Below are 48,353 nucleotides of genomic sequence, written 5' to 3' on the forward strand. Positions count from 1 at the left end.
TCGAAAAGGCCGCAAGAGACAATGGCATTGAACATAGCGAGCTTGTCTCAAAATGGGCGGCTCTTAGGTACTACACCACGCCTGCAGAAATATGTCCACGATGCATCAGGGATTTCCCATTTTCAGTTTCTAATGAACTGCGCAGTAGCGGTTTATCGGTGCCATTGCTTTCGGAAAATCCTGATCGACTTGGCGGTGTCCCCCAACCGATGGCGCTTTCATATGAGGCGATGGTATCTTTACCTCAAGATATTTCTCTTGATGAACTTGCTTTTCTCAGCGACATCGTTCTAAAAATAAGGAATAAAGTTCCTTGCGGACCTGCAAAATTCGCTTCTATTGCAGAAGACGGATTTAAAGACCAGGTACACGACATCAACCAAATGCTCGCTGAAGCAATCGCCACTGAAAGAAAAATGTCCCATAAACTGCAGCGTTTTTCTCTCGACTGTCTTAGAGGCGAAGCCCCCTTCTTGATTCTTTCTTGGGCATTCGGAGTATCTCTTGGCGATTCAGAAGGCGCCCTTGCTGGAGTGGCTCTATCCCTACTAAATCGCCACATCGACAGCGCTATTCTAGAAAAACGCGCTCCTTTCCTCGAGACATCTGAGCAGTTTAATCGCGATGTCTATACTTATCAAAAGAGATACTTTTAGCGCTACTATTTTGCTATCTTTGTTCTACCAGGCTAGATAACATGTGATGATTCGAGACCGCAAGGCATCCGAATCATCACATGTTATCTAGCCTGGTAGAAATTTATTGCTGCATAGCTCTTCTGTCCAAATTCAAAACATGGGCGCTGTATTTCCGTGTGAATTAATCATATGATAGCGTTATTAGTCCTTGTCTGCATTAAAGGAGGCATATTTTGAGCGGCAACTTTGATAGTCAGATGGAGCTCGTGAGGTCCCTTGCAAACGATTTTCGTAAGGCTATTGACCGCGCTCTAGAGGCCGACAAGCTTCATAGCACTGTAATTGCATCCTTTCCAAGCGGCTGTTGCGGATACACAAGTGACCTGCTGCAAAGGTATCTATCCGATAAGGGCATAGCAACGCGGTATGTGTCGGGAACATATCGCGATTTCTCAACAAATGATTCGCAGTCACATGCATGGCTTGAACTTACTGATGGCACCATAGTTGATATTACAGAAGACCAGTTTTGCAATAAGCCGCATCCCTTACAGAATGACTCTCCAGTTTACTGTGGCAAGCCGAATGATTTTTACAATCTATTTGAACTTGACCCGCCTTGTGAATGCGATGAAACAAATTCTACGGATATCGGCCGCAAGGAGAAGGAAGCGTACGATATCATCTGCAAGTTTCTTTAGGTCCGCGTGTCCGTATCTTCATAGGTGCGTGATTTGCATTGAGCAATTTTCGCCGAGCGTAAATTAACTACGACTTTAATCCTGAGGCGTTATTTATGCCTGTTACTTCTCGAAGGTCGCTTGTTGCCTACAAATTGACTTGTCATGAAGCCCGTAAACCCGACAGGCTGTTTGAACTCGATTCATTCTATAAAGGTGGATTCACTCGATTTTGGGGGCGGAAGGAGTAAGGGGCATCTAGCCGGCTTTGACTACGGCGGCTACTGCCTGCCCAAGGAAACCAAGCAGCTGCTGGCCAACTACAGGGACGTGCCGCAGAACCTGATCGAGGCCATCGTGGAGGCCAACCGCACCCGCAAGGACTTCGTGGCCGACGAGGTGCTGCAGATGGTGTGGGACCGCGTCTACGAGGGCAAGCCGAAGCCGGTCGTGGGCGTCTACCGCCTGACGATGAAGTCCAACTCCGACAACTTCCGCGCGAGCTCCATCCAGGGCGTCATGAAGCGCGTGAAGGCCAAGGGCGTGCCCGTGGTGGTCTACGAGCCCACGTTGGACGCGCCGGAGTTCTTCGGCTCCGAGGTCACCCACGACCTGGAGGCCTTCAAGGCCGGCTGCGACGTGATCGTCGCCAACCGCTGGAGCGACGACCTCGCGGACGTGGCGGATAAGGTCTACACGAGGGATCTGTTTAAGAGGGACTAGGGGAGAGGGGACTTTCCCAAGTTGGGCTGCTTTAGTCATTCGCTAGGTTAACTGCATCGAGAGCGGGCGAGTATCGGCTAACGCCGATACTCGCCCGCTTTTTACTTTCGGCTTCAATTTTTAAAACGATCGATATTAATCTATTCGAAGCGCGTGCTCTGATGGGTTTGAACTGACAAATTTCAACGCGTAATTGCGTGCCATCGAAGAGACGAGGGTATAAGTCCAACGATATGAATAATCCCTACTCTTCTGAGATTGCATTGCAATGTAATCTTTAAACCTCTGATGTCGCTATTTGCGTTCAATGGGGGTATGCATGAAAGGATGAGAATTGTCGTCGGAATACTGCCAGCCTGGCGCAGGCGACCCATATTGGTTCGAATGGTATGTCGGACTCGACTACGTGATCTCCATGCTCGCAGGATTAGATCAAATTGAGTCCGTGACTTTTCAAGAAGTCGGCCTTGAGGGGGTTGATGACGTCGTTGTCCGACGTTCGCACGGGCTTCCCATGGTGTGTGTCCAAGTGAAGCATAAAAAAGCTTCGACAGCGACCGCAAACAACCTGACGTTCGGATCGTTGGTGGCGGAGGGTGAATCGGGTGAAAAACAGAGTCCCAATAAATCTCTGCTTGCCTCTCTCGCGGCAGGATGGAAGCAAGTTTCGCGTAAAGAAGAGGCAATTCCTGAAATTATTTTGTACACGAATCGTGCGCTGGGCAAAAATAAGACAGGTGCGGAGTATATGGGAAAGCCCTACAAGAGGCTTCCCCTTGGTGAGTTCTGGGACAAACTGTCCGTAGAGCTCGGGTCTGTTGCTTCGTCTTCCGATATCACTTTCGACGACCCCGACCTCGATATGCAGTGGCACGAATTCGCCGACTCAACAAAGCTTGAGGAACCTGATATCGTGCCTTTCCTGAGAAATCTAACGATCAGGGCAGGCGCTCCGTCGCTTCACGACGAAGAGATCAAGCTAATGGGTAGATTAAGGGATGAGGTATGCGGAGGGTCAGAAGAACTGGCTTCCAGAGTATTCGACCTGCTTGCCGCCGAGCTCCGGAGATGGACCACTGCGGCGGGCGACAATATGGTTAGTGCGGAGATCGCCCGGAAATGCGTCTGCAAGCTTAACCGAAATCCAATGGATATACCAATCGAGGTCCCCATCCCTATACCAGTTTTCCCGAGTAGGGAGCGACTGTGCTTACTTTTGCGTGACAGATTGGAATCGTCCAATAGCAGGGTCATATTTCTCCAGGGAGGTCCTGGCTCTGGAAAAACGAGACTGGTCAGCTGCCTATGCGAGCGAATGAGCCCACGTCCCTTCAGGTTCTATGCATTCAAGCCCTTGGATGTCGATGACTTTAGCTATTCACCTGATGCCGGCATCGTCTCTCCCAGGGAACTGTGGGGTACCTTGCTGAATCAGCTTCGTGATACACCTGAACTTGCCGGGGAGAAGCCTAAAATACCTATTTTCAATGAACTTTGCGCAGATGACGAGCTTCGGAGTGAGGTCTTAAGGCTTGCCAAATCGCTTTCAACCAAGCGAGGCTGCAAGACGATTCTTGTGATTGACGGCATCGATCATGCCGCACGGGCCAAGGAGAGATTAACTTTTTTGGAGCACCTCCCCTCACCAAAATCGATTCCAGAAGGCGTTCAGATTCTCGTCTCCGGCCAGCCAGCTAATCTATACTCCGCCTACCCACAATGGCTCAAGGGGGAGCACGTCGGTGTCGAGATGGAGCGCCTCCCCAATATCGACGCTGATGACGTTAACGCCCTCTTGTCGGATAGGGCCGACTTTTCAGACCGAGAGACCCTCGTCCTCTCCAATGAGATTATCAATATAACCAATGGGAACACCTTGTCTGTGGTGTATGCGGTTCACGCAATCGCTGGTGAGACGGATTGTGGCTGTGCCATTGAAAAGCTGCGGTCATTGGGCCTTTCGGAAAACGTCGAGGAATACTACGAGTCTATCTGGCAGAAAGCCAATGATAAAATTCAGCAACATCACGGAAGCGGATCGAACGCGCTGGGTCTCATCGCTTCGTCGATGCACCTTCTCGACGGAGCGATCTATCCTAAGCTCCTATGCAATGCGTTTCCCGATTCTTTTTCGGAGGAGTACGTGGTGGCACGCGACATCGCTATTCTCTCTCCTTTGCTGAGAAAGTGCGCCGACGGATCCACTCGCCCCATTCACAACGATTTCAGGCTCTTCGTAAGTTCTAAGGCTTTGGAGCCCGGTATGGAAGGATACCTTCGTTTTGCGTCCGGCAGCCTCGCCGATGCCGCGTTGGGGATGGAGGGTGACGTGGTCCGATCTTGCTATGCCGTTCGTTTGCTTGCCGCCTCTGGTCGAGTTGAGGACTGCATCAGTCTATTTGACACGTCGTACGTCATCGATGCCGTTGCCCATGGCGTTCCTTGGAGTCTTCTCTGCGAGCAGGCGAAGACGGTATATGGAATGGCATGTGAGTCGGGGAAGCTGGAAAACGTGCTTAGGGTCCAACTTGCCCTTTCGACCCTTTCACAGGTAAATGAGCACTTCGAGTATTGGCTCGAGCGCAGGCCCTTTCTTCACCTCGAGGAATTGGTGGGCATGGACTACATGGTGCCGCCCCTCAACAAGGAGACAGCCACCTTGTATGCAACGACGCTCGAAAGATGTCTCTGGTTGCTTAAAGACGCCGGGTGCACGGAGCAGAGCGACGAGCTGTACGGCATCTGGTTCTCTGGCCTTTCTCCTCTAACAGCATTGAATATATTGTCGGATTCCGATGAGGAAGACGGAGTCCTCGAGGAAGACGACAGTGCTTCCATGCTGATGTCCGCATGGGGCGGTCTCGCCGCGACCCGTGGACTCGATTATGACGATTTTCTGTTCGCCCCTGATCTCGGGGGTGATGCGGAAAATCTGCAGTGCCGTTTTCGGGACGCCTTCGTGAGAGGTTTATTAATGCAGTCTTCACTGGAAGACGACGACCTCTCTAAGATCGCCGGGCTTTCGATCACAGTAGATGCAGCTACGAACATGATGCGCGATTTACTGACCGGAGCACTTCCGGCATCGCGCACTGCGCAACGCGCATTCTTCTCAAAGCTTTCGGCTTACTCGTTTAAACTTGAAATCGGTACCATAGCCTACGCCTTGTGCTTGTCAGAGGGGCTGCACGTGTCTAGTGCCGGCAGGTCCGAGCCGTTGCTGTGCCATAGGGAAGGAAATGTCTATAGTGAGGGCTTTACCCTCGGCTTGTTTGCAGAGAGCTTCATTTTCGGTTATGAATCCGACCGCGACGGTTTCGATGCCATGGGACTGGACATGGACGCGACGATCGCATGGATGGATCGCTCCGACAGGGAGTACCTGTCTATCGTCAGAACGTTGCGGGCCTCGGCCTGCCTCGGATATGCTGTGGGACATGGCGCGACCATATTGCCAGGAACCGACGAGGCGCGTGTTTTGGGGGAGTGGGCCCAGGCTCCGCATTGGCCCGGCTTATTGACTATGGAGACATGTGCCGTACCATACATCGCATTCGTCTCCGCGAAAGGCGTGGACCTTTGTGCAAAAGCGTTCGAGGAGGAAGATCTAAAGGGTTTCATTTATTCTAGAAAGCCCCTTTGCGCAAAGCTGAGGATGCTCAAGCATCTCCAGAAGATAGGCAGTGAGATTCCTAGACGCTATCTCTCGAAAGAGTATGGACCGGACGGGTCGATTTTGCTGGCATCCCAGGATGCCTCTGAGATTCACGACATGCTAAGGCCCTTGCTCGCTTCTTATGATCGAGATCTCGCGATGCATTGCGATGAGGCTATCCTCTTTGGGTCGGCTCGGTTCACCGACCACAAGGACTACTCACTGTCCAATCTCGTTGAGAGTTTCGAAATGCTTTCTGAGTTCGGGATGGCAACTGAAACTCACGCTTTTGAATTGCTCGAGCTGGACAATGCGGCATCGCAATCGGGTGACAACAGAATGTCTAGTGTGCTGATGGAGAAGGTGGCGGATTGGGCGGCGAATGAAGGTCCCGCACAATTGTCAAGAATCCGCTCGCTGCAGCCGGAGTATAGGTATGACCATTGCCTTATCGAGCATCAACTCAAGTCTTTGCTGGCGAACGCAGCGTGCTTAGGCGATGTGCTGGCTGTATTTGCTGGCATGCTCGGGAACTCGTCTTGTTGCTCGGCCGAGGACGTAGAGGGGCTCCGTTTCTGCCTTAAAACATGTAGAGATAAAGCGGTTGAACTCGGATGCGAAGATGGTTTCGAGAGTGAGGTTACTGACATAGAGAGCGCCATCAAAGACGCGCCAATAACCGAATCGTTTAAATCTGGGGTTGAGAATTCCATCGCAGATGTCCCTCGAGATCTTAGTGACCTATCGGATGAAGAGGTAAAGGACATCGCGTTTCGCCAAGAGATTGATCGCTGGTATTGGGAGCCCGTTGCCAAGGCTTGCTCGGAGTTGGTCGGTCGAGGGCAAGAAAGAAGTGAGGTCTTTAACAGCCTTGTGGAAGCGCGTGGCACTGCTCTTTGCAAAGAGGGATGGGCTCATTTCTCCACATCTGTAACCGAACTGATTGACGGCATCGCGAGCTACTCCGATGACGAGTTCTTTTTCAAACTGCTCTCGTGGAAGAACCGAGGGTTGGAAAGATACGGCTTTGGAGCCGCCCCAAACGATATCATGCATGCAATTATGGTCAGAGCGAGGGTGAGAAACCCGGCGCTTTTCGAGGTGATATTTGAGCTCGAGTGTGACAGCAAACGAAGGTGGGTCACCTGCAATGGAAAGTGCGATCTGGCTGCTTTGGAAAAGAAATCATCCGGTTTGTCCGAGCCGGAATTGTTGCCCGAGCTTGTGTCGGACATCCTGCTCGATTCGATCCTCCCTGAAGACCCACATAGGACAGAAAACGCAGTGCGGGGAATCGTCTGGGGCGGTTTACGTTTGAAAAGCATGAGAGAGCGCGTGTGCGAAGGGCTGGAGGTTCTTCGACCGTATGAACGTATCTTGCTTGAGAAGGCTCTCGGTCGCTGGTGGTGCGCTTTCCCTGGAGACGATGTGATCTGGGACTGCTTCACCAAGCTTGTCGATAAGGTTAAAAGGGCGGATGAGGTTTACCTTCTCTCAATTTATACCGGAGCACCCGGGATTATTCTCAAGCCAGGGATTGACGACCCACAGTTGACCGAAAACAGCAGCTGCGAGGTTCCATCTAGAATAGAAACCTTCCTATCGGAAGCTTATAGCCTTTGCGGTGACGGCTGCGAGGACGTCAAAGAAGCCCTGGAATTATGTCGCGGAGGGGAAGTCCGACCGTTTGTTAAACGACATATGCAAAATGACGGGGTCGTTTTTCCAGCGTGCGGACAGGAGGATTACGGCCAGGAGCTTCTCTATGCTGGATTGTGCCATGGGCGCTGGCGGGCCATTCCGAGCTGCGTAGCCGCTTCGATCCTTGTGGACCCTGCTGACGTATGGTGCTTCTCGCATTTTCCCTTTTTTAAGGACCCGGTGGCATTCGGGGTGTCAAGGGTTATCGAGTTATTCGAGGCTGGAGCGATTGAAGAAGCGGAACACGTCGCGGCCAAACTGCCCATGATCGATTTGAATGGGGGCGAGGCGTGCCTAGGCTGGAAGCTGTATATCCCATACGGGAGTCAAGCTGAACAATACGAGTATTATGGCTCCGCTCGCATGGCGTCGCTTGATTGCGAAAGCCCAGACGACGTTATTGATAGGGAGTACGGATGCTACGGACTATTGTCGGGAAAAGGAGGAGGAATGGCCTCCTCCTTTTCCCGAAACAGCATATCATTGTGCAATGCGCTGGCCGGTTGCATAACCATGACGTTCTGCGATTGCCAGGTATTCCCTTCCCGTGCTATGAGGATGCTTGGTTTCATTCCGAAAATCGACAATCCTCTAATTTGGGTTGATGCATTAGGAAACCGAGTTACTTGGTTCGAACAATTTTGCTTCCCCGTGGAAAAGGGCTTTCGTCATTCTGTCTACTATCAACAGCCGCGGTTATGGAGGTGGGTCTTTAACAAGGAGCTCGTGGAGAAAGCCGCAAAAGAACATGGATGTCGCATCTATTGGTCCACGAAGTCGAGCAATCATGTTGACCAGATAAAGGATCGATACGACATGTGCGAGGCCATAAAAATGATGTCGCCTTTTGAGAAATGATCGCATGAATCGCGTGAGCTGTGACAACAGGAAGGAGAAGGCGTGCACTTGGCACAGCATCTATATATCCTGCTTCATGTAGAGCGTTGGCCCACCACGTTGCGGGACGCCGTGTGCTGCCGGTAGCGCTTGCAGAACCTGTTGTAGGACATCGACGGGGCGCCGGCCTCCGCGCAATCGCAGGCGTACTCCGCCTGCAGGAGTTTGAGCGTGACGGGGATGGGCGGGAGGACGTTTAATTGCGGTGCCGAACGGCAATATCCGGCCGGGTGGACGGCGGTGCCGATTCGCAATATATGTGGTGTCGAAAGGGCCTTGGAATCATCTAGAAGATGAATCAGAGAATCCAAAATGCAGAGTGATAATCAAGGTATTGCCAATTGATCTTTAATGGCGGAGGAGACAATGGACCTAACGAATCAACCTGAGTACATCTCAGCGATTGTGGCAATCATTGAGTTGTTCATTTCTTGTTACCAAGCTCGTCTCAGTAATAAACAGTCTCTATTTAATCGACGTTTAAATATTTGGATAACCGTCGATAAACTCATGAGCGTTTACGCAAAAAAACGCGAAGAACTTGGAGCATAACGACGAACCGCAACTGGCTATCGACCGGCTATTTGTTTGGCTAACTAACACCACGTACTTGCAATCAATTTCAGCCTCAATAAATCATGTGTTAGATGCCGACTCTCAACTTAAATTGCATTTAAAGCTTGATGAAATGAGAACGCTCGCTATGGAGGCGAAATTTTGCTTCAAAGGAAAGAGTGGAGACGCAATAGCCGAATTCATAGAAGCTTATCAATCCCTTTTGTTTTCAATGTATCAGTATCAAATTCTATTGAATAAGATGTCTCAGAGTGCAAAGGAATATCAATGGACGCTTGAACAGGCCTCTGAAAAGTTACATGAGCCCAAACAACGAAAAGATCTCTTTGAAAAAGAAAACGCTCTTGCAGCTTCATACAAGACTCTATGTCAGCAAAACAAGTGGGGTGCAATTCAGTGGCAAATACAACTAGCAGGTCCTATATGGCGCTGAGAGAATCGATGGATTACGGGATGACTGGTAACAGCACTCAGTTTCTACTGAGATTCTAAACAAGCTATGACCTGATGCAGTTCTAATTCAAGAAGTACTTATTGAAAAGCGCTTAATAGCAATAAGGGAAGGGTATGTGAGCAGGTGCCGATTTGCCCCTTTCAAATAAAACCAATTTGGTACTTATTAAGTCTTATAGGTTGGTCCCGTCCATCTTTACTAGACCACAAGCTGATACCATATTTTTATTCAAGTCGGCAATTAGCGCTCCCGACTTGATTCCATCATCTTAATACCATTGACCCAAATGTATTAAGTAATGCGGCTTTATATCGGAAGGTTGGTTGCGCCTTGAGCATTATTAGCAGATTCCGGCTTGCTTCCAAGGAGGGTATTTGCCAGGAAAATCAACTTAGACCAATGACTCCAAAGTATGATTCTAGTCAACATGGTCGATACGTTGGCCGGCTTAACGATGCTTTATATAAGCAAAATTGCAAAAATGTAGCTCTCTCAGGATCTTACGGAAGTGGCAAGAGCAGCATTTTGGAACAATTTGCCAAAGAAGCGAAGGCGGAAGGTCATTATATTGCAAAAGTTAGTTTGGCAAATTTTTGTACCGGCCCGAGCAGCGATGGGTCAGATTCCAAACCTTCAACAACAGCATTACTTGAACGCGAAATCTTAGGCCAGCTTCTTTATCAAGGAAATCCTTCGAAAGCGAGTAAGTCGTCTTTCAATCAAGTTCATAACATTCCCCTATATCGTCAGATCCCGAAAATCCTATCCCTATCGTTAGTTCTATTTACAGCCATTATCATCGCGATGCTTCTCCCAGGCGCCATAAAGGGAGATGCCGAACGCTGGTTCAATGCTCTAGCAAGCATGAATGATGATTCCCTGCATCATTGTTTATTGATACTCATCGCCATAGCTGCCGTTACGTTTTTCCTGACTACAATTATTTCTGCATGTCTACTTTCGTCTATAAACAGCCTGCATCTAAAATCAATCTCGACATCAGGCTTGAACCTATCGCTCGATAAGGAAGTCGGCGACTCTTCATACTTCAATAAATATAGGGACGAGCTTATTTATCTCTTCGAAATTAATAAGTACGACACCGTAATTTTCGAAGATATTGATCGCTTTGACGATCTGGGCATTTTTGACGAACTGCGGAAACTCAATGACCTTTTAAACTTAGCGCCTGGCATTGTTGGCAAAAATGGCAATAAGGTTGTTAGATTTGTATATGCTATAAAGGACAGCATATTTACCTTTGGTAATGAGTCCAAAGGAGCTTCAAAAGAAGTTCTTGGCTCCGGTCGTGTCAAGTTTTTCGACATGGTCATTTCTGTAGTGCCGTTTATTTCTAAGTTTAATGCCAATGAAATGGCCGCCAAAGTTTTCGTTTCGGAGCTAAAGGATGCCGGTCAGACAGACGAAGGTGCGCGCTATTCTGATTTACTTCTTCTGGCCGCTCCATATATTGCAGACATGCGCTTGATGGTCAGCATCCGTAATGACTATCTGGTCATGACACATGAAATGGGTTCCCCTTCTTTCGGTAGTCCCTCTGCATTGGGGTTGACCTGTACAGGCATTTTGGCAATTGCTATTTATAAAAACCTCTATCCTCTTGAATATGAGGACCTTCGAATCGGCAAGGGCAAGTTAAATGAGCTGTACGACATACATCAAAAGGGGATTAATCGATTGCTTCCGCAGTATTTGGCTGCAACTAAACTCGTCCAACGCTTCAAAGAACACGGTGATCTTGTGGATGAGATTGCCGAAACGCTGGGCAATGAGCTTAAGGAGGCTTTGGATGAACGCGTCTATTCAATAAGCTGTCTATCAATAGGAAATAATTCTTTTGACACGCGAAGCAATTACTCTGACAGCATATTTCGAAAGAGTTTCTGGGTAGAGTTCTTTTCACTTAACCCCGAGGAATTCCTCTATATCGGCCATGGTCCCAATTATGGCAGCGAAGGTGTAAGGCTGACCAAAAGAGAGTTTCTTGACTTAGTTGGTATCGATTTGCCTGATATCGGAATGAAAGTTCTGTTGAACGATGGATTTAGCGACACCTCGTTTGCCAGCTTAGATTCAAAAACCGAACAACTTCGTACTGCTGATTTTTATTCTAAGCAAGATTTGCTTTGTCCAATCAATACCAATGGAGGGGAAGAGCGTCTTGAATCCTTTGCCAAAATTGTTAAACAAATAATAGGCGACGAACTTGTTTGCGAACTTATTAGGAAGGGTTATATAAGAAAAGACTTTGACCTTTACATATCTAAATATCCTACTGATGCAAAGCCGCGCGTTATTAACTTTGTCTATCACTGCTATCAGCGCGGTGTTCAGGACCTCGATTATTTCTTAGATGATGACGATTGCAATGCAGTTTTAAAAATCATTCCGACCGTTCACTTGGATCGTCCTTGTTGTTTCAACCGTTATTTGCTGTCGCATATTCTTGGCGGAGGGAACGCTCCTTCAGCCAATGTTGGTCGTGATGCAGTCATTACAACTGTAAACGGTATCGTCAACAATTACACAAGCTCAGGAAGACAGATAATCGAACGCTTGCTTGAGGAATATCCCAACAATAAGAGTCTTGTGCACAAGTTTATTTCGGCATTGCTTAATCAAACCGAGCGTAGCTTCGATATCCTCATTGAGTCATCAGGGAGCGTTTGCGCGACTCAGTCCCAGCGCGAGCTTGTTTCCTATGCTTTTGCGAACATGAATCTGGATGTTTCTTATACATGCGAGTCGATTTCTTCCTGGCTGTCGAAAAATATTGAGACCATGTCAATCGCTGATGCAGTCTCAAACGAAACTAGGGCTAATGTTATAGCGAATTATCTCAGTAGATGTTCAATTACCATTCACAAGCTAAGCGCTCTTGGAACTGAACTCAGCTCTTCGGTTGCCGAACTTGGAAACTATGACGTCACGCGCGCCAACTTGTTGTCTGCATGCAAAGCATCGGATCTTCCAACGCTAGACACGCTCGAGGAAGCATATCCTTCTGTCTATAGAAGGGTCGTTTCTTCTGAGGATTCGCTTAATTCTTACCTGACGGCTTTATATCCAGCTGAATATTCGATTGCTGGATTCCCGCCCTTTATCTTTACTAGCCTCTGTCGAGCTGCGGAGTCATGGAGCGATTCGGCCAACGTTGACGAACTCGCAAGTTCAATCATTGCCAAAATAAAACTAGACGGTGGCAAAGTTAATCTGAATGAACTCGATCCTAACAATTCAATTGATAATACAGGCGCCATGGGAATCGCGCTGGTTCGAGAGCTCGTTTTCAACCAAAAAGTTGCAGGGACATTAAGCAATGCAAGCCTTATCTTGAAGCTCGAAAATGTCGATGAATTGAGTAGCGAGCTTTGCCTGTTTGATAGATTTATAAAAGAATTTCCGATTATTGAAATGCCTGTCGACCAAACTCTGGATGATTCTGTCGTTCTGGACCTTGCTATTGGATTATTGTACAAGGCACATCCGATATCTACCAATTTGCTCAACGCAATGACCCGGCTAAGGGCGATTAACAGAAGCGTTTTCCCTCTTACGATTAATAAAGAGTCGATTGGTAAAATGCATTGCTATGACCCTGTCCTCGTTGAGCTGACCGAGAGAAACTTTATTGGACCAGCAAAGACTGTTTATGAGTATTTAGACGGACCCAAGTGGAATTCTCGCAGGAAGGTTCTAAAAAAGCTACTGCAAAAATATCCTACGAAAGACCGGTCTATCCTACCTCGACTCTTTTCGTGTGATTTACCACGAATTGTTTCCGCTGCAAAGTCCTGGGGATCGTGGTTGGCTGTGGATATCGCATCTTATCCGCACTATTACATCGATCAGAGCTGCGAGGATGATTCCGAAAAGGCGAAAGTGATCATGAAGATTAAAGAAAAAGCTGAAGAGCACGGCCTACTATAGCTTGCCCTGCCTTTGCTGCGACCAAAAGCGGCATTCGCATACGCAGCATGTATGTGAATGCCGCCCGTAGAGCAAAAGTCTGTGCCACATCATCAAGATCGGCATGTTCGACTCACAAGAGTTCTATTCAATAAGGAACGTAGAAACATACAGCGGAACAAGCATTCTGGCTAAAAGGATCGGTGAACGGGCGATCGCGTTCTACGACAGCCCGTTCACTGACCTCAGCCTCAGGACCCCCCCCTGGCCCTGATCCTTCTCGCCACGTGGAACCTCCTCGTTCTCTGGACTGCATGGCAGCCCGAGCGTAACGGGGATGCGCGGGGAGGCGTTTAATGGCGGTGCCGAACCGCAATATCCGGCCGGGTGGACGACGGTGCCGATTCGCAATATAGGTGATGTCGAAAGGACCTAGGACTCAACTGAGAAGAGCATGGCGTTCGGGGACACCTCCGCTCACCGAATCATCACCTGCTGTCTAAACTGTTAGCTCATCAATCCACCAGCAGGAATACAATTGCATCATCATTAATATGATTGCTAAGGAGATACTTTAATGCCCGGATTGTTCGCGATGCACTCACTTGTTGTCTATAGGCTTTGGGCAAATACCAATAGACACAAAGAGGAAAGACTTGATGTCTCGAATTACGGCAATAAACCTTTACTAGACTACATTTTTAGTTTTGTTAATGACAATAACGCGCCGTTTCAAGTAAATGAAGGTGAACGGTTCATTCAGTTCGATTCTTATAGGCAAATAAATGACAATGTTTTGGTCAATCTAAAATCTGGTCGTGCGGGACTTCGTGTTGATGTCGTTGACACAAGAACAATGGCCGATAGTGGCATTTCCTACACAGAGGAAATGGCCGGAATGGTCCCTTCTAGACTACTCATAAAATGTACTCCCGGATTAGGCTACGCGCTGATTGGGATTGAATCCGTTCCGAATGGCGGAGGCGCCTCAGTGCCCGTCACAGCACTAAAGAATTATATTGCCAGTCATACAACGGGAATATCCTTAAAATCAGAACGAGTGCAAGAAAGATCTGCACTAGACGCATTTACGGGAGTGGAACAATTCGAACTTCGCCGTTATCGCCCCTCCAAAAACATTGAAGACGGTACCGTGGCAAACGTGGGAACTATGTCATTCATTGCAAAACATAAAAGAGGCCTTCGCATCCCTCTAGCGACAATTGATATGATAAAAGACAAGAAAGCGGTTGCGGAGTATTTTGACGTTACGAGCAACTATTCTGGTCGAGAAGAAGTTTTTGCCACGCTAAAGCAACGTGACGGAAAACCTAAGACGTTTATGCTTGATAAGGAATTCGCAGTTCCCATAACTGAAGTATTAAATAAATCAGGACAGCCGCCACTTTCTGATGATCAGTTTATCGCCGTTTGTCTTGATAGTTTCGCCAGAGCAGAGGATGTCTTCAATAGAGATAAATAGTCTATTAGGTTACTCCGGAGGGTCGATAATATGGGCAAAATTGATTTCTGGCAACTTCTAATCAAATATATTGATACACTCCGCAATTATCAAACTAATAAAATATCGCACGGCGATATATTTGTTCAGCTAATTGTTCCTGCTTTGCTGTCGGTGGCTCTGTTTTTTAATTGGCCTGACGGCTGCATTAACCTTGAAGATTTAATATCTAATCTCATTAGCTGCATCTCTATAATTTCTGGCCTTATGTGTGGTGTTGCGGTACTTCTCTTTCAATTGCGCTTGCAAATGAGCTCTCAAAAAGATCCAAAACCACTCGATCGCGAGTTTACAATGGTTGATGAATCTTTTCATATATCTATGTGGACTGTTTTGGATGGGCTCTTCGTTGTTGGCTTGTTATGTATTGCCCCATTGACAAAAAACTTCAATGAGCTATTTTCCAGATTCTTATTCTGTCTCGCGGCCTTCTTTCTTCTTAACTTTCTACTTGTCACACTCATGACTCTAAAACGAATTAGCGCTGCATACACAGCGTTTTCACGCGGCTGGAAAATGTAGTCCCAAGCCCATGAGCTTTTGATAATAGTGCTTCACTGAGCCGCGCATATATAGAATAATCCAAATCAAATCAGAGTTTTGCGGACGCAGTCAACGATCTTGGTTGCATACGCAATGACTTACGAACATCGTTTGACGTGATCCGCTCCTTTCACCGATTGGCAAAACGATTTACACCTAATTATTGGCGCTGCTCAGGGGCATTTTCTTTGTTTGTGCCTTGATCTCGCTAAACTAGTAGCTGCTGCTACCAGGGCATTTTCTGGTGCACATTCTATTGGCTCTGCGAAGATCGGAGCGGGTATGTTTGCTGCCGAGTCCTACACCAGCCGTAACTACATTGCGATTGTTGCCATGGCCTGCCTATGCGTTTTGCTGGGCGGGCCTTCCTATGCCGCGGGCGCGGAGAGCCTCATCATTGCGGGCGCGACGTACTGCGTGCCGGGCGTGTCGGGCCCCGGCTGGGCCTGGACCGATGCCGACCACCTGGAGCTTAACGGCTACGCGGGCGAGGCCATCGGCGCCGACGGCGACCTGGTGCTGACGCTTGCCGGGCAGAACTCCGTGACGGAGTCGCATGCGCCCGATGCGGACATCACGCTGTGCGGCATGGAGGTGTGGGGCAACCTGACGCTTCGCGGCGCCGGGACCCTGACGGCGACGGGCTCGCAGTGCGGGATCCACGTCTCGCAGGCGCTCGTGGTGGACGGATGCACCGTCGATGCCCGGGCAGACGGGGCCGATATCACGGACGAGGCGGTCGCCGGTGTGATCGCCGGCGACATGGCCGTGCGCGGCGGCGGGCGCGTCGTTGCCGCGGGCGCCGGGTACGGAGCGGGCGTGCGCGCCTACGGCGTGTATCTGCAGGACGCGGGCCTTGGCGACGGTGCGGTTGGCTGCCGGCTTTCCGTCGACGCCTCGCGGCTCGATGCGACCGGTGCCGATAGCGGCGTAGCGTGCACGGGCGGGTCGCTTGTGTCCGCACGGTTTGTGACGCCTGCCGACGGGGCCTTTGGTGCTAGCGGCGTGTTGGATGCCTCCGGTGCGATGGCACCGCATGTGGTGGTTGTGCCCGATGTCGCCACGCCTCCGGCGGGGGAGACCGACAGGGGCGAGGTGACTGGCGATAGCGCGGACAAGCCCCCGCCGATGCAAGCCCCGCCGCTGGAGAGCCCACCACAGTGCCCACGGCAAATCCCTCGATGAGACCCGCGGCCACAACAACCAAGACAACAACGACAGTAACCAAGACCACAGTCGTCAAAGTCCTCAAGCCCAAGGCTGCCACTGTGACAACAGCGGCACTCCCCAAGACCGGCGACAACAACTGGGTCGTCGCGTCCGTAGCGCTTTTCCTACTGGGGACAGTGCTCTTGGCCTCCGCATATCGCTGCTGAAATAGCTACCATTTGGAAGAAAGGGACATCCACAAGGTATAGCTATTTGCTTGTTTGTTTATAGGCGCCCAATTATCGAAGGCAGAGGCCATATGGACGCGACCATGGGCTGAATCGTGACATGCGACCCAGATCCACATGAGTGAGACAATCAATCAATATTGTCGCAGATTGGACTGAGGGCAACGAAAGGGCACCGGGATCTATGTCGACCTTGGTGCCCAAGTGAAAGACCAGCAGAGTTGCCTCGCAATATTCGGCGGTGCTAAAGCGGGCAAATATTAAACCGGGCTCATTGGTGGGCTGTGTGAGCTGGCTTCTTAGTGACATCACGGATTGTCTATAAGCAAAAGTCTGGTGTTTCGGAAATGTTATACCGTTCACCAAAACTGTCAATTTCCCTTTTCAACATAGCTGGCTCAATCTCTGCAAGCAGCCGCATAACGTCATAGATTCTTACGATGCCTCGTATCTTCTTACTCCTCATCCGCACGAGTTCGTAAATCAGTTGAACAGAAATAGTTGTTGTATACGTTTCGCCGCTTCTATCAAGATTTAATGCTCTTGCAGCATCATTTATCGCAGTGCAAAATAGGAGCTCAGGGGAAATCCCTTCAGCGGGGTTTTCGATTTTGATATTTACCTTATCTGCGCAAAGCTCAATTTCTGTTTCTCCGACTCTGCTTTGTTTGAGAAAGGGTTCCGTTTTACCTAGACCTAAATATTCCGTTCTTTTAAGACGCTGCCTGCGGCAGCTCTCCTTAAACATATTGTTACGACAATCTATGATGGCGGCATTCGCAATCTGGTCAGTCAGGCATGGGTAAAAACCTATTAGGATCCAATCGACCTCGCAAGATGCCTTGAAAAGGAGATCGTAAATTTCCGCATAAAGTGGGCATTGTCCACTGTCGAGGCGGGCCACTCTTGTTCCATCGTGAATGAATAATCCCTGAAAATCTGAATGAATTTCAATTAAATAGCCCAATTCAATGCGTCCACCATCACCGCTAAGTTCAGTAAGGTGATTGCGGTATTTAGGTAATTTGCGAGCATGACCTGTTTTTCCACCAAACAATCGAGCATCAAGGGAGCGCGTCAAATCATCGCAACATGCACAGCTTTGATGATATTTGGCCACTGAGACATAGTTTGCGACTAAACTCGCCATTTCCTCCGACGATACGTCGTCGGCTTTTAGCCTTGGCACCAGCTTTTCATAGTCAGCTTTCATTACCGATGTGAGCTCAGCAGATTTTGATTGAGCGTTTCGACCATGTTTGATGTTATGGTCGATTCTAAAATGCTCCAAACCAACAATGGATCCATTTTCGCGGGTAATAACAATATCAGGGCACTCGCTGCCTGCGTTAATAGATCCACTCACCTTCAAGGCAGCTTTCTTCTTGTAACCACCCGAGGCCATTGATAGATTAAGAACATCATTGAACACTTGCTCTTCGTGCGCGTTCTGGTCGCTTTTGTTCTTGCTCATGCTGGATCCTCCGCCCTTATAAGTTATACATAATTCAACTCGCGCCTTTTAACGTTGTCGATAGACGCTCACTGAAAGGTAAGCAATTCAGCAATGTCATCAAGGGAGCCAAGTCTCAAACCCTGATAGGGAATGTAACCGTTGAACACGTTGTGCGTTACACCATCCCTGTCCTCCTGTTTAAAGTCGATATCGCAGTCGTGGCCAGTGACGATTCGAAACTCATGTTGATATTCATATGCACGATTCTTGTGGAAAGTAACTTCACTGGCTGCCTGCTTAAAGTTGGATAACGCCACCTTGGGCTCAAATATGTCTCCGTCATAAGAAACCAGTCCAAAATTGATACCTTCAGGTTCCGCTTCCTGAAATCGAAGCAAAAACTCGACAGGATCCTTAATCAAAACTGCAGCGCCTCTATTTGAAAATTCGTCTCTAATGCGCCGCCCATCCTTACTCTGTAGGAAGAATTGATAATTCGAATCTTCAAGTGCCGTCATGCAGTAAATTGCACGACTTGAACCAACAGACATAAAACTTGTAAGGAGACCCTCGTAGGCATCAGACCTTCCATCTCCCGCCTCTTTTGATCTAAATTCATCAATCGCCTGCAGGTAGGGGATTCCCTGGATAAGTTGTTCCGCATAAACTCTCTGCGTCACAAATTTGATTAATGACCCGACACGCCACTGCTCAAGTACGCCGGCAATTTCCGATTTAGAGATTCGCCGAACCATACAATCATCTCCTTGCTGCTATTCTTCGCATCTTATCAAGAACTAATCCAGTGAGCTTAAACGATGGTGTATATGTATCAACGTTCTCCTCTTGCATTGTCAGATGACGCCGATTCGTCGACGAAAGATGGCCTGATCTAACCAGCCTCATAAGCTCACCAATATTCCGTTAGACTCGCACAAGCTCATAATGAAATGGCTCCGATCAAAGCAAACGCCCTATGCGTAAAAATGCTCAATAATTGGATCGCGTGATTACTGGATTTTGTGTAAGAATTCTATTGGAGAGAAGCACGATGCCTGAATTTATATGCTCGGTATCTTCTTTAGCTGCGACAATTGTTATCGCCTTTATACAAATATATCAGAGCAAGCGCATGGAAGTATTCGAACGTCGTCAGGACGAGAGGGATGAGCGTAGGCACGCCGAAGGGAATAAGGCACGAGCGATTGAGTTCATCTCGAAGCATTACGCCGACAGAGGCCTGATTCCGCTTTGCGCCGTTGCCGCCATGCACAATGATCTTTTCCATTATTCACGTAAGATGTATTGGGAATTCTGCTGCCTAGTGCCGGAGGTGCAGAATCTGATTCTTAAATACTGCAGTCTTGACTTGCGGGTCAGGGGAGAGGATGACCTGTTCGTCCGTTGCATCGCCGCAGTCGAAGCCGTCCTCCGTGACCGCTTCCCAAAAGATGAATCTGTTCTTTATGATGATGGGAAATACGTGCTTCACAGCCTCGAAAGGTATGCGGGGGAGAGACTGCCAGAACCTCGGGTTAACCTTCTTCCCGAGTGCCTGGACTCTTCGTTCCTGCCCCCTGATAGCTGTACCCCGGGGTACGATTACCTTATCCGTAAGGTCCTTTCCGAGGCCTTCGAATCGAGGGGCGCTTCCTTCGCCCCCATTTCCTATCTAAAAAATGACTATCAATTCGAATCGAGCCTCGAGATAGAGGCCTGCCGATTCGCGTCGACCGCTGCATTCTACGCGGCAACCTACGGCTCTGGTGACGAGGCCAACAATAGGTACTACGGGTGCCCCGGCGGTTTCGATGGCGAGAGAATCGAGACCATGGAAGACCTATTTCTTCTTACTGTCTTCCAGATATATACCAAGCTTCTGCTTCCGAACAAAGGGTAAGAAATAACACGAGGCATTCGTTATTTGACTCTGCCTAATTCTGCCAAACTCATTTTCGAAATCTCACTCATTTCCTTCATTACCTGAACATACTTAAAATCAGAAATTGGTCGTAGGGCGTGACCAACGGAATCAAAAGAAAGCCCACTGAGAAGATGCCTTCAATCTCTTTGGGTTGGAGGCATTTTCTTTTTCGGAGAGTCTGCATGAATTCTAAAAATGTCTTTTTGACAAACTCCTTCTAAAAAGAACATCCAAACCATCTAGTCTGCTCTTAATACTCGGATATAAACACTAAGGAGGTAGTCATGTTATGGAGCTATGTTCAGCTTAATGACGGCACTCAGTTTGCCTACTCAGAGACAAGAGATGACGGGGCCGTTCGTGTAGCCGTCGAGCGTCCGGTTGATTTTAGCTTTGACCACGTTGAATGCTACTTGCCTACGGTCAAGTGGTTCAACTTCGAGGGATTTACTGCCGACGATCTGGATTTTTTTGACCGAGTTCGTTAGATCAAACGCTCCGTTTATCTTCGAGCTTGCAGAACGGCAAAAAGCCAGACCGGCGGTTTCGACGCTGGCCCTCGGACGTTCTACTGTTAATCGCCCAATTGAGACATGATTTCATTTGATTACATATCATCCGCGGTATCCCGCGTGCTGGCTCAATACGACGTCAGAGAAGCCTATTTATTTGGCTCGTTTGCCCGAGGCGAGCAAACGCCCAATAGCGATATTGACTTGCGCCTAGTCTGCGGCAACACCATGACGTTCGGCACGCTTTACGAACTCTCCCATGAGCTCGAGAGGGAACTTGGCGAAAGGTTGATATCGTCACCAACCCACCAGAGCACATGCGCCTGCCCTTCCGCAAAAGTATCAAGCAAGATGAGGTGCGCATCTATGAAGCAACATGTGCGGGACGATGAGTTTGCGAATATCATCCTGCTATCTGATCCTCCCGTTGTACTCAACGTTGAGAACCTAAAGGCCATCCGCGATGGGGATGCGTTAATAGCCACGGGAAAGCCCAGCCGGTCTAACGCAAAAATAGCTCGCCACCCAATCGGGGGTTTACTTCGCGCTATACAGCTCTACGAGCAGATCCGACTCGACCTACGCCGTGCCTCGCTCTCTTCGGCATTGGCGCTCGCAAAGACCCTAAACTGCGCCATCGAAGACCCTGTCAGGCAACCGGTTGCTCTGGAGTACGATTCGAAACCCTGTTCGTCCGAAACAATCAATAGTAAGAATATTGCTGTTTAACTTTCCTTTACGTACGTATTTAAATTAAACAATAATACGTATTAGAGACAGATTTTAAAGGAGGTTGCTATGGTTGCCGTGATAGACAAGAAACTCGTTTTCGGACGCGAACAGGTGCTGACTTCGACGCAGGCAAGCAAAAATTTTGGCGAAGCGAGACGTCGCGCTCGAAGAGAACCGCAATTTGTCTCAGACAGGAACGATGGCATCGATACTGTTATCGTTGGCTTCGACGAGTTCGAAGCGATGGCGGTCGAACTCGAACAGCTCCGAGAGGAGCGCCTGCACGCTATAGCCGCTGCAAGGCTCGCGCAGGGCGACACTGATTCGAATCGCAAGGGCATTCCGTTCTCCGATACCGTGGGACGTGAGAGGTTCGAGGCCATGCTAGAAGCCGAGGCAACCGATCCCATTTCCGACGAGGAGCTGTTCGAGTGAGCGTGGCTAGGTTTAAGGTTGAGTTTTACGACAAGACTGCCGAGAAAGAGTATCTGTCACTCGATGGCTCGGTTCGCGCTATGGCGGACAAAGGTATTGCGCGCCTTGCACTTCGGGCCGATGAAATTGGCAAGCCGCTTTCGGGTCTTCTTGCAGGTTGTAGGGAACTTAAGTTTCGTACTGATGGCATTCGCGTAATTTATCGCATCCGCGACGGGCACGTCGAAGTAGTTCAAATCATCGCAATAGGCGCAAGGGACAAGGTCAAGGTTTTCGACCTGACATCTAGACGCTTGGACAGCGATGATTGATTGCCTCAAGAATATCAATTTAGGTTGCATGGTCGAAATGCCCGGGTTAAACGCTCGTATTCAGTCAGCAGAAGGACGGCGTGATGAAAACGTTAAATGCAACGACATGCCCTGATAGTTGTTGCAGCAATTATCCTGAAAGCATGACTTTTGACAACTGTACAGCAGACGCAACCGACCCTATCGTGCCGAAAGCACCCCGTACTTTACCCGATGATCTGGACAGCATCGCCTTGATCGACGAAGCCATTCAGTCAACTATTGCGGACATGCCCAACGCACTCAGGCTCTTGGAGAACTCATGATGGCGGTCGCGTCGTTGGTGCTCGATGATTCTAGATCGCTCGGGACCATGGCCGCGGCCGTCATGAGCCTGCATAGCATGCTCATGACGATCGGACGCTGTTATACGACCGACGCCGCAGTGGACCGGGCTGCGCTCAAGCTCGGACGCGTCGAGTCCGTGCTAGCGGGTGCGCAGTTCTACGGCGGCCGGATCTAGCTACTGCTGCCGCTGTACCTGACCGTCAACAAGCCCGAGCTGGCGCTAGCCATCCAGCACGAGGATGGCTTCTATGCCGCGCGCACCTGCCTTACGCTCGACATGGCCTACAACACCGCGCGACTTATTTGCCGGCCCGAGACCTCGTGGATAAAGCGATAAAGGGCTTTTTACCTGCTGGTTTGTTGGGTGACTTGGCTGCTTTGGCTTGACTTACGCGCACGAATTTATAATCGAGGGCAAAAAGTTCTTGGTAAACCGCGCACGGCTATGTTAGTATCTCTTTTGCCGAAAGGCGACGGGCGATTGGCTCAGGGGTAGAGCATATCCTTCACACGGATGGGGTCACAAGTTCGAATCTTGTATCGCCCACCATCTAAAGCTCAGGTCAGAGGTGTTAAGCCTCTGGCCTTTTTCTTTTTGACACTAAAATCGAAGCGAAGTTACCTAAGGCGTTATATGTTACGCAGTTCACCTTAGGTGTCGTCATTGCGCGTTTTGAATAATTCGTCTGCGTTCATTCATTGAATTCCCTGCGTAATCTATGTGCAATTGTGGAGACAGAGACCGCTGGCTCACAGCTTGTACCAGCTCGTTCATGCCTATGGCGGCTTTTCAACGAATTGCGTCAAGCTTTTGGTCAGTGTTTGGTCAGCTTCCCGTACTTACCCGCATGATGCCCCAGTAGATAATCGGCCATGCCCGCAATCCGCACGGCCCGCGGCCGAAACCAGGGGAGGCGCAAATGGACGAAATCGTCTGCGCAAACACTGCATTCCACTATTGGCGCTGCCCACCGCAGGTGCGCGACCTCTACCCGCGCTTACCTAGCTCCGAAGATGGCTGGCGAGCTCTATCCCAAGCCCCTTTTGTAACCGAAGTTCTCAAGACGCCAGTCATCACAGCAGCATCAACACGAAGCAACCTGCATTCCAAGACAAGACGGACCATCCGATGGAACAACGCCTATACGGAGAAGGTTTCCATCGACACGGGCATGGGCTTTAGCGTCACAGACCCTCTTAATACGCTATTCACCATGACTCGAAGCGTTTCTTCATGCGATCTGGTTCTGGCTATGTACGAATTTTGCGGATGGTTCTCGGTTTTTAAACCATCGCCCGCGGTTGACATGGCACTTGAGCAGGCAAAATCAGAAGAAGAGCAGTACACCACAGAAAGTCTGTTTGAACTAGACGAAACCCAAGACGAGGCCCCATGGAAGCGAGTCTATGCTCGGGTGCACCAGAAGGACAGCGAGAATGATCAAAGTGGACAGCGGGATGACGGATTCGGAAATAAAACTAACGGAAAGGGCACATCGCTTTGGATGAGAAGGCCTCTTATTGAAATAGAAGAATTACATAGATTTGCGGCGAAGGTTAAGGGCGAGATGTGGGGAAAGCAATTCTGCGAAGCCGCACAGCAGGTAATGGGTATTGCTGCATCCCCGCTAGAAGTTGCTGGAATCATGTTGCTAAGTCATCCGAGGCGTGCCGGCGGAGCGGAGTTTAAAAACATATTCGTCAACGACCTAACACCGCTGTCAAATTCAGCTCGGATAATCGCAGGTCAGAAAATCTGTTACGGCGATATCGTCATCGTAAACCCAATAACAATGAAGGCCGTGATTATCGAACTTCAAGGTGAGGTTATTCATGGATCGGGCGCTGTGCTTGACCACGATGCCACCCGAATGACAGCATTGCAAAGCATGGGATACGACGTATTTCTTGTAACCCATGACATGCTCAATGATCACGATCAGCTTGATGCCATCATTCACAGTGTGTGTGAGCGATTGGAGTTGTGCTACAAACCAAAAACCGAGGCGATGAGATGCGCTGAAACCAGATTGCGGGCCAACGTTCTGTGCAATTGGCTTGGTATTGGTAAGTAATAATTTCAATGTGAGCAATTTTAATACTTTATATGCTGTTAGTAATTAAGTGCCATTTTAAAACCATGCCGGTTTACTACGTTGGATTGAGGGTGGCTGAGCACACCGAATTCGCCGCTCGTAAAACCGCAGGTAGATCGCCTACCCGTTATGCGAAAGTAAGCGAGAGGTCGGAAATCCGGGAATCAGCGTAGTAAACCGATCTGTTTTTGAAGCGACAGGATGGATCGGGCATCGTGGGTCCTTTCGGCCCCACACCCGTTCCACGCGCCGCAAAATTGTTCAAAATTGTCCTTGCATCGGCTGGGGAGTTACCGTATAGTACTTCTTCGCACGGGGGCGTAGCTCAGCTGGGAGAGCGCTTGACTGGCAGTCAAGAGGTCAGGGGTTCGATCCCCCTCGTCTCCACCCGAGCATTGAATGAGGCTCCAACGCAAGTTGGGGCCTATTTTCATATCAATCGATTTACACATCTGTTGGCTGGGCAGCATCTTGGCTACATATCCATTGTTAATCATGAATATGAATGTTAATAACTTTACGTCTGTGGATGGCAAAGCTAGTCCGCAGCGCCAATAACAAAGAGGCCAGGCGTAATGCCCGGCCTTAAAACTCTCTGGTGGGCCCTCCGGGATTCGAACCCAGAACCCAGGGATTATGAGTCCCCTGCGCTAACCGTTGCGCCAAGAGCCCTTATGAACGGTGAATGCAATTCTAACAAAGGCAACTCAGACCTAATTTCTTCGCTTCACGACGTGAAATACTACCATGCACGAGCAAGTCGCACAACGCAAGATCAAGTCCGATGCTAACCAACAGCAATTCTAGGCGCGTCGCAGAAAAGACGCGATCTAAAAATTTAAGGCCTTTAATTCAGGGCTCCAACACACTTTTGCGTGAAATCAACCTGATGCCATTTCAAAACCATGCAGGTTTACTACGACGAATCGGCGACCCCCGAGCACCGTGTGTTCTCCGTTTGCAAAACCGCAGGTAGGTAGCCCGCCGGTTGCACGAAAAGGCGTGCGCGGTTGGACATTCCTGATTTATCGTAGTAAACCGGCATGGTTCTGAGGCGCTGGGGAGGGGCGCTTCGCAATCGGACCCGATAATGGGACTGGCGGCGCACGGAAAACCCTGTTGAACGGGGCGCGTCGTGTTCCACGCGCCAAGTCGGCCGGCGTACGGGCCGTGCGGGGGCCAGGCGCCCCGCGGGCTGGCGCGGTCCCGTGCGCGCCGACACTCGCGAAAATTTTTCCAAAATTGTCCTTGCATCGTGGTCCGAGTTCCCGTATAGTACTTCTTCGCACGGGGGCGTAGCTCAGCTGGGAGAGCGCTTGACTGGCAGTCAAGAGGTCAGGGGTTCGATCCCCCTCGTCTCCACCCGAGCATTGAATGAGGCTCCAACGCAAGTTGGGGCCTTTTTTCATATAGGCACACAAGGTCAAAGGCGGCAGCATGATCCTCCTGGTCGACAAGATCGAAAAAAGCTTCGGCGCACGCGTCCTCTTTAGTGGCGCGTCCTTCCAGATCAACCCCGGCGAGCGCTTCGCGCTCGTGGGACCCAACGGCGCCGGCAAAACCACCATGCTCAAGATCATCATGGGCATCGACAGCCCAGACGCCGGCCAGGTCCAGTACGCCAAGGACTGCCAGGTGGGCTACCTAGAGCAGGAAACTAATCTGGAGCACAAGGACACCGCCATCCTCGCCGAGGTCATGGCCGCCGCCAAGGAAATCCGCCGCATGGGCGAGCGCGCTAACGAGCTGCAGGCCCAGATCACCGAGCTCTCCGAGCAGGGCAAGGACGTCGACGCGCTCCTTAACGAGTACGGCCAGGTCCAGGACCGCTTTGAGCGCCTGGGCGGCTACGAGCTCGAGAGCAACGCCCGCAAGATCCTGTCCGGCCTTGGCTTTAAGGTCACCGACTTTGAGCGCCCGTGCTCCGAGTTCTCGGGCGGCTGGCAGATGCGCATCGCGCTCGCCAAGCTCTTCCTGCGCCACCCCGATCTACTGCTGCTGGACGAGCCCACCAACCACCTGGATCTCGAAAGTGTCCAGTGGCTGCGCGGCTTTATCGCCAACTACGACGGCGCCGTCCTCATCGTCAGCCACGACCGCGCCTTTATGGACGCCTGCGTCGACCACGTCGCCGCGCTCGAAAACCGTCGCGTGACCACTTACACCGGCAACTACAGCAGCTACCTCAAGCAGCGCGAGGACAACCTTGAGCAGATGCGCGCCAAGCGCGCCGCCCAGGAGCGCGACATCGCCCACATGCAGGTCTTCGTCGACAAGTTCCGCTACAAGCCCACCAAGGCCGCCCAGGCCCAAGAGCGCATCCGCAAGATCGAGCAGATCAAAAAGGAGCTCGTCATCCTGCCCGAGGGCCACAAGCACATCGACTTTAAGTTCCCCAACCCACCGCGCTCCGGCGATATGGTCGTGGGCCTCGAGGGTGTGTCCAAGTCCTACGGCGACAAGCACATCTACAGCGACATCGACCTCAAGCTCTACCGCGGCGAGCATGTGGCGCTCGTCGGCCCCAACGGTGCCGGCAAGTCCACGCTCATGAAGATCCTCGCCGGCCTGGAGCCGCCCACCACCGGCACCCGCGACCTGGGCACCAACGTGGGCGTGGCCTATTACGCCCAGCACGCGCTCGAGGGCATGACCGAGTCCAACACCGTCCTGCAAGAGATCGACACCGTCACGCCCAAGTGGACCGTGCCGCAGCAGCGCAGCCTGCTGGGCGCCTTCCTGTTTAGTGACAACGATTCCATCGAGAAGCAGGTACGCGTCCTCTCCGGCGGAGAAAAGGCGCGTCTGGCGCTCGCCAAGATGCTCGTGGCCCCCGAGGCGCTCCTGTGCCTGGACGAGCCCACCAACCACCTAGACATCGACTCGGTGGACATGCTCGAAAACGCCCTGCAAAACTTCCCCGGCACCATCGTGCTGATCAGCCACGACGAGCACCTGGTGCGCGCCGTTGCCAACCGCGTGATCGACATCCGCGACGGCAAGGTCACGGTCTATGACGGCGACTACGACTACTACCTCTACAAGCGGGAGGACCTGGCAGCCCGCGCCGCTGCCGAGGCGGCAGGGGAGAGTGCTCCGGCCACGGCCAAGTCCGCCAAGGTCACCGCAGCCCAGCCCGATACGCCCGCCGCTGCTTCCAAGCCTGCCGAGGGCAAAAAGACCAAGGAGCAAAAGCGCGCCGAGGCCCAGGCCCGCGCCGCGCTCAACAAAAAGCTCAAGGGCGTGCGCAACCAGCTCAAGAAGATCGAGACGGAGCTCGATAAAAAGCGCGCCCGCTATGACGAGCTTATGGAATTGATGGCAAGCGAAGAGCTTTATGCCGATCAAGACAAGTTCAACGCCGCGCTGGGGGAATATAACGGCCTTAAGCAAGAGCTACCCAAGCTCGAGGACGAATGGCTGGAGCTTTCCACCCAGATCGAAGAGGAGACCGCGCGTGAACTCTCGTAAGGCCGCTGCCGTGGCGATGAGCATCATCGCCATCGCCTGTCGCATCTGCGGCATCTTTATGAGCGCGATGACTGTGCTGCTGTGCTTTAGTGGCCTCACCGCCAAGCTGCAGATTGTCGGCTTTGTCGTCGAGCTTTCTCGCGCGCTGCCGAGCGCCATCGCCGGCTACGGCGTCATCACCTCGCCCTTTGGCGGCGTCTTCCGCCTGGATTACGCCATCGTCGCTGTGATCCTGTTTGTAATTGACTACCTGCTCACGCGCGCTTCGCGCCGCGTCCGCTAGGGGAGCGCCATGTCCAGCAGCTACATCATGAACCTGCTCGCCAGTGCCGTCGCCGTCATCGTGGGCATCGTGATCCACGAGAGCGCGCACGCCGCCGCGGCCTGGGCGCTCGGCGATAAGACGGCGAGTTCGCGCGGCCGCGTGTCGCTCAACCCGCTCAACCATATCGACCCGTTTGGCACCATCATCCTGCCGCTGCTTATGCTTGCCGCCGGCGGTCCCGTATTCGCCTTTGCCAAACCTGTGCCCGTCTACCTCAACAACCTCAAGCACCCCAAGCGCGACGAGGTCCTGGTGAGCGTAGCCGGCCCCGCATCGAACATCGCACTCGCGTGTCTTGCTGCCGCCCTCATGCGCCTGACCTATGGCAACCTCTACACCAGCATGTCCTTTGCCGTGGCATCGCAGATCATGAACTTCGGCGCCACGTTCATCGTAGTCAACCTGTCACTCGCGTTCTTCAACCTCATCCCGATCCCGCCGCTCGACGGCTCGTCGATCATCGTGCCCTTCCTCAAGGGCAAGGCGCTCGCCAACTACTACCGCCTGCAGCAATACGCCATGCCCATCCTCATCCTGGTGCTGTACCTGCTGCCCATGTGGACCGGCATCGACGTGATCGGCCGTTATTTCGACGTTACCGTGTATCCGCTTGCCGAGCAGCTGCTCAACTTCGCAATCGCCGGCATCTAAGGTAAACTTACAGTTCGACCGTGCAAAACGGTCGAAACATGCACCCAAACCGCGCCGCGAAGGCGCCGTCAAAGGAGGTCGAAGATGTCGTATCGCGTGTCGACGCAGGTCTACAGCGGACCGTTCGACCTGCTGCTGCAGCTGGTTACCCGCCAAAAAGTTGATATCGGCGCTATCTCCATCAGCGAGGTGGCCGAGCAGTACCTTGCCGAGGCCGAGCGCATCGAGGCGTTGGACCTGGACGTGGCGAGCGACTTTTTGCTGGTCGCGGCAACCCTTTTGGACATCAAGGCCGCCTCGCTGGTGCCGCAGGAAGCCCCGCGCAAAGCTGATGACGACGATGACGAGTTCGACGAAGACCTTGAGGAGCTCAGCACGCTCGACGGCGACGCCCTACGCGAGGTCCTGATCCAGCGCCTGATCGCCTACAAGCAGTTTAAAGGCGCGGCTGCGGCCCTCGGTGCCCGCATGCAGGCCGAAAGCCGCATGCACCCGCGTGTGGCCGGCCCCGACCCCGAGTTCCTGGGGCTCATGCCCGACTACCTGGCCGGCATCACCCTGCGCGGTCTGGCCGTCATCTGTGCCGACCTGGACGGCAAGCGACAGACCTTCTTGCTGGAGGCCGAGCACGTGGCACCGCATCGCGTGCCGCTCGACCTGACCGTGGCCTCAGTCGACCGCTTTACCATGGCGCACCAAACCTGCACCTTCCGCGAGCTGTTGGACGGCGATGCCACCACCGAGCAGCTCGTCGTTACCTTTCTGGCCATGCTCGAGCTCGCCAAGCGCGGCTCGCTCACGCTGAGCCAGGACGAGATCTTTGGAACCATTCAAATCAACCGCGTCGAGGGCGCCGAGGCATACGTGCCCGGCGAGGGCCCCGAGCTCACCGAATAGGAGCGGCAACCATGTCAACCCTTTCAACGCTGGAGGCAAACAGCCTCAAAGGCGCCCTCGAGGCGCTGCTGCTGGTGTCGAGCGACCCGGTGAGCGCGCCCGCGCTGGCAGGCGCGCTGGATATCGCCCCCGGCGAGTGCGCGTCGCTGCTCGCCGAGCTCAAGGTTGAGTACGAGGAGGCCAACCGCGGCTTTCAGCTGCGCGAGGTCGCCGGCGGCTGGCGCCTGTTCACGCATCCCGCCTACCATGACGTGGTCGAGGCCTACGTGCTGAGCTGGGACACGCAAAAGCTGTCGCAGGCGGCGCTCGAAACCCTGGCCGTCATCGCATACCACCAGCCCGTGACGCGCGAGGTGGTCAAGGGCATCCGCGGCGTCAACTCCGACGGCGTCATCGCGTCGCTCGTCGACAAGGGTCTGGTGCGCGAGCTCGGCCGCGACCCCCAGCGCGGTCAGGCGATCATCTACGGCACGACCAACGCCTTCTTGGAAAAGTTCGGTCTGCGCTCCACCCGCGACCTGCCCGATCTGGAGCAGTTTGCCCCCGACGAGCAATCGCGCCAGTTTATCCGCGAGCGCCTGAGCGGCCGCAGCATTCAGTCCACGCTCGAGGAGCAGGCCGAGGACCTGGACGAAGAGCGCGAACTGCTCGATACCGATGTTGAAGATGTTGAGGCAGTCGAGGACTTGGAAACCCTGGTCGTCGACGAGACCTCGGAGGATTTGCATGACGAGGACTAACGAAGTAGGGGAGACGCGCGCCATGGGCAACGCAGTACCCGCAACCGACGCACAGCCCGTCTATCCGCACACCATGCGCCTGCAGCGCTTTTTGGCGCGCGCGGGCGTGGCGAGCCGCCGTGGCTCGGAGGACCTAATGACCGCCGGCCGCGTGACCGTCAACGGCGAGGTCGCGACCGAGCTGGGCACCAAGGTCGACGTCGACTGCGACCATATCGAGGTCGATGGCATGCCCGTCAAGCTCAACCAGGGCGCCGTGTACCTGATGCTCTATAAGCCGACGGGCTACCTCACCACCATGAGCGACCCTCAGGAGCGCCCTTGCGTGGCCGACCTGGTCCCCCGCGGCCGCTTTCCGGGACTTTTCCCGGTGGGCCGCCTGGACCGCGACACCACAGGCCTTTTGCTCTTTACCACCGACGGCGACCTGTCGCAGGACCTGCTGCACCCCAGCAAGCATGTCTATAAGACCTACCAGGCACTCGTTGACGGCCAGCTGTCCGACCACGATCTAGACCCGCTCCGCCGTGGCATCGAGCTCGACGACGGCCTGTGCCAGCCGGCAATCTGCCGCGTCATCAACGCGCGCGAGGCCGTGGCCGTGGCTCCACAAGGCGTCAAGCCCGGTACCACCGCCGTGGAGATCATCATCCGCGAGGGGCGCAAGAACCAGGTCAAGCGCATGCTGAGCAAGATCCACCATCCGGTAATCCGCCTGCATCGCTGCAACTTTGCCGGCCTTGAGCTCGAGGGCGTGGCCAAGGGCTCGTGGCGCGAGCTCACCGACCGCGAGGTGCAGATCCTCAAGGCCGGCGGCATCCCGCCCAAGCAGGCGAGCGCCAAGAGCAACGGCGGCAAGCCCCAAGACACGCCCGCCAGCCGCACGCGTCACCACGGCAGCCACGGCTCCGCACCCAAGCGCAACACCTACCGCGAGCGCTACACAGGCTAGGCAACCCGCCGCGCCCCAGCACCCGCGAACCATACCAGCACGTCAACCATCGAAAGGAAGCATTGCATGATCGTCGCCATCGACGGCCCCGCCGGTTCCGGCAAGTCCACCATCGCCAAGGAAATCGCCCGCCAGCTGGGCTTTAATAAGCTCGACACGGGCGCCATGTATCGCGCCGTCACCTTCGCCGCGCTCGACCGCGGCATCGATCTGGACGACGAGGCGGCTATCGACGCCCTCGCCGAGCAGATCGAGATTCGCTTTACCAACGGTACCGGCGAGGACACGCGCCTGACCATTGACGGCCAGGACGCTTCGGCCGCCATCCGCACCCCGCAGGTCGACGCCAACGTGTCCAAGGTATCGGCCTATCCGGGCGTGCGCGCCGCCATGCTCATCCACCAGCGCCGCGCCGCCGAGGACCGCGATATCGTGGCCGAGGGTCGCGACATCGGAACCGTCGTGTTCCCCAACGCGCAGGTCAAGGTCTTCCTGACCGCCGACCCGCGCGAGCGCGCCCGCCGCCGCGTGCTGCAGCGTCACCAAAACGACGCCCAGCCGCTCACGCCCGCGCAACTCGAGGCCGAAGTCGACGAGACCCTCGACGCCCTCAAGCAGCGCGACAAGCTTGACAGCAGCCGCGAGGTCGCCCCGCTCGTGCCCGCCCCGGACGCCGTGCACGTCGACTCCACCGCCCACACCATCGATGAGGTCGTCCGCATTATCGAGGACCTCATCAACCAAAGGAGGTAGCCCATGCGCCTGTTTAAACAGACGCCCGAGGATTACTACAACGCCCCCTACGCCGAGTTCCCGGCGCTCATCCGCGGCACCGTCGTGGTGGTCATGGCTATTCTGTGGGCCTTCTCCAAGCTCATGTGGCGTTGGAAGGTCGAGGACGCCGACCTGCTGTTTGAGCGCCAGGAAGGCCGCGGCAGCGTGGTCATCTGCAACCACACCTCGATGGCTGAGCTCTTGGCCGTGGAGACGGCGCTGTTCTTTGGCGGCCGCCGCATTCGCCCTATCTTTAAGTCCGAGTTCGCCAAGAGCAAGATTGTGCGCTGGGCTTTTAGCCGCGTTGGCGGCATCCCCGTGGAGCGCGGTACTGCCGATATGAAGTGCCTGCGCGCCGCCCAGCATGCGCTGCAGCGCGGCGAGGACGTCCTGATCTTCCCCGAGGGCACGCGCATCCGCTCGCGCGAGATCAAGCCAGAGGTCCACGGCGGCTTTGCGCTCATCGCTCAGATGGGCAAGGCGCCCGTCAACCCGCTCGCCATCTGCGGCTGGTCCGACATCACGCCCGCAGGCAAAAAGCTCATGCGTCCCAAGAAGTGCTGGATTCGTGCCGGCAAGGCCGTCGCGCTTTCGGACGCGCCGGCCGGGCTTAAGCGTACGGAGCGCCTGACTTGGTTTGAGTCCGAGGCCATGAACCGCGTCTACGCCATGCGAGACGAGCTGTGCGCCGAGCATCCGGGCAGGTTCTAGCCATGAGCGAGAACGTGACGAACACTGCCGTGACCGCGTCCGACCAGGCAACCGCGCCTACCATCGAGATCGCCGCCCACGCCGGCACTTGCTACGGCGTACAGCGTGCACTCGATATGGCGCTGGCCGCTGCGCCGCAGGCAGGGGAGTGCAATCAGGTCCATACCTTGGGTCCGCTCATCCATAACCCCATCGTGGTGCGCGAGCTTGCTGAGGCAGGCGTTGGTCTGGCAGAGACCCTGGACGACGCCGCATCGGGCACCGTGATCATCCGCGCCCACGGCGTGGTGCCGCAGGTGATCGATGCCGCTCGCGAGCGTGACCTTAACGTCGTCGACGCCACCTGCCCTTACGTCAAGAAGGTCCACGTGGCCGCCGAGCGCCTGGTACGCGAAGGCTACCGCGTGATCGTCGTGGGCGAGCCGGGCCACCCCGAGGTCGAGGGCATCCTGGGCCACGCCGGTAATGACGCGCAGGTCGTGAGCTGTGCCGCCGACGCCAACGCCTTGTCGCTCAAGGGCAAGGTGGGTCTCGTCGTGCAGACCACCCAGACCGCGCAGAACCTCGCCGAGGTCGTGGCGAGTATCACCCCGCGCGTGCAGGAGCTGCGTGTGATCAACACCATCTGCGCCGCCACGAGCGAACGCCAACAGGCAGCAGCCACACTTGCCAACCGCTGCGACTGCATGGTCGTCGTGGGCGGCAAGAACTCGGGCAATACCCGCCGCCTGGCTCAGATTTGCGCAGTCGCCTGCGAGCACACGCATCACATCGAGGAAGCTTCCGAGCTCCAGGCCGCGTGGTTTACCGACGCTCACCACATCGGCATCACTGCCGGAGCCTCCACCCCGCAAGAACACATCGAGCGCGCCGTCGCGCGCATCAAGGAGCTTTGCCGCTAACCATGGACCAGACCGTACCCGCATATGCCGCCGAGGTGGCCGATTACGGGCGCAGCCGCGACCCCGAGCCGGGTGAGGGCGCGCTCGTAAAGAACGTGCGTCCCGAATCGCCCGCGTGGGATGTGGGTATCGAGCCGGGCATGCGCGTGCTCACGGTCAACGGCGAGGCGCTCACCGACATGATCGTGTGGCTCTGGGAGGCCGACGATGATACCGTCGACCTCGAGGTTTTCGACCCGCGCGACGGCACCGTCGCCCCCGTCGAGCTCGACCGCTTTCCCGGCGAGGATTGGGGTTTGGAGTTCGATGGCCCCATCTTCGACGGCATGCGTACCTGCGTCAACGCCTGCGTGTTCTGCTTTATGACCATGCTGCCCAAGGGCGGCCGCTCCACGCTCTATATTCGCGATGACGACTACCGCCTGAGCTTTTTGCAGGGCAACTTTGTCACGCTCACGAACCTCTCCGACGAGGACGTGCAAAACGTCATCCAACGCAACATGAGCCCCATGAACGTGTCGGTCCACGCCGTGAGCCCCGACGTCCGCCGCCGCATGATGGGCCGCAACGCCCAACGTGGCATGGACGTGCTCGAGGCAATCATGGCCGCCGGCATCGAGATTCATGCGCAGATTGTGCTGTGCCCCGGCATGAACGACGGCGAGGAGCTGGAAAAGACCCTGCGCTTTTGCGAGGAGCACGAGCAAATCACAAGCCTGGGCATCGTGCCGCTCGGCTTTACCAAGCATCAGAACCGTTTTAGCTGTTCCTACAGCGACAAGCCCGAGCTAGCGCGCGAGACCATTGCCATGATCCGTCCCTACCAGGACCGTGCCTTCGAGCGCTTTGGCCGCCACACCTTCCAGATGAGCGACGAGTTCTATCTGGACGCCGGCATCGATCCTCCCGAGGCAGACTTTTACGACGGTTACCCGCAGTACTACGACGGCATCGGCATGATCCGCTCGTATCTAGACGAGACCGACGACGTGCTGGCTACCGATGCCGAGCGACTGGCCCGCGTCCGCGAGGCCATCGCCGCCCGCAGCCAGCACCTGCTGTGCCTCTCCGGCGCCAGCGCGCGCGACACCGTGGCGCGCTTTGTGGAGTCGCCGCATGGTCTCGCCGGCACTGTCACGGCCATCAAAAACCGCTACTTTGGTGGCAACGTGGACGTAACCGGCCTCATCGTCGCGTGTGACATTCTGGAGCAGCTGCCCCAAGATCTGTCGGGGGTTATGCTCTTTGTGCCTAAGCTCATGTTCAACGCTGACGGCATGACGCTTGACGAGTATCATCGTGACGATTTACTCGCAAGCCTTACCAGTCGCGGCGCCGAGGTCCATGTGGTATCGACCATGCCGCATGAGCTGCTCGATACCCTGGAGCATATCCTTGGCATTGTGCCCGCGGACTCTAACATTTCCACTGACCCTACCCATTAAAGGAGTGCAGATGAAACCTATCGTCGCCGTCGTCGGACGCCCCAACGTGGGCAAGTCCACGCTCGTTAACCGCCTGGCCCAGACCTCGGACGCCATCGTCCATGAGTCCCGCGGCGTTACTCGCGACCGCTCGTATCACACGGCCGATTGGAACGGCCGCGAGTTCACCATCGTCGACACGGGCGGTATCGAGCCGCTCAAGAGCGACGACGTCTTTGCCACGTCTATCCGCGACCAGGCCCTCGCCGCCGCCGAGGAAGCCGCCGTCATCCTGTTTGTGGTCGACGGCCGCACCGGCGTCACCGAGGAGGACGAGTCGGTCGCTCGCATGCTCAAGCGCTGCGACAAGCCGGTCTTTCTGCTGGTGAACAAGCTCGACAACCCCGAACGCGAGAACGACAGCATCTGGGAGTTCTATTCGCTCGGCATCGGTGAGCCCACGCCCCTCTCGGCCCTGCATGGCCACGGCACGGGCGACCTGCTCGACGATATCGTGGCCCTGCTTCCGGAGGAAGAGGACGAGGTCGCCGCTGAGTTCCCCGATGCGCTGAACGTGGCCATCATCGGCCGCCCCAACGCCGGTAAGTCCTCGCTGTTCAACCGCATCCTGGGCGCCGACCGCTCTATCGTGTCCAACATTGCCGGCACCACGCGCGACGCCATCGACACCGTCGTGGAGCGCAACGGCAAGCACTACCGCATGGTCGACACCGCGGGCATCCGCAAGAAGAGCACCGTGTACGAGAACATCGAGTACTACTCGATGGTCCGCGGCCTGCGCGCCATCGACCGCGCCGACGTGGCGCTGCTCGTCGTCGACGCCTCCGTGGGCGTTACCGAACAGGACCAGAAGGTCATGGGTCTTGCCATCGAGCGCGGCTGTGCCATCGTTGTGCTGCTCAACAAGTGGGACCTGCTCGACGACGACCGTAAGCGCGAGGCCTGCATGGAGACCATCGACCGCCGTCTGGGCGTCATGGCTCCCTGGGCCCAGTACCTGCGCATCTCTGCCCTCACTGGCCGCAGCGTCGAGAAGATCTGGGCGATGGTCGACGCCGCCGAAAAGACACGCTCGCAAAAGATCAGCACCTCGCGCCTCAACACGTTCCTCACCGACCTGCGCGAGTTTGGCCATACCGTGGTGGACGGCAAGCGCCGCCTGCGTATGCACTACGTGACCCAAACGGGCGTCAACCCGCCGACGTTTACGTTCTTCGTCAACCACAGCGACCTGGTCAACGACACCTACCAGCGCTACGTAGAGAACCGCATGCGCTCGACCTTCGACTTTGCCGGCACGCCCATTCGACTCTTCTTTAGGAAGAAGGAGCAAAAGGATGCATAATCCGATTCTGCTGACCGCCATCTGCGCCGTGGTCTCGTTCTTTATCGGGGCGATTCCGTTTGGCCTGATCCTGGGCCGCGTGTTCAACCACACCGACATTCGCAAGGCGGGTTCCGGCAACATCGGCACCACCAACGCCCTGCGCGTGGCCGGCCCCAGGGTGGCCGCGCTCACCCTGCTGCTCGACTGCCTTAAGGGCGCCATCTGTGTCCTTATCGCGCGCCCGCTCATCGCGAGCGTGGGCTATGGCTTCCCCGTGAGCATCATGGCCCCCGGCGCCGCCGGCGACTGGATGCTTGGCGTCGTCTGCCTGGCAGCCGTGTGGGGCCATATCTTCTCGCCCTACCTTAACTTCCATGGCGGCAAGGGTATCGCAGTTGGTCTGGGTGTCATCCTCGCCTGGTACTGGCCTATTGGCCTGTCGCTGCTGGGCATGTTTATCGTAGCCGTCGCCATCACCAAGTATGTGTCAGTGGGTTCGCTTGCCGCAGCCATCGGACTTCCTATCGCTGCTTGCGCGGTCTTTCCGTACAGCAGCCTAGGCCTCAAGTTCTGCATGGCGATGATCGGTATCACCGTGGTGTGGGCCCATCGCTCGAATATCCAAAAGCTCATGGCCGGTAAGGAGTCCAAGCTCTCGTTTACCAAGCGCGTCACCGAGCCCGACGATAAGTAGGAGAGAGTCATGAATGTTGCGCTGATTGGCTCCGGCTCCTGGGGAACCGCCGTCGCCGGCCTCGCCGCCGAGCGAGCCGAGCGCGTGACCATGTGGGCCCACAGCGAGCAAACGGCCACCGGCATCAATGCCGAGCACCGCAATCCCCGGTATCTGGTGGACTACGAGCTGCCCGGCAACGTTGTCGCCGCCACGGACCTGTCGCAGGCGCTCGACGGCGCCGAGGCCATCATCTTTGCCGTGCCCTCCACGCACCTGCGCAGCGTATGCCATCAGGCAGCACCCTTCATCGCCGCCGACACCCCGGCACTCTGCCTCACCAAGGGTATTGAGCCCGAATCCGGCCTGCTTATGAGTGAGGTCATCGCCAGCGAGATCGGCAACGAGCGGCGTGTGGCGGCCCTCTCGGGCCCCAACCATGCCGAGGAGATCTGCCGTGGCGGGCTTTCTGCCGCCGTCATCGCCAGCAAAGATGCGCAGGTAGGGGAGACCTTTAAGGAGCTGCTGCTGTCCACGGCCTTCCGCATCTACCTGTCGCAGGATATGACCGGTGTCGAGGTTTGCGGCGCTATGAAAAACGTCATCGCCATCGTGTGCGGCATCTCCGCCGGCTTCGGCGCGGGCGACAACACGCTCGCCCTCATCATGACGCGCGGCCTGGCCGAGATCAGCCGTCTGGTTCACGCCCGCGGCGGTCAAGCCATGACCTGCATGGGTCTTGCCGGCATGGGTGACCTCATTGCCACCTGCACCTCCGAGCATTCGCGCAACCGCACCTTTGGCTACGAGTTTGCCCACGGCGTCTCGCTCGACGAGTACCAGGCACGTACGCATATGGTGGTCGAGGGCGCCGTCGCGGCCCGCAGCGTCAGTGAGCTTGCCCGTTCACTGGGCGTAGACATTCCGCTCACCTTTGCCGTGGAGCAAACGCTCTACAACGGTGTTACTTTGGATAGGGCGCTCGAGATTCTCACCGATCGCGTCCCTTCTCAAGAGTTCTACGGACTCACCGACTAGCGCAGAAAGGCTTCTACCATGGGTTCCATTAAAATCGCTCCGTCTGTCCTTTCGGCCGACATGGCCAACCTCAAGGGCGAACTCGACAAGATCGCCGGTGCCGACTACGTGCACTTCGACGTTATGGACGGTCACTTTACCGGCAACCTCACCTTTGGCGTTGACATCCTTAAGGCCGTCAAGCGCTCCACCGATGTACCGGTCGACGCGCACCTCATGGTGACGAACCCCGACGAGACGGTCGATTGGTACGCCGACGCCGGTGCCGACATGATCACCGTGCACTACGAGGCTTCCACGCACCTGCACCGCACGCTCACGCATCTGCAGCAGCTCGGCGTCAAGGCCGGCGTGGTGCTCAACCCCGCCACCCCCGTGTGCGTGCTCGAGAGCATCATCGACGTCGTCGATATGGTGCTGCTCATGAGCGTGAACCCGGGCTTTGGCGGCCAGAGCTTTATCCCGGGCACCATCGCAAAGCTTCACGAGCTCAAGGCCATGTGCGAGCGCCACGGCGTGTCGCCCCTGATCGAGGTCGACGGCGGTATCTCTTCCAAGAACATCGCCGAGGTCGTCAAGGCCGGCGCCAACGTGCTCGTGGCCGGCTCCGCCGTATTTAAGTCCGAAGATCCCGCTGCCGAGGTTGCGCTGCTGCAGAAGCTGGGCAACGAGGCCGCACAGGAGGCATAAACCCTTATGACCGCAGGTCAAAACCGCATACCCGTGAATCTTGACTATGCCGCCTCGACGCCCATGCGCGCCGAGGCGCTCCTTGCGCAGCGCGAGTACGATGACAGCGAGCTTGCCGGCGTCAACCCCAACTCGCTGCATTCGCTCGGCCGCAAGGCCGCCGCGCGTCTGGAGGTTGCACGTCGCGAGATCGCCCATAGCTTTGGCGCACGCGTCCGCCCGTCCGAGATTGTTCTGACCAACGGCGGCACCGAAGCCAACCAGCTGGCGCTGCTCGGTCTTGCCGAGGGCGCTCGTCAGCGCGATCGCAAGCGTAACCGCGTGATCGCATCTGCCATCGAGCACGATTCGATTCTGGACAACCTGCCGCTGCTGCGTGCCGCCGGCTTTACCGTCGACCTGGTGCAGCCCTGCCGCGCGGGCTACATTGAGCCTGCCACGCTTGTCGAGCTGCTAGGCGACGACGTGGCGCTCGTGAGCATCATGGTTGCCAACAACGAGACCGGCGTGGTGCAGCCCATCCGCGAGCTTGCCGCGGCCGCGCATACCGTGGGCGCCCTGTTCCACACCGATGCCATCCAGGGCTACTTGCATATTCCGCTCGATGTCACCGAACTGGGCGTCGATGCCATGTCCGTTGCCGCGCATAAGATCGGTGGTCCCGTGGCATCCGGCGCGCTCTACCTTAAGAACCGCGCGCCGCTGCGCCCCCGCATCTTTGGCGGCGGACAGGAAGCCGGACGTCGCGCCGGCACGCAGGACCTGCGCACGCAGCTCGCCTTTGCCGCTGCCGCCCGCACGCTGGCGCCCCATGTGGCCCAGGAGCGTGCGACGCTGCAAGCCCTTTCCGATAAGCTCTACGCCACGTTTACGGCCCATCCGCGCATTCACGCCACCATGGGCGACTACGCGCAGGCGGATCGTTTGCCGGGTATGGTGTCGATCTACGTTGATGGCATGGACTCCGAGGAGCTCATCATCAAGCTCGATGCCGCCGGCTTTGAGGTTTCGGCCGGTTCTGCCTGCTCGAGCGGAAGCATGGACCCGAGCCATGTGCTCAGCGCCATGGGCATTGGCCGCGAGCAGGCGTTGGGCGCACTGCGCATCTCCTTCGATGACCGCGTGAATCCGGACGATCTGGACAACTTTGCCCAGACGCTGCTCTCAATCGTAGGTGCCGCATGATCGTCGCCGAACTCGAGCGTGCGCTGCTGGCACGCTATCCCAAGACTGACGCCGAACCCTGGGACCACGTAGGCTTATCCGTAGGCGACCCCGACGACGAGATCCGCGGCGTGGCCTGCGCGCTCGACGCTACCGAGGCCAACGTGCAGCGCGCCTTGGAAGCCGGCGCCAACGTGCTGCTGACGCATCATCCCATCTATATCAAGGCGCCCGAGGCCTTTTGCCCGCCCAGCGCGACGCGTCCCCAGTGCAGTGCGGCGCTGTACGAGGCAGCTCGTTGCGGCGTGAGCATCATCTCGCTTCACACCAACCTGGACCGCTCGCACGAAGCGCGCGTTCGCCTGAGTGAGCTGCTGGGCGCTGAGCCCATGAGCTCGTTGGAGCATGTGGACGACCCCGAGGCCTGCGGCCTGGGCGCGTTAGCAACGCTCAACGAACCGCGCACGCTGCGCGACCTTGCCACGCGCGCCGCCACGGCGTTTGGCAGCGACCCCCGTGTTTGGGGCGAGGCCGATTACCCGTGCCGGACCGTTGCCATTCTGGGCGGCTCCCTGGGTGACTTTGGAGAGCTTGCCATTGCCGCCGGTGCGGATGTTGTCGTGACGGGCGAGGCGGGCTACCACGTGGCGCAAGACCTTGCCTTGCGCGGGCTGCCAGTGGTTTTGCTCGGCCATGACCGCTCCGAGGAGCCGTTCGTTGATATATTGATGAACTCTGCAGTTGACGCCGGGGTCGACCCCCGTCATGCGATTAAAATACTGAACCCTTGCCAATGGTGGACTGTGACAAAAGGAGAGAACTTATGAGCGCCGGCGCTACGCTACTCAAGCTGCAACAGATCGATTTGGAGCTCGCCCGCAACAAGAGCGAACTTGCCAATATGCCGGAGCTCAAGGAGCTCGCTTCCAAGCGCAAGACCTATGTGAAGCTCAAGTCCGAGATGACCAAGCTCTACGCCCAGCGCAAGGATCTGGATATCGAGCTCGACGACCTCAACACCACCGAGATTCAGACCAATAACGCCATCGAGGCCGCCAAGAAGCGCCACGTTGACGGCTCTGACTACCGCGAGGTTCAGGACCTGGAGAACGAGCTCGCCACCCTGGCCAAGCGTCTGGACAAGATCGAGCACACCCGCAAGGACGTCGTAGTCGCCCACAAGGAGGCGCTCGACCGCGAGGCCCGTGCGCAGGCCATCATCGCCAAGTTCGAGGAGGGCGTGAAGGCCGATACCAAGGCCGCCCGCGCCAAGGCCACCGACCTCCAGGCTCAGATTGATGCCGCCACCAAGGAGCGCACCGCGCTTGCCGCCACGCTGCCGACCGACGTACTCACCGATTACGAGCGTCTGCTCAAGCAGTTCCGCGGCCTGGCAGTCGAGACCATCAAGGGTAACATCCCCACGGTCTGCCACACCGCGCTGCAGGCGTCGTCCATGAGCGACCTCAACCACGACGGTAGTGAGATTACGCATTGCCCGTACTGCCACCGCCTGCTGGTGCTTCCCAACAAGGAAGCCTAAATGATGACGGCGGCATCCAACAATACAATGCAACTTGAGGGAAAAACGATCCTGCTGGGCATTACCGGCGGGATCGCCGCCTATAAGTCGTGCAATATCGTGCGCCTGCTGCAAAAGCGCGGCGCGCGCGTCAAGGTCGTTATGAGCGAGCATGCCACGGAGTTTGTGGGCCCGCTCACCTTCCGTGCGCTCACGAATGAGCCGGTCGCGGTGGGCCTTTTCGACGACCCCTCCGACCCCATCCACCATATTTCGCTGGCGCAGGAGCCCGATTTGGTGGCCGTGGCGCCCGCGACGGCCAATATCATCGCCAAGATGGCAAACGGTATCGCCGACGACCTCATCTCCACCACGCTGCTTGCCACACCGCGACCCATCGTGGTCGCACCCGCCATGAACAACGGTATGTGGAAGGCGCCGGCGACGCAGGCCAATATGGCCACGCTGCGCGAGCGCGGTGTCCACGTGGTGGGGCCCGGCAGCGGCTACCTTGCCTGCGGTGACGTGGACACGGGACGCATGAGCGAGCCCGAGGGCATCGTCGAGGCCGTCTGCGAGGTGCTCAACCCCGTCCCGCAAGACCTGGCGGGCAAGCGCGTCGTGATTACCGCCGGCCCCACGCACGAGCCGATTGACCCTGTGCGCTTCATTGGCAACCGGTCGTCGGGCAAGATGGGCATCGCCCTGGCGGGGGAGGCCGCTCGCCGCGGCGCTGCGGTCACGCTTGTGCTGGGGCCGACATCGCTCGACGTGGGCCGCGGCGTGGAGTGTGTGCGCGTGCAGACCGCAGCAGAGATGCTGCAGGCGGCTCTGAGCGCCTTTCAGACGGCCGATGCGGCCATTTGCGCGGCCGCCGTCGCCGACTACACGCCTGCCGCCCCTGCGGACCACAAACTCAAAAAGGCCAACGAGCGCCTGGACCACATCGAACTGGTCGAGACGATCGATATTTTGGCCGAGCTTTCACGCCAAAAGGGAGAGCGGTGCGTGATCGGCTTTGCGGCCGAGACCGATAACGTCGTGGAGTACGCACAGCGCAAACTTGCCCGTAAGGGTTGCGATGCGATCATCGCCAACGATGTCTCGCGCGCTGATTCAGGCTTCGGAACCGATACCAACAAGGCCTGGATCGTGAGCAAAGCGGGTACGCAAGAACTTCCCGTACTAACAAAACCCCAGCTTGCAGATACAATTTTGGACTTGCTTCAAAATATTTAAAAAAGTTCTTGCACAAGGGCAAAGTTTCGGGTTAATATACTCCCTGTTGCGAGCGAGAGCAGAGCAACAAACAAAAGCTTCGGGACGTGGCGCAGCTTGGTAGCGCACTTGACTGGGGGTCAAGGGGTCGCTGGTTCGAATCCAGTCGTCCCGACCAGAAGTTTGCAGGTCAGGCACCTAGTGCCTGACCTTTTTTGTTTTAAGCAATTGCTTAATTTTGATTAAGCAACAGGGTGCTAAAAATCTACCTACGCGATATTCGCCTTTTGCGGCTACTTGCGCGTTTTGCACGCGCTTGAGCCGATTTATTAACGCGATATGAATCTACATACGCGTAGCTGGTATACAGCCGAGTACGGGCTGTATTTATCGCGGCGATTTACACAGATATAGCGACTGTAACGGACAAGCGTGTCGCTGTATTTATTCCAGTAGTTCACTTGACCGGTGGACAAGTGAGCGGTTGCAACGAAACGGCAAGCGGGATGGGCCCTATACGAGGGCGCCGCAGAGGTAATAGAGGTGAAGTGCGGCAGGCGCTCTGAGAGGCGCAGTACGACCCCTTTTTCCTCGAACCGACTACCTTTGTACCATGAACCTCAAATTGTTCAAGTAATCGCCAAAAGAAAGGCCCGCGCAGGATTGCACGGGCCTTTCACTAGACAAACTAGAAGACAAACTAGAAGACAAGCTAGAAGACAGGTTAAAAACACCAGGCGAGGCATATGCAATACGAGTACGTCGCGCCGTAGTCGTTATAGTTACCGTTGCTATAGATACAGCGGAAGTACGCGGAGCCGCTCGGATCCACGGAGCGCGTCCAGTGATAAAAGCTCGACGACACCCCTGAATGGTTCGAGTACGTCACGCCCTTGGATTTGTAGTACTCGTACTGGGTACCGTCAGTCTGGCGGTCTCCGTAGATCTCGGTCATCGAGAGCAGGAAGACTTTATCGGTCGTGGCCGATGGGGCGCTGGCACTGCCACCACCCTTGTTATCGGTCATCTTCGTGACGGCCTTCGCCTTGGACTGGAGATCGATCGGTAGGAGCGACCAGAGGTCACCGGAATTGAGGCGGCCGCGGATCTCCGATTTCTCCCAGCCGCCGGCATTGGTGCTCGTGGCGTTCATTCGCTGCTCGTCCATGGCAGTGTTGGTTACCTCGAACGTGAGCCCAGCCTTACCGGAGCCGTCCGCGAGGTCATCGTGGTTGATACCGATGATGCGATACTCGAGCGTCTTGCCGTTCGTCAACTTCATCGAGAACTTCGTCCCCGCGTCCATCGCGGCCTTCGCCTTTGCGTACGCCGGCGACGCCTCGCCCTTGGCGGCGATGTCCTTGGCCACGGCCTCCTGCTCGTCGAGCGTCCAGTCCTTCGCGTCCTTGGCGACAGCCGCCTGGACGGTCGCGGAATCGGCTCCCGCAGAGCCGCCGCCGGTTGCGCCGCCCTCGACCCCGCCGGTCGTCCCATTGCTCACCGTGTTGCCGACCAGGTTGAACTGGTTGCGGATGGCCCCCGCCACGCCGGGTCCCGCGAACACGATCACCAGGCCGATGATGGCGATGATCAGGACGTACTCGATGATAGATTGGCCTTGGAGGCGGGTTCTCCTAGGAGATACCCCCCCCCCGAAGGTTAATTGCCGCTGCATGCATTTGCGGCTCCCTTCGCTCAGGGTTTGTAGATACATCGCCGAGCGTAGGGCTATTTCAGATTTCTGCATCGGTCTTGCCGCAGCGGCAAACGTAATTAACTAAACGCCTTCGCGGCGCAATCAACCGCTCACTCAATCGAATTTGTTGCTCAACAAATTCGCAGGTGAGGACAGCAGAATTGGTGTTACCGGAAGTTACGGAGGACCGCCGGTGTCGAGGCGGGCGGTCGAGAAGAAGGGACCAAAAATGAGAAGCCTGGAGCTGATAATCTTCTTCCTGCCTCTCTTGGCGATCGCCGCCAACATCTGCGGCGTAGCGGAGCTCGTTAAGATTGCCAGGGCCAAGGGGCATTACACCAATGGCGCGGGAATCCTCTGGTTCATCGGCCTTTTCGGCACCGCGCTCATGGTCGGCCTGATCGTCTGCGCTCTGCCCGACCGAGCGGCACCGGCGCCCAGCGCACAAAGGGACGAAGACGCCCTGCCCGAGGTGTAGTAATGTCGAAATACAAGATAGCCTACCGCGACGCCAACCCCTCCTGGCAGGAGCTTTGCCCTGTCAGGATGTTAGCCATCCAAGTCTCCAGAGACACCGAGACGGGAGCCTGCTTCCTCCAAACAAAGATCGTCAACGTATCGACGAAACCCATCAGCCGCATAGAGTTCACTGTCGGGCTCGAGGGCGAGGGAGGGGAGACGGAGACCGTCGACTTCTCGCTCCTAGATGCCGACCTGCCCGCCGGCGAGGTGCTCAGGCCCAAGGCGGTGAGAATCAAGCTGTCTGTTATCACCGGCTCGCGTGCCGTTGTGACCCGAGCGGACGGCGAGACCTCCTTCGGCGACCCGATCGACATCGATAGCCCCGCGCCACTCGCACTCAACGGGGTCGAGGAGTCGGAACGCGATGTCCTGCTCTCCGAGATGGGGGCCGATACCTTCAAATGCGCGGGCGTCCATTCCGAACACGACGGGTGGTGGCAGTGCGGCTGCGGTGCGGTGAACCTCAAGCGCGGTACCTGCTGGAACTGCGGCGCCGTGCGCGAGAAAATGGCGGATCTGGAAGATGCCGCGTTCCTGGATGAATCCAGAAGGGACAGGGTCTACAAGACGAGCGTCGCGATACTCGAGAAGGGCAACAGGAAGGAAGCTGAAGCCGCCAAGGAGAGCCTCGAGAGGCTGGCCGAGCAGGGCTACGGGGATTCGGGCGAGAAGGCAAGAGAGGCCGGCATGAAGATTGCGAACCTCTCGAAAAGGAGGAAGAAGATAGCCGTCGCGGGCCTTGGAAAGGATTACGCCGGGGACGTTCTTGTTGGAGTCGCTATGCAGTGTATTCGGGCTGATGTTCCAGTCGGAACAATCCAGATGGAGACTCCGACACTGCTCGGACATTCCCGTTAAGTCATATACAGCACTGAAATCGCACTTGGCACCGAGACCAGTTACGTCCACATCCGCGTCCGGAACGAATCGAAGCGGTATCCCGTTTCAAAACGTATGCGTTTCACCATGAGAGAGGGATCTGTCATGAGCTGGAAACCGAGAAAATGCGTTATCGCCTTACTGACTTTGGCGGCTCTGACGTGTTTCGCCGCCTTGATCGCCGTCAATATCAAACCGCAACACGATGCTTATCCCTCATCTTTGTCCATTAAAATGGGCCAAAATTTCAGCCTCGGCCGAAACGTGAATTATTTTAACAAGCTAAAACCTAATGAGGAAAATATCTTGATGTTCTGGGCATCGTGGTGTCAGCACTGCGAATCTCTCATAGAAGATATGCAACAACTTGATAATTTCGCAGCCTTAAGGAAGAACCTTTTCACTGTTTCCGAGGACAGCACAATTGAAGAAGCCTCGGTCCATGAAGGAGACTTTCCCATATACATAGATTAAGATAAGACCGTGTATGACCAATATGAACTTGAGCATATTCCGTCCATATTCATACTGGATGATCAAGGAAACATCATCGGCTTATCCGAAGGAGAGGAAGAACCTCTTGCCTTATTAAAGAAATACGCCAAATACAACGGATATAAAGCGGAAGGAGGCGACATCAAGTAACTATCAAAGGCCAGATTAAGGAGCCAGCCATGAAGAAATGCCTGCTCTCCATCGTCTCAGCAGCTCTTTGCCTCTCCCTTGTCATGACACCATTTGTGCCCGTTGCGGCAGCCTATGCCGACGAGGGGTCTCCCGCCGAGAGCAGCGAAATCTACGTCGGAGACAACTACGACGAAAATTACGATATATCCCTTTTTGAGCGCGGACGCTGCACGGATTCATATTCCAAGGCGTGGTGCGATTCTCACGGATTTGCAAATAACCGCACCGTCCCTCACAAGGTCAAGCTGAACGTGAAGGAGGAGTCTTGCCTGCGCGATCCCTACCTTGCTGGCACCGCTGAAGTTATCGCCGGTCTCGTGACAACCGGTCCTGGCGGCGGCTTGTTTGCAACCGCAATGACATCGTGCCGACTTTTCACTTGCATGTTCTAAAAGGAGGTTGCCATGCTGTCGCAAAATCAATCGAGATACTTGACCACAATCGGCTTTGCCCTGCTTGCATTACTCTTTGCTAGCGACCTTTTGCTGAAACCGCCCAAGGAACTCGTTTTGCTTGCCATAGACTGCCTTTCCGCCCTTTACTTTACGGCAACCCTATTCGTCGGACTAAAGGAGAGGAAAAAAGGCGCAGTCGTCGCATCCGCCGTATGCTTGATCATAATCATTGCATCATTCTTTATCTGACACGTTGGTGATTTAGGGGCGATATCGTAGGAATACGACCGGGAGAGTCGGGACCAGATTGCCCGGGTTGCCCGGTCGGCTCGCGCGACGGTGCGGCGGTTCCACAGAAAGCTCTCCGGACTTCACGCCGTTTCTGATCGCATTGTAGACAGCCATCTCGTCTTCGCAGTCGGCGAGCACGCGGTGTGCGTCGTCGTTTTGGATGTCCAGTAAATCTCGAAGGTCCTCCATGCACCAGCGTCCGAGATTTGGCCATGCGCGTTGCGCGAGCTGATAAGTGTCGATTGCGATGTTGTAGTTAAAGTCCAAGCCAATGCCGTCCCAGGCAGAACGGCTTTGTTTCCTTGATTATCAACTTCATCCGGACACTTCCCGCATTCATCCGTGTGTGTACGGATGAATGCGGGGTTCAATACCCCGGCGGTCTGATCGGCAGGCCGCCGGGAACTCTCACTCCTCGATAAAAGCCGGCACCCGGTTAGTCCTGCGCATCTTGAAATTGCCATTTTCGTGGGAGACGTAGAGGATGCCGTCCATCCCGTCTCGCGATGCATATGAAAGGTGAACAGAACCGCAATCCGCTCCATCATTGTCGAGAAGATCGAACGAATTCGGGTCGCTCGTTGCGGCCAAACGACCACTCATACAAGAACCATCGTCATTACAGATTTGCCATTCCATGTCTTCGCCTGCAAGAATCGCCATAGACGGCCTGGTCGCGCCATCGTTGACATACATCCCGTCTATGCCAAACCCATTTTCAGCGCCATCGATGAACGACTGCTCGGACCTATACCTCGCAAATGATGCACATAGCACCATTGCAAGACAAAGTACAAAGCCAACAATCGCTATCTTTGCATAGCTCTTGCCTATCATGTCATTCACCTCCCTCGTATGTATCGAGGTATTCCTG

Annotated in this window: 45 protein-coding genes, 5 tRNA genes and 1 pseudogene (1 of these 51 running past the window's edge); 45 read left to right on the forward strand and 6 right to left on the reverse strand. The window is 55.2% G+C overall.

The features are described 5' to 3' along the window. The 9 genes from DW821_RS10110 to DW821_RS02820 form a co-directional block, all read left to right on the forward strand. Positions 1-656 carry the 3' portion of a hypothetical protein gene (locus DW821_RS10110; protein WP_147487021.1) on the forward strand. The gene continues 529 nt to the left of window position 1, outside the view, so 656 of the gene's 1,185 nt are visible here — the last part of the coding sequence; the start codon falls outside the window, past its left edge; the stop codon is at positions 654-656. Between the two features lie 215 nt (positions 657-871). Further along, positions 872-1,339: a transglutaminase domain-containing protein gene (locus DW821_RS02785; RefSeq protein WP_118065448.1), complete on the forward strand. Its 468-nt coding sequence runs from the start codon at positions 872-874 to the stop codon at positions 1,337-1,339. A 195-nt stretch (positions 1,340-1,534) separates the two neighbouring features. Beyond that, positions 1,535-2,041 carry a UDP binding domain-containing protein gene (locus tag DW821_RS02790; protein ID WP_233552979.1) on the forward strand — a complete coding sequence of 169 codons (507 nt, stop codon included), beginning with the start codon at positions 1,535-1,537 and terminating at the stop codon, positions 2,039-2,041. A 334-nt stretch (positions 2,042-2,375) separates the two neighbouring features. Next, on the forward strand, positions 2,376-8,255 hold the full coding sequence (locus DW821_RS02795) for an ATP-binding protein (protein ID WP_118065450.1): 5,880 nt from the start codon (positions 2,376-2,378) through the stop codon (positions 8,253-8,255). Positions 8,256-8,835: 580 nt separating this feature from the next. Further along, a complete protein-coding gene (locus tag DW821_RS02800; RefSeq protein WP_147487022.1) occupies positions 8,836-9,303 on the forward strand; it encodes a hypothetical protein in 468 nt (155 codons plus the stop codon). A 351-nt stretch (positions 9,304-9,654) separates the two neighbouring features. After that, positions 9,655-13,275, forward strand: coding sequence for a hypothetical protein (locus DW821_RS02805; protein ID WP_147487024.1), 3,621 nt, complete (start codon positions 9,655-9,657; stop codon positions 13,273-13,275). A 556-nt stretch (positions 13,276-13,831) separates the two neighbouring features. Beyond that, positions 13,832-14,737: a hypothetical protein gene (locus DW821_RS02810; protein ID WP_118065456.1), complete on the forward strand. Its 906-nt coding sequence runs from the start codon at positions 13,832-13,834 to the stop codon at positions 14,735-14,737. Positions 14,738-14,767: 30 nt separating this feature from the next. Then, the gene (locus tag DW821_RS02815) at positions 14,768-15,298 is read left to right on the forward strand and encodes a hypothetical protein (RefSeq protein WP_118065458.1); all 531 of its coding nucleotides are present in this window, start codon (positions 14,768-14,770) and stop codon (positions 15,296-15,298) included. 303 nt (positions 15,299-15,601) lie between these two features. After that, complete coding sequence (locus tag DW821_RS02820; protein WP_118065460.1) at positions 15,602-16,504, forward strand: hypothetical protein; 903 nt, start codon at positions 15,602-15,604, stop codon at positions 16,502-16,504. Between the two features lie 531 nt (positions 16,505-17,035). On the opposite strand, the gene DW821_RS02830 is transcribed toward DW821_RS02820, so the two are convergent. Both DW821_RS02830 and DW821_RS02835 read right to left on the reverse strand, forming a co-directional pair. Further along, positions 17,036-18,190, reverse strand: a complete 1,155-nt coding sequence (locus tag DW821_RS02830) for a hypothetical protein (RefSeq protein ID WP_117636986.1) — start codon at positions 18,188-18,190, stop codon at positions 17,036-17,038. A 68-nt stretch (positions 18,191-18,258) separates the two neighbouring features. Further along, positions 18,259-18,927 (reverse strand): hypothetical protein, encoded by a 669-nt coding sequence (locus DW821_RS02835; RefSeq protein ID WP_117636987.1) that lies wholly within the window; start codon positions 18,925-18,927, stop codon positions 18,259-18,261. Between the two features lie 377 nt (positions 18,928-19,304). Here DW821_RS02835 and DW821_RS02840 point away from each other — a divergent pair, with 377 nt between their 5' ends. The 11 genes and pseudogenes from DW821_RS02840 to DW821_RS02885 all read left to right on the forward strand — a co-directional run bounded on the left by DW821_RS02840 (position 19,305) and on the right by DW821_RS02885 (position 24,896). Then, positions 19,305-20,072, forward strand: a complete 768-nt coding sequence (locus DW821_RS02840; protein ID WP_199584261.1) for a hypothetical protein — start codon at positions 19,305-19,307, stop codon at positions 20,070-20,072. Positions 20,073-20,380: 308 nt separating this feature from the next. Continuing rightward, on the forward strand, positions 20,381-20,584 hold the full coding sequence (locus DW821_RS02845) for a hypothetical protein (protein ID WP_117636989.1): 204 nt from the start codon (positions 20,381-20,383) through the stop codon (positions 20,582-20,584). Positions 20,585-20,689: 105 nt separating this feature from the next. Further along, positions 20,690-20,872 (forward strand): annotated as a pseudogene (locus DW821_RS10415) (nucleotidyltransferase family protein); the annotation flags it as partial. Between the two features lie 102 nt (positions 20,873-20,974). Beyond that, complete coding sequence (locus DW821_RS10285) at positions 20,975-21,337, forward strand: hypothetical protein (protein ID WP_117636991.1); 363 nt, start codon at positions 20,975-20,977, stop codon at positions 21,335-21,337. Positions 21,338-21,406: 69 nt separating this feature from the next. Continuing rightward, a complete protein-coding gene (locus tag DW821_RS02855; RefSeq protein ID WP_117636992.1) occupies positions 21,407-21,775 on the forward strand; it encodes a hypothetical protein in 369 nt (122 codons plus the stop codon). A 2-nt stretch (positions 21,776-21,777) separates the two neighbouring features. Next, positions 21,778-22,086, forward strand: a complete 309-nt coding sequence (locus DW821_RS02860; RefSeq protein WP_147327731.1) for a type II toxin-antitoxin system RelE/ParE family toxin — start codon at positions 21,778-21,780, stop codon at positions 22,084-22,086. Between the two features lie 301 nt (positions 22,087-22,387). After that, the gene (locus tag DW821_RS10225) at positions 22,388-22,588 is read left to right on the forward strand and encodes a hypothetical protein (RefSeq protein WP_199584263.1); all 201 of its coding nucleotides are present in this window, start codon (positions 22,388-22,390) and stop codon (positions 22,586-22,588) included. A gap of 12 nt (positions 22,589-22,600) precedes the next feature. After that, positions 22,601-22,750, forward strand: a complete 150-nt coding sequence (locus DW821_RS10420) for a DUF3825 domain-containing protein (protein WP_369831351.1) — start codon at positions 22,601-22,603, stop codon at positions 22,748-22,750. A 138-nt stretch (positions 22,751-22,888) separates the two neighbouring features. After that, positions 22,889-22,963 (forward strand) — tRNA-Val (locus tag DW821_RS02875). Positions 22,964-23,333: 370 nt separating this feature from the next. Then, positions 23,334-24,488, forward strand: coding sequence for a hypothetical protein (locus DW821_RS02880; RefSeq protein ID WP_117636995.1), 1,155 nt, complete (start codon positions 23,334-23,336; stop codon positions 24,486-24,488). Between the two features lie 335 nt (positions 24,489-24,823). Next, positions 24,824-24,896, forward strand: a tRNA-Ala gene (locus tag DW821_RS02885). Positions 24,897-25,105: 209 nt separating this feature from the next. On the opposite strand, the gene DW821_RS02890 is transcribed toward DW821_RS02885, so the two are convergent. Continuing rightward, positions 25,106-25,181 (reverse strand) — tRNA-Ile (locus DW821_RS02890). Between the two features lie 617 nt (positions 25,182-25,798). On the opposite strand from DW821_RS02890, the gene DW821_RS02895 reads away from it, so the two are divergent. The 20 genes from DW821_RS02895 to DW821_RS02990 all read left to right on the forward strand — a co-directional run bounded on the left by DW821_RS02895 (position 25,799) and on the right by DW821_RS02990 (position 43,187). Further along, a tRNA-Ala gene (locus tag DW821_RS02895) sits at positions 25,799-25,871 on the forward strand. A gap of 75 nt (positions 25,872-25,946) precedes the next feature. Then, positions 25,947-27,980 (forward strand): ABC-F family ATP-binding cassette domain-containing protein, encoded by a 2,034-nt coding sequence (locus DW821_RS02900; RefSeq protein ID WP_118065470.1) that lies wholly within the window; start codon positions 25,947-25,949, stop codon positions 27,978-27,980. Then, on the forward strand, positions 27,967-28,263 hold the full coding sequence (locus DW821_RS02905; RefSeq protein ID WP_168170409.1) for a hypothetical protein: 297 nt from the start codon (positions 27,967-27,969) through the stop codon (positions 28,261-28,263). The genes DW821_RS02900 and DW821_RS02905 overlap by 14 nt, the downstream gene beginning before the upstream one ends. A gap of 9 nt (positions 28,264-28,272) precedes the next feature. Beyond that, a complete protein-coding gene (locus DW821_RS02910) occupies positions 28,273-28,956 on the forward strand; it encodes a site-2 protease family protein (RefSeq protein WP_117636997.1) in 684 nt (227 codons plus the stop codon). 84 nt (positions 28,957-29,040) lie between these two features. After that, on the forward strand, positions 29,041-29,853 hold the full coding sequence (locus DW821_RS02915) for a ScpA family protein (RefSeq protein WP_117648525.1): 813 nt from the start codon (positions 29,041-29,043) through the stop codon (positions 29,851-29,853). Positions 29,854-29,864: 11 nt separating this feature from the next. After that, positions 29,865-30,593, forward strand: coding sequence for an SMC-Scp complex subunit ScpB (gene scpB / locus DW821_RS02920; RefSeq protein WP_089571912.1), 729 nt, complete (start codon positions 29,865-29,867; stop codon positions 30,591-30,593). 22 nt (positions 30,594-30,615) lie between these two features. Next, entirely contained in the window at positions 30,616-31,545 is a 930-nt protein-coding gene (locus DW821_RS02925; protein ID WP_199409033.1) for a pseudouridine synthase, read from the forward strand. A 66-nt stretch (positions 31,546-31,611) separates the two neighbouring features. Further along, complete coding sequence (gene cmk, locus DW821_RS02930; RefSeq protein ID WP_117637000.1) at positions 31,612-32,298, forward strand: (d)CMP kinase; 687 nt, start codon at positions 31,612-31,614, stop codon at positions 32,296-32,298. Positions 32,299-32,301: 3 nt separating this feature from the next. Then, a complete protein-coding gene (locus DW821_RS02935; protein ID WP_117637001.1) occupies positions 32,302-33,030 on the forward strand; it encodes a lysophospholipid acyltransferase family protein in 729 nt (242 codons plus the stop codon). A gap of 2 nt (positions 33,031-33,032) precedes the next feature. Continuing rightward, the gene (ispH, locus tag DW821_RS02940; RefSeq protein ID WP_117637002.1) at positions 33,033-33,932 is read left to right on the forward strand and encodes a 4-hydroxy-3-methylbut-2-enyl diphosphate reductase; all 900 of its coding nucleotides are present in this window, start codon (positions 33,033-33,035) and stop codon (positions 33,930-33,932) included. 2 nt (positions 33,933-33,934) lie between these two features. After that, positions 33,935-35,377 (forward strand): DUF512 domain-containing protein, encoded by a 1,443-nt coding sequence (locus DW821_RS02945; RefSeq protein WP_117637003.1) that lies wholly within the window; start codon positions 33,935-33,937, stop codon positions 35,375-35,377. 10 nt (positions 35,378-35,387) lie between these two features. Beyond that, on the forward strand, positions 35,388-36,722 hold the full coding sequence (gene der, locus DW821_RS02950) for a ribosome biogenesis GTPase Der (protein WP_117648523.1): 1,335 nt from the start codon (positions 35,388-35,390) through the stop codon (positions 36,720-36,722). Further along, entirely contained in the window at positions 36,715-37,398 is a 684-nt protein-coding gene (plsY, locus tag DW821_RS02955; RefSeq protein ID WP_117648522.1) for a glycerol-3-phosphate 1-O-acyltransferase PlsY, read from the forward strand. The genes der and plsY overlap by 8 nt, the downstream gene beginning before the upstream one ends. Positions 37,399-37,407: 9 nt before the next feature. Beyond that, a complete protein-coding gene (locus DW821_RS02960) occupies positions 37,408-38,415 on the forward strand; it encodes an NAD(P)H-dependent glycerol-3-phosphate dehydrogenase (RefSeq protein ID WP_118065472.1) in 1,008 nt (335 codons plus the stop codon). Positions 38,416-38,433: 18 nt separating this feature from the next. Continuing rightward, positions 38,434-39,105 (forward strand): ribulose-phosphate 3-epimerase, encoded by a 672-nt coding sequence (gene rpe, locus DW821_RS02965; RefSeq protein ID WP_117817346.1) that lies wholly within the window; start codon positions 38,434-38,436, stop codon positions 39,103-39,105. A 6-nt stretch (positions 39,106-39,111) separates the two neighbouring features. Continuing rightward, positions 39,112-40,290, forward strand: coding sequence for a cysteine desulfurase family protein (locus tag DW821_RS02970; RefSeq protein ID WP_118065474.1), 1,179 nt, complete (start codon positions 39,112-39,114; stop codon positions 40,288-40,290). After that, positions 40,287-41,096 carry a Nif3-like dinuclear metal center hexameric protein gene (locus DW821_RS02975; protein WP_118065476.1) on the forward strand — a complete coding sequence of 270 codons (810 nt, stop codon included), beginning with the start codon at positions 40,287-40,289 and terminating at the stop codon, positions 41,094-41,096. The genes DW821_RS02970 and DW821_RS02975 overlap by 4 nt, the downstream gene beginning before the upstream one ends. Next, positions 41,093-41,812: a zinc ribbon domain-containing protein gene (locus DW821_RS02980; protein ID WP_118065478.1), complete on the forward strand. Its 720-nt coding sequence runs from the start codon at positions 41,093-41,095 to the stop codon at positions 41,810-41,812. The genes DW821_RS02975 and DW821_RS02980 overlap by 4 nt, the downstream gene beginning before the upstream one ends. A 3-nt stretch (positions 41,813-41,815) precedes the next feature. After that, entirely contained in the window at positions 41,816-43,030 is a 1,215-nt protein-coding gene (gene coaBC / locus DW821_RS02985) for a bifunctional phosphopantothenoylcysteine decarboxylase/phosphopantothenate--cysteine ligase CoaBC (RefSeq protein WP_233545872.1), read from the forward strand. Between the two features lie 80 nt (positions 43,031-43,110). Next, a tRNA-Pro gene (locus DW821_RS02990) sits at positions 43,111-43,187 on the forward strand. Between the two features lie 546 nt (positions 43,188-43,733). Here DW821_RS02990 and DW821_RS02995 read toward each other — a convergent pair. Next, on the reverse strand, positions 43,734-44,573 hold the full coding sequence (locus DW821_RS02995) for a DUF6273 domain-containing protein (protein ID WP_147487026.1): 840 nt from the start codon (positions 44,571-44,573) through the stop codon (positions 43,734-43,736). A 361-nt stretch (positions 44,574-44,934) separates the two neighbouring features. On the opposite strand from DW821_RS02995, the gene DW821_RS03000 reads away from it, so the two are divergent. The 5 genes from DW821_RS03000 to DW821_RS03020 all read left to right on the forward strand — a co-directional run bounded on the left by DW821_RS03000 (position 44,935) and on the right by DW821_RS03020 (position 47,437). Continuing rightward, on the forward strand, positions 44,935-45,183 hold the full coding sequence (locus DW821_RS03000) for a hypothetical protein (RefSeq protein ID WP_117638267.1): 249 nt from the start codon (positions 44,935-44,937) through the stop codon (positions 45,181-45,183). Positions 45,184-45,185: 2 nt separating this feature from the next. After that, positions 45,186-46,085 carry a hypothetical protein gene (locus tag DW821_RS03005; RefSeq protein ID WP_117638268.1) on the forward strand — a complete coding sequence of 300 codons (900 nt, stop codon included), beginning with the start codon at positions 45,186-45,188 and terminating at the stop codon, positions 46,083-46,085. 126 nt (positions 46,086-46,211) lie between these two features. Next, positions 46,212-46,580: a hypothetical protein gene (locus DW821_RS03010; protein ID WP_117638269.1), complete on the forward strand. Its 369-nt coding sequence runs from the start codon at positions 46,212-46,214 to the stop codon at positions 46,578-46,580. 200 nt (positions 46,581-46,780) lie between these two features. Then, on the forward strand, positions 46,781-47,185 hold the full coding sequence (locus DW821_RS03015; protein ID WP_117629395.1) for a hypothetical protein: 405 nt from the start codon (positions 46,781-46,783) through the stop codon (positions 47,183-47,185). A gap of 12 nt (positions 47,186-47,197) precedes the next feature. Beyond that, on the forward strand, positions 47,198-47,437 hold the full coding sequence (locus DW821_RS03020) for a hypothetical protein (protein ID WP_117629396.1): 240 nt from the start codon (positions 47,198-47,200) through the stop codon (positions 47,435-47,437). Between the two features lie 12 nt (positions 47,438-47,449). On the opposite strand, the gene DW821_RS03025 is transcribed toward DW821_RS03020, so the two are convergent. Together DW821_RS03025 and DW821_RS03030 are read right to left on the reverse strand one after the other, a co-directional pair. Then, the gene (locus DW821_RS03025) at positions 47,450-47,746 is read right to left on the reverse strand and encodes a hypothetical protein (protein ID WP_117629397.1); all 297 of its coding nucleotides are present in this window, start codon (positions 47,744-47,746) and stop codon (positions 47,450-47,452) included. Between the two features lie 141 nt (positions 47,747-47,887). Next, positions 47,888-48,353 (reverse strand): hypothetical protein (locus tag DW821_RS03030; protein ID WP_233552981.1); only part of this gene is annotated, 466 nt, incomplete at its 5' end.

Origin of the sequence: Collinsella sp. AM33-4BH (assembly GCF_003469205.1) — a bacterium.
Lineage (GTDB): Bacteria > Actinomycetota > Coriobacteriia > Coriobacteriales > Coriobacteriaceae > Collinsella.

What these genes read in the sequence shown, in the direction of transcription:
- DW821_RS02970 (WP_118065474.1), top strand. Translation starts at nt 39,112, where the DNA reads ATGACCGCAGGTCAAAACCGCATACCCGTGAATCTTGACTATGCCGCC.
- der (WP_117648523.1), top strand. Translation starts at nt 35,388, where the DNA reads ATGAAACCTATCGTCGCCGTCGTCGGACGCCCCAACGTGGGCAAGTCC.
- DW821_RS03000 (WP_117638267.1), top strand. Translation starts at nt 44,935, where the DNA reads ATGAGAAGCCTGGAGCTGATAATCTTCTTCCTGCCTCTCTTGGCGATC.
- DW821_RS02935 (WP_117637001.1), top strand. Translation starts at nt 32,302, where the DNA reads ATGCGCCTGTTTAAACAGACGCCCGAGGATTACTACAACGCCCCCTAC.
- DW821_RS03015 (WP_117629395.1), top strand. Translation starts at nt 46,781, where the DNA reads ATGAAGAAATGCCTGCTCTCCATCGTCTCAGCAGCTCTTTGCCTCTCC.
- DW821_RS02810 (WP_118065456.1), top strand. Translation starts at nt 13,832, where the DNA reads ATGCCCGGATTGTTCGCGATGCACTCACTTGTTGTCTATAGGCTTTGG.
- scpB (WP_089571912.1), top strand. Translation starts at nt 29,865, where the DNA reads ATGTCAACCCTTTCAACGCTGGAGGCAAACAGCCTCAAAGGCGCCCTC.
- DW821_RS02815 (WP_118065458.1), top strand. Translation starts at nt 14,768, where the DNA reads ATGGGCAAAATTGATTTCTGGCAACTTCTAATCAAATATATTGATACA.
- DW821_RS02980 (WP_118065478.1), top strand. Translation starts at nt 41,093, where the DNA reads ATGAGCGCCGGCGCTACGCTACTCAAGCTGCAACAGATCGATTTGGAG.
- DW821_RS10285 (WP_117636991.1), top strand. Translation starts at nt 20,975, where the DNA reads ATGAAGCAACATGTGCGGGACGATGAGTTTGCGAATATCATCCTGCTA.
- DW821_RS03020 (WP_117629396.1), top strand. Translation starts at nt 47,198, where the DNA reads ATGCTGTCGCAAAATCAATCGAGATACTTGACCACAATCGGCTTTGCC.
- DW821_RS10225 (WP_199584263.1), top strand. Translation starts at nt 22,388, where the DNA reads ATGATGGCGGTCGCGTCGTTGGTGCTCGATGATTCTAGATCGCTCGGG.
- DW821_RS02945 (WP_117637003.1), top strand. Translation starts at nt 33,935, where the DNA reads ATGGACCAGACCGTACCCGCATATGCCGCCGAGGTGGCCGATTACGGG.
- DW821_RS02830 (WP_117636986.1), bottom strand. Translation starts at nt 18,190, where the DNA reads ATGAGCAAGAACAAAAGCGACCAGAACGCGCACGAAGAGCAAGTGTTC.
- DW821_RS02925 (WP_199409033.1), top strand. Translation starts at nt 30,616, where the DNA reads ATGGGCAACGCAGTACCCGCAACCGACGCACAGCCCGTCTATCCGCAC.
- DW821_RS02900 (WP_118065470.1), top strand. Translation starts at nt 25,947, where the DNA reads ATGATCCTCCTGGTCGACAAGATCGAAAAAAGCTTCGGCGCACGCGTC.
- DW821_RS02835 (WP_117636987.1), bottom strand. Translation starts at nt 18,927, where the DNA reads ATGGTTCGGCGAATCTCTAAATCGGAAATTGCCGGCGTACTTGAGCAG.
- DW821_RS02845 (WP_117636989.1), top strand. Translation starts at nt 20,381, where the DNA reads ATGTTATGGAGCTATGTTCAGCTTAATGACGGCACTCAGTTTGCCTAC.
- plsY (WP_117648522.1), top strand. Translation starts at nt 36,715, where the DNA reads ATGCATAATCCGATTCTGCTGACCGCCATCTGCGCCGTGGTCTCGTTC.
- ispH (WP_117637002.1), top strand. Translation starts at nt 33,033, where the DNA reads ATGAGCGAGAACGTGACGAACACTGCCGTGACCGCGTCCGACCAGGCA.
- DW821_RS02960 (WP_118065472.1), top strand. Translation starts at nt 37,408, where the DNA reads ATGAATGTTGCGCTGATTGGCTCCGGCTCCTGGGGAACCGCCGTCGCC.
- DW821_RS03010 (WP_117638269.1), top strand. Translation starts at nt 46,212, where the DNA reads ATGAGCTGGAAACCGAGAAAATGCGTTATCGCCTTACTGACTTTGGCG.
- rpe (WP_117817346.1), top strand. Translation starts at nt 38,434, where the DNA reads ATGGGTTCCATTAAAATCGCTCCGTCTGTCCTTTCGGCCGACATGGCC.
- DW821_RS02975 (WP_118065476.1), top strand. Translation starts at nt 40,287, where the DNA reads ATGATCGTCGCCGAACTCGAGCGTGCGCTGCTGGCACGCTATCCCAAG.
- DW821_RS02910 (WP_117636997.1), top strand. Translation starts at nt 28,273, where the DNA reads ATGTCCAGCAGCTACATCATGAACCTGCTCGCCAGTGCCGTCGCCGTC.
- DW821_RS02820 (WP_118065460.1), top strand. Translation starts at nt 15,602, where the DNA reads ATGTTTGCTGCCGAGTCCTACACCAGCCGTAACTACATTGCGATTGTT.
- DW821_RS02840 (WP_199584261.1), top strand. Translation starts at nt 19,305, where the DNA reads ATGGAAGTATTCGAACGTCGTCAGGACGAGAGGGATGAGCGTAGGCAC.
- coaBC (WP_233545872.1), top strand. Translation starts at nt 41,816, where the DNA reads ATGACGGCGGCATCCAACAATACAATGCAACTTGAGGGAAAAACGATC.
- DW821_RS02915 (WP_117648525.1), top strand. Translation starts at nt 29,041, where the DNA reads ATGTCGTATCGCGTGTCGACGCAGGTCTACAGCGGACCGTTCGACCTG.
- DW821_RS02855 (WP_117636992.1), top strand. Translation starts at nt 21,407, where the DNA reads ATGGTTGCCGTGATAGACAAGAAACTCGTTTTCGGACGCGAACAGGTG.
- cmk (WP_117637000.1), top strand. Translation starts at nt 31,612, where the DNA reads ATGATCGTCGCCATCGACGGCCCCGCCGGTTCCGGCAAGTCCACCATC.
- DW821_RS02880 (WP_117636995.1), top strand. Translation starts at nt 23,334, where the DNA reads ATGGACGAAATCGTCTGCGCAAACACTGCATTCCACTATTGGCGCTGC.
- DW821_RS03005 (WP_117638268.1), top strand. Translation starts at nt 45,186, where the DNA reads ATGTCGAAATACAAGATAGCCTACCGCGACGCCAACCCCTCCTGGCAG.